The 57,671-nt window shown below is 40.2% G+C and carries 42 protein-coding genes, 14 tRNA genes and 1 pseudogene (2 of these 57 cut by a window edge); 45 read left to right on the top strand and 12 right to left on the bottom strand.

Going from position 1 to position 57,671, the window contains the following annotated elements; all coding sequences use genetic code 11:
* From NMK36_RS13460 to NMK36_RS13405, 12 genes are all read left to right on the top strand, one after another.
* On the top strand, positions 1–501 hold the final stretch of the coding sequence (locus tag NMK36_RS13460) for an NAD(P)/FAD-dependent oxidoreductase (RefSeq protein WP_254173952.1). It extends 816 nt beyond the left edge of the window; only the last 501 of its 1,317 coding nucleotides appear in the window; its start codon lies beyond the left edge, outside the window; it ends in the stop codon at positions 499–501.
* Between the two features lie 445 nt (positions 502–946).
* Positions 947–1,648: a 4Fe-4S dicluster domain-containing protein gene (locus NMK36_RS13455; protein WP_254173951.1), complete on the top strand. Its 702-nt coding sequence runs from the start codon at positions 947–949 to the stop codon at positions 1,646–1,648.
* Between the two features lie 15 nt (positions 1,649–1,663).
* A complete protein-coding gene (locus tag NMK36_RS13450) occupies positions 1,664–2,506 on the top strand; it encodes a DUF2202 domain-containing protein (RefSeq protein WP_254173950.1) in 843 nt (280 codons plus the stop codon).
* Between the two features lie 83 nt (positions 2,507–2,589).
* Entirely contained in the window at positions 2,590–3,636 is a 1,047-nt protein-coding gene (locus NMK36_RS13445) for a heterodisulfide reductase-related iron-sulfur binding cluster (RefSeq protein WP_072720536.1), read from the top strand.
* A gap of 87 nt (positions 3,637–3,723) precedes the next feature.
* Positions 3,724–4,794, top strand: coding sequence for an FAD-dependent oxidoreductase (locus tag NMK36_RS13440; RefSeq protein ID WP_254173949.1), 1,071 nt, complete (start codon positions 3,724–3,726; stop codon positions 4,792–4,794).
* A gap of 14 nt (positions 4,795–4,808) precedes the next feature.
* A complete protein-coding gene (locus tag NMK36_RS13435; protein WP_254173948.1) occupies positions 4,809–5,396 on the top strand; it encodes a 4Fe-4S dicluster domain-containing protein in 588 nt (195 codons plus the stop codon).
* Complete coding sequence (locus NMK36_RS13430) at positions 5,393–6,259, top strand: CoB--CoM heterodisulfide reductase iron-sulfur subunit B family protein (RefSeq protein WP_072720533.1); 867 nt, start codon at positions 5,393–5,395, stop codon at positions 6,257–6,259. The genes NMK36_RS13435 and NMK36_RS13430 overlap by 4 nt, the downstream gene beginning before the upstream one ends.
* A gap of 56 nt (positions 6,260–6,315) precedes the next feature.
* On the top strand, positions 6,316–6,870 hold the full coding sequence (locus tag NMK36_RS13425; protein WP_186440418.1) for a ferritin-like domain-containing protein: 555 nt from the start codon (positions 6,316–6,318) through the stop codon (positions 6,868–6,870).
* 151 nt (positions 6,871–7,021) lie between these two features.
* Positions 7,022–9,721, top strand: a complete 2,700-nt coding sequence (locus NMK36_RS13420) for a cyclic nucleotide-binding domain-containing protein (protein WP_254173947.1) — start codon at positions 7,022–7,024, stop codon at positions 9,719–9,721.
* Positions 9,722–9,971: 250 nt separating this feature from the next.
* Complete coding sequence (locus NMK36_RS13415) at positions 9,972–10,418, top strand: DUF2214 family protein (RefSeq protein WP_072720531.1); 447 nt, start codon at positions 9,972–9,974, stop codon at positions 10,416–10,418.
* Positions 10,419–10,438: 20 nt separating this feature from the next.
* Positions 10,439–11,428: an NAD(P)/FAD-dependent oxidoreductase gene (locus NMK36_RS13410; RefSeq protein ID WP_072720530.1), complete on the top strand. Its 990-nt coding sequence runs from the start codon at positions 10,439–10,441 to the stop codon at positions 11,426–11,428.
* A gap of 66 nt (positions 11,429–11,494) precedes the next feature.
* Positions 11,495–12,187, top strand: a complete 693-nt coding sequence (locus tag NMK36_RS13405) for an aldehyde oxygenase (deformylating) (protein ID WP_254173946.1) — start codon at positions 11,495–11,497, stop codon at positions 12,185–12,187.
* 104 nt (positions 12,188–12,291) lie between these two features.
* Here NMK36_RS13405 and NMK36_RS13400 read toward each other — a convergent pair whose 3' ends face one another.
* A complete protein-coding gene (locus tag NMK36_RS13400) occupies positions 12,292–13,764 on the bottom strand; it encodes a polysaccharide deacetylase family protein (RefSeq protein ID WP_254173945.1) in 1,473 nt (490 codons plus the stop codon).
* A 169-nt stretch (positions 13,765–13,933) separates the two neighbouring features.
* Here NMK36_RS13400 and NMK36_RS13395 point away from each other — a divergent pair, with 169 nt between their 5' ends.
* On the top strand, positions 13,934–14,512 hold the full coding sequence (locus NMK36_RS13395; RefSeq protein WP_072720527.1) for a Uma2 family endonuclease: 579 nt from the start codon (positions 13,934–13,936) through the stop codon (positions 14,510–14,512).
* Between the two features lie 62 nt (positions 14,513–14,574).
* Positions 14,575–15,039 (top strand): DUF29 domain-containing protein, encoded by a 465-nt coding sequence (locus NMK36_RS13390; protein ID WP_072721136.1) that lies wholly within the window; start codon positions 14,575–14,577, stop codon positions 15,037–15,039.
* Between the two features lie 49 nt (positions 15,040–15,088).
* Here NMK36_RS13390 and NMK36_RS13385 read toward each other — a convergent pair whose 3' ends face one another.
* A complete protein-coding gene (locus NMK36_RS13385; RefSeq protein ID WP_072720526.1) occupies positions 15,089–15,280 on the bottom strand; it encodes a hypothetical protein in 192 nt (63 codons plus the stop codon).
* A gap of 220 nt (positions 15,281–15,500) precedes the next feature.
* Between NMK36_RS13385 and NMK36_RS13380 the strand changes: the two genes are divergently transcribed.
* On the top strand, positions 15,501–16,031 hold the full coding sequence (locus NMK36_RS13380) for an REP-associated tyrosine transposase (protein ID WP_254173944.1): 531 nt from the start codon (positions 15,501–15,503) through the stop codon (positions 16,029–16,031).
* An 84-nt stretch (positions 16,032–16,115) separates the two neighbouring features.
* Here the strand turns inward: NMK36_RS13380 and NMK36_RS13375 are convergent.
* Positions 16,116–16,376 (bottom strand): annotated as a pseudogene (locus NMK36_RS13375) (transposase); the annotation flags it as partial.
* Between NMK36_RS13375 and NMK36_RS13370 the strand changes: the two are divergent.
* The 7 genes from NMK36_RS13370 to ffh all read left to right on the top strand — a co-directional run bounded on the left by NMK36_RS13370 (position 16,365) and on the right by ffh (position 24,230).
* A complete protein-coding gene (locus tag NMK36_RS13370; RefSeq protein ID WP_222425260.1) occupies positions 16,365–16,538 on the top strand; it encodes a PIN domain-containing protein in 174 nt (57 codons plus the stop codon). The pseudogene NMK36_RS13375 and the gene NMK36_RS13370 sit on opposite strands and share 12 nt — an antisense overlap.
* 38 nt (positions 16,539–16,576) lie before the next feature.
* On the top strand, positions 16,577–17,206 hold the full coding sequence (locus tag NMK36_RS13365) for a Uma2 family endonuclease (RefSeq protein WP_072720525.1): 630 nt from the start codon (positions 16,577–16,579) through the stop codon (positions 17,204–17,206).
* A gap of 194 nt (positions 17,207–17,400) precedes the next feature.
* A complete protein-coding gene (gene bchE, locus NMK36_RS13360; protein WP_072720524.1) occupies positions 17,401–19,437 on the top strand; it encodes a magnesium-protoporphyrin IX monomethyl ester anaerobic oxidative cyclase in 2,037 nt (678 codons plus the stop codon).
* Positions 19,438–19,635: 198 nt separating this feature from the next.
* On the top strand, positions 19,636–20,484 hold the full coding sequence (locus NMK36_RS13355; protein ID WP_072720523.1) for an acyl-CoA desaturase: 849 nt from the start codon (positions 19,636–19,638) through the stop codon (positions 20,482–20,484).
* Positions 20,485–20,595: 111 nt separating this feature from the next.
* Positions 20,596–21,777 carry a pentapeptide repeat-containing protein gene (locus NMK36_RS13350; RefSeq protein WP_245824310.1) on the top strand — a complete coding sequence of 394 codons (1,182 nt, stop codon included), beginning with the start codon at positions 20,596–20,598 and terminating at the stop codon, positions 21,775–21,777.
* Between the two features lie 92 nt (positions 21,778–21,869).
* On the top strand, positions 21,870–22,661 hold the full coding sequence (locus NMK36_RS13345) for a pentapeptide repeat-containing protein (protein WP_072720521.1): 792 nt from the start codon (positions 21,870–21,872) through the stop codon (positions 22,659–22,661).
* 129 nt (positions 22,662–22,790) lie between these two features.
* A complete protein-coding gene (gene ffh, locus NMK36_RS13340) occupies positions 22,791–24,230 on the top strand; it encodes a signal recognition particle protein (RefSeq protein WP_072720520.1) in 1,440 nt (479 codons plus the stop codon).
* A gap of 131 nt (positions 24,231–24,361) precedes the next feature.
* Here the strand turns inward: ffh and NMK36_RS13335 are convergent, their stop codons facing one another.
* The 3 genes from NMK36_RS13335 to NMK36_RS13325 all read right to left on the bottom strand — a co-directional run bounded on the left by NMK36_RS13335 (position 24,362) and on the right by NMK36_RS13325 (position 30,372).
* Positions 24,362–25,195, bottom strand: a complete 834-nt coding sequence (locus tag NMK36_RS13335; RefSeq protein ID WP_254173943.1) for a metallophosphoesterase — start codon at positions 25,193–25,195, stop codon at positions 24,362–24,364.
* Positions 25,196–25,368: 173 nt separating this feature from the next.
* On the bottom strand, positions 25,369–29,451 hold the full coding sequence (locus NMK36_RS13330) for a CHAT domain-containing tetratricopeptide repeat protein (RefSeq protein WP_254173942.1): 4,083 nt from the start codon (positions 29,449–29,451) through the stop codon (positions 25,369–25,371).
* A gap of 81 nt (positions 29,452–29,532) precedes the next feature.
* Complete coding sequence (locus tag NMK36_RS13325) at positions 29,533–30,372, bottom strand: DUF4384 domain-containing protein (RefSeq protein WP_254173941.1); 840 nt, start codon at positions 30,370–30,372, stop codon at positions 29,533–29,535.
* A gap of 282 nt (positions 30,373–30,654) precedes the next feature.
* Here NMK36_RS13325 and NMK36_RS13320 point away from each other — a divergent pair, with 282 nt between their 5' ends.
* The gene (locus tag NMK36_RS13320) at positions 30,655–31,215 is read left to right on the top strand and encodes a GNAT family N-acetyltransferase (RefSeq protein WP_254173940.1); all 561 of its coding nucleotides are present in this window, start codon (positions 30,655–30,657) and stop codon (positions 31,213–31,215) included.
* Between the two features lie 68 nt (positions 31,216–31,283).
* The gene (locus NMK36_RS13315) at positions 31,284–31,532 is read left to right on the top strand and encodes a hypothetical protein (RefSeq protein WP_254173939.1); all 249 of its coding nucleotides are present in this window, start codon (positions 31,284–31,286) and stop codon (positions 31,530–31,532) included.
* A 34-nt stretch (positions 31,533–31,566) separates the two neighbouring features.
* On the opposite strand, the gene NMK36_RS13310 is transcribed toward NMK36_RS13315, so the two are convergent.
* The gene (locus NMK36_RS13310; RefSeq protein ID WP_254173938.1) at positions 31,567–32,082 is read right to left on the bottom strand and encodes a DinB family protein; all 516 of its coding nucleotides are present in this window, start codon (positions 32,080–32,082) and stop codon (positions 31,567–31,569) included.
* Positions 32,083–32,324: 242 nt separating this feature from the next.
* Between NMK36_RS13310 and NMK36_RS13305 the strand changes: the two genes are divergently transcribed.
* Positions 32,325–32,543, top strand: a complete 219-nt coding sequence (locus NMK36_RS13305) for a hypothetical protein (protein WP_072720513.1) — start codon at positions 32,325–32,327, stop codon at positions 32,541–32,543.
* Here NMK36_RS13305 and NMK36_RS13300 read toward each other — a convergent pair whose 3' ends face one another.
* Positions 32,544–33,092 (bottom strand): pentapeptide repeat-containing protein, encoded by a 549-nt coding sequence (locus tag NMK36_RS13300; protein WP_083580103.1) that lies wholly within the window; start codon positions 33,090–33,092, stop codon positions 32,544–32,546.
* 76 nt (positions 33,093–33,168) lie between these two features.
* Between NMK36_RS13300 and bchD the strand changes: the two genes are divergently transcribed.
* The 18 genes from bchD to NMK36_RS13210 all read left to right on the top strand — a co-directional run bounded on the left by bchD (position 33,169) and on the right by NMK36_RS13210 (position 38,983).
* On the top strand, positions 33,169–35,142 hold the full coding sequence (gene bchD, locus NMK36_RS13295; RefSeq protein ID WP_254173937.1) for a magnesium chelatase ATPase subunit D: 1,974 nt from the start codon (positions 33,169–33,171) through the stop codon (positions 35,140–35,142).
* A gap of 75 nt (positions 35,143–35,217) precedes the next feature.
* Positions 35,218–36,126 (top strand): PspA/IM30 family protein, encoded by a 909-nt coding sequence (locus tag NMK36_RS13290; protein WP_254173936.1) that lies wholly within the window; start codon positions 35,218–35,220, stop codon positions 36,124–36,126.
* Between the two features lie 490 nt (positions 36,127–36,616).
* A tRNA-Cys gene (locus tag NMK36_RS13285) sits at positions 36,617–36,691 on the top strand.
* A 2-nt stretch (positions 36,692–36,693) separates the two neighbouring features.
* A tRNA-Trp gene (locus NMK36_RS13280) sits at positions 36,694–36,764 on the top strand.
* Positions 36,765–36,789: 25 nt separating this feature from the next.
* Positions 36,790–36,858: transfer RNA gene (locus NMK36_RS13275), tRNA-Met, on the top strand.
* 37 nt (positions 36,859–36,895) lie between these two features.
* Positions 36,896–36,980: transfer RNA gene (locus tag NMK36_RS13270), tRNA-Ser, on the top strand.
* A gap of 6 nt (positions 36,981–36,986) precedes the next feature.
* Positions 36,987–37,064: transfer RNA gene (locus tag NMK36_RS13265), tRNA-Arg, on the top strand.
* A gap of 93 nt (positions 37,065–37,157) precedes the next feature.
* Positions 37,158–37,230, top strand: a tRNA-Phe gene (locus NMK36_RS13260).
* Between the two features lie 5 nt (positions 37,231–37,235).
* Positions 37,236–37,310 (top strand) — tRNA-Asn (locus NMK36_RS13255).
* A gap of 5 nt (positions 37,311–37,315) precedes the next feature.
* Positions 37,316–37,391: transfer RNA gene (locus NMK36_RS13250), tRNA-Gln, on the top strand.
* 1 nt (position 37,392) lies between these two features.
* Positions 37,393–37,465: transfer RNA gene (locus tag NMK36_RS13245), tRNA-Gln, on the top strand.
* A 39-nt stretch (positions 37,466–37,504) separates the two neighbouring features.
* A tRNA-Leu gene (locus tag NMK36_RS13240) sits at positions 37,505–37,581 on the top strand.
* Position 37,582: 1 nt separating this feature from the next.
* Positions 37,583–37,660, top strand: a tRNA-Ile gene (locus NMK36_RS13235).
* An 81-nt stretch (positions 37,661–37,741) separates the two neighbouring features.
* A tRNA-Lys gene (locus NMK36_RS13230) sits at positions 37,742–37,814 on the top strand.
* A 14-nt stretch (positions 37,815–37,828) separates the two neighbouring features.
* Positions 37,829–37,904: transfer RNA gene (locus NMK36_RS13225), tRNA-Arg, on the top strand.
* Between the two features lie 5 nt (positions 37,905–37,909).
* Positions 37,910–37,983, top strand: a tRNA-Ala gene (locus tag NMK36_RS13220).
* A 28-nt stretch (positions 37,984–38,011) separates the two neighbouring features.
* The gene (locus NMK36_RS13215) at positions 38,012–38,212 is read left to right on the top strand and encodes a hypothetical protein (RefSeq protein WP_072721224.1); all 201 of its coding nucleotides are present in this window, start codon (positions 38,012–38,014) and stop codon (positions 38,210–38,212) included.
* Positions 38,213–38,335: 123 nt separating this feature from the next.
* On the top strand, positions 38,336–38,983 hold the full coding sequence (locus tag NMK36_RS13210; RefSeq protein WP_254173935.1) for a hypothetical protein: 648 nt from the start codon (positions 38,336–38,338) through the stop codon (positions 38,981–38,983).
* A 70-nt stretch (positions 38,984–39,053) separates the two neighbouring features.
* Here the strand turns inward: NMK36_RS13210 and NMK36_RS13205 are convergent, their stop codons facing one another.
* The 3 genes from NMK36_RS13205 to NMK36_RS13190 all read right to left on the bottom strand — a co-directional run bounded on the left by NMK36_RS13205 (position 39,054) and on the right by NMK36_RS13190 (position 50,812).
* A complete protein-coding gene (locus NMK36_RS13205) occupies positions 39,054–49,676 on the bottom strand; it encodes a DUF4347 domain-containing protein (RefSeq protein WP_302184658.1) in 10,623 nt (3,540 codons plus the stop codon).
* Between the two features lie 216 nt (positions 49,677–49,892).
* Positions 49,893–50,642: an HAD family hydrolase gene (locus tag NMK36_RS13195; protein WP_254173934.1), complete on the bottom strand. Its 750-nt coding sequence runs from the start codon at positions 50,640–50,642 to the stop codon at positions 49,893–49,895.
* A gap of 14 nt (positions 50,643–50,656) precedes the next feature.
* A complete protein-coding gene (locus tag NMK36_RS13190) occupies positions 50,657–50,812 on the bottom strand; it encodes a PCP reductase family protein (RefSeq protein WP_042156555.1) in 156 nt (51 codons plus the stop codon).
* Positions 50,813–50,992: 180 nt separating this feature from the next.
* On the opposite strand from NMK36_RS13190, the gene NMK36_RS13185 reads away from it, so the two are divergent.
* Both NMK36_RS13185 and NMK36_RS13180 read left to right on the top strand, forming a co-directional pair.
* Complete coding sequence (locus NMK36_RS13185; protein ID WP_254173933.1) at positions 50,993–52,339, top strand: serine/threonine protein kinase; 1,347 nt, start codon at positions 50,993–50,995, stop codon at positions 52,337–52,339.
* A gap of 214 nt (positions 52,340–52,553) precedes the next feature.
* Positions 52,554–54,047 carry an IS5 family transposase gene (locus NMK36_RS13180; protein ID WP_254173932.1) on the top strand — a complete coding sequence of 498 codons (1,494 nt, stop codon included), beginning with the start codon at positions 52,554–52,556 and terminating at the stop codon, positions 54,045–54,047.
* Positions 54,048–54,078: 31 nt separating this feature from the next.
* Here the strand turns inward: NMK36_RS13180 and NMK36_RS13175 are convergent, their stop codons facing one another.
* Positions 54,079–57,671, bottom strand: the 3' portion of a protein-coding gene (locus NMK36_RS13175; protein ID WP_254173931.1) for a diguanylate cyclase domain-containing protein. Its footprint extends 460 nt past the window's final position; only the last 3,593 of its 4,053 coding nucleotides appear in the window; its start codon lies off the right edge, out of view; the stop codon is at positions 54,079–54,081.

Here is a 57,671-nt window from a genome sequence, read left to right as displayed (position 1 = left end):
TATCCCTATGATATGATTCACGTTGCTCCGCCCCAAAGTGCACCGGACTTTATTAAACATAGTCCTTTAGCTGTTCCGAATAATCCCTATGGTTGGGTTGATATCGATGCTTATACCTTGCAACATAAGCGATATCCGAATGTTTTTAGTTTAGGTGATGCTTCATCTTTACCCACTTCTAAAACCGCCGCCGCTATTCGCAAACAAGCACCGGTTGTTGCTAAAAATTTACTCGCTTTGATGGCTTCAAAACCGTTAATCAGTCAATATGATGGTTATACTTGTTGTCCCTTAATTACCGGGTATGATCGGACTATTATGGCAGAATTTAATGGTTATAATACCACAGTTCTATCCAGTTTCCCCCTCAATCCGGTTAAAGAACGGGCAATTATGTGGACAATGAAAGTTACCGCTTTACCCTGGATTTATTGGAATCGAATGCTTACGGGAGATCGATTTGAGGGAGAGTACATTAAATTTATGCAGTGGAAAAAATAACCTCCTAGGGTGCGTAAGCTTAAGCTTACGCACCATTTTTTATTCAAAACTTTATAAAAAATATCGCTACTAATTAGTTATTTTTTAATGACAATTTGTGGCTCAATATTCTATTGATTATGGGAAATAAAAATAAAAAATTTTAACTTTTTGGATTGACAGAATGACAATATCATAATAAAATAAATTAGGTTTAAAAAACCAAATCAGTTGTTGCAGATTAATCTGATTCGTCTTAAGAAGTGTTCTATTCCTAAAATCAGGCGGTAGGAGCAGATTGATCTAACTTTTTGCTATGCCATTGCTCATAGATCAATCGACTCCTACCTTTTTCCACTTCTGAATTAAGTACATTTACTGATTGACATTTTGTATATTTTATATAACCATATAATAATATAAATATTTAATCAGTTAATAAAAATTGCATCGGAGGGTTTGGCTGATGGGCCAGCTAGTTAACGAACTTAAACGAGATATTCAATACCAACACGGGATGAATGCCTGCCTGAACTGTGGCATCTGTACTGCGGTTTGTCCAGCCGCCGAAGTTTATGACTACTCTCCGAGAGAAGTGATGAACATTTGCCATCTGGAAGATGAAGACTCCCTCATGGAGTTACTTAAATCTGATAAAATCTGGTTTTGCGGACAATGTTTCTCCTGTAAACCCCGATGTCCCAGAGGTAACAGCACCGCCCAAGTGATTCTGGCTTTGCGTAGGCTTTCCGTTCGTTATGGTTACTTTGCAGAGTCCGAAAAAGGCAGACAACAATTATTTGCTAAACGAGTCTTTGGGGAAAATCTGCTTAAACGAGGTTATACCTTAGTGGCAGAAAATATCACCCCGGCCCACTTTCCTGAACTCGGAGAAAACTGGGAATACTATTACGAACACATGGCGGAAATGCGAGAGTGGTGGGATGTTCCCATGAACTTAGAAAATAGTGCAGGTTCCCACCGCATGATACCCGAAAAAGACATGGATGAATTGCGGGCAATTTATCAAGCAACTGGGGCACTTGAGTTAATGGATGCTGTTGAAAAAGGCATGGAAAAGAAACTCGGTAGCAAAGAAGAAGTTGAAAAATATTGGGAAAATTGGGTAGAAACGGCTGATAGCAGAAACTACGAGATGGGAGAATAAATCAGGAGAAAAATTATGCAGACAGTTAATAATTTTAGTAGCGTCAATAGCAGTCTGGATGCCTCCGAAACGGAAGGACTACTCTATATGCGCGAAGAAGAAAAACTGGCGCATGATGTCTACGTCACCCTGTATGAACAGTGGGGATTGTCTATTTTTAACAACATCGCCAATAGCGAAGATCGTCATGAGAATCAGATAGAAACCCTGCTTAATAACTATCAAATTGAAGATCCAGTTGGTGATAATCTGATCGGTGTTTTTGTCAATCCAGATTTACAACAATTGTACAATAATCTGATAGCCCAAGGCAGTGAATCCCTAACGGCAGCCTTACAGGTAGGAGTGTTGATTGAGGAGACTGATATTGCAGATTTACAAGAGCGAATTGCCCAAACAGATAACGCTGATATTCAAAAGGTATATGAACAACTTTTGAAGGGATCAAATAATCATCTGAGTGCATTTACTTCAAACTTGACTGGCGAAACTGTTAATACTAACTCCTCTAATACCTCTAATAATTTAACGAATCAGATTCAGGAAACAATAATAGATGACCCTCTAACTGGAGGTGGAAGCAATCAAAGCTTCGTTAGCAATGGTGGGGGTAACTCAGCTTATGCAGCAAATTTTGTCTTGGGTTCGTCAAGTCAAATTAACAGCACTGGGTTATCAGCAGTTGAGCAGAGTTATCTGAATATTGATAATAGTTTTACTGCCCGAAACCAGCCCTTTGCTTCATCTAATATAGGAGGGATCAGTAACTTATCTACAAACGACTTGCCGATGGGCTTTTCTCTGACTCAAAACCCGATGGCTGCTCTTACTATAATGCAGACAATAGCCAGAATATGAGAGCGGTAATTTGCCCGGTTAATTCCTAAATTAGCATCCATCAAAGATTAAAAATTGACATCAATAAAAAAGGAAAAAACACAATGAAAGTAGCTAGACAAAATTTAGCTTGGGAAAAACATCAAAAGCACGTTCCAACCGTTGATGAACCCGGTGGGAATGTATGGGGATGTTTCCGCAGTTGTTTTCTGCAAAGTGCTGCCCCCTATACAGAAGGAATTGCCTATAAAATCTTAAAAAATGACTTAGGAATTGATTTACGCGAAGCAGCTGGACATACTTCTTGTGGGGCAATTGGCTATCACGGAGATGTGACTAATCTGGAAACCCAAATGGTGGTTGCGGCTCGTAATTTTTCCGTTGCCCATGATGAATTAGGAGTCGATAATCTCTTCTCATTTTGTGTGACTTCTTTCGCGAATTACACTGAAATGATTCAACTTTGGGAAGAAGAACCAGAGTTACGAGAATATACAGAAAAAATGTTAAAAGAAACCACAGGGCGTGAGTTTTGGGTTCCTCATGTTTCTGGGGGTAGACCGTCTGTAGTTCATGCGTCTGATGTGTTTTTTGCCAATCGCCATAAATTAGCAGAAAAAGCTAAATATAGTTTAAAAGGAATAAAAGCGGTTGATCATATTGGCTGCCACTATGGCAAAATCTTTCCGGGTGAGTGCATGGGGGGATCTGAATTTCCCCAAGTTTTAGTCGGGTTATTAGAAGCATTTGGCGCGGAAATTGTTGATTATCCAGAAAGAAGACATTGCTGCGGCATGGGTTTTCGTCAATGTGCATTTCCTGAAAATCGAGACTATACCGCTAGTAGCGTTTATAAAAAGATGAAAAGTCTCAAAGAAACCCATCCCGATTGTAATTTAATTTTAACCAATTGTCCGGGGTGTACGGTGTTTTTAGATGCGGAACAAGGAACGATTAAAGAAGTCTTGGAAGAAGAATTTAATGTTAGTATTCTCGACTATGCTCAACTGACGGGTTTGATGTTAGGATACGATCCTTTTAAAGATTGTGGATTAAATGCCAAAGTTGTTCCTATTGAACCCTTATTAGATAAAATTGGCATTTCTTACGACAAATCTAAAACCTTTGAAGAACGGAGAAGACCGTTTTAATCAGTTATCAGTTATCAGTTATCAGTTATTGAAATTGTAAATCATCATACCTATTGAATTTTATTTCCTAAAAAAAAGGGAGGAAACATGAACAAACCTGTGGTGATTATTGGTGGTGGCCCTGCGGGATTGGCAGCGGCTGGAAAACTTCAAGACTTTGGTTATGAGGTGGTTTTAATTGAAAAACAAGCTGAAATTGGCGGACATTTAAACAAGTGGTATAAAGTGTTTCCTGACTTTACGGACGCTTCAGAAATTACGGCTAATCTGAAAGCAGGTTTAGGAAAAACTCGAATTTTAACTAATACAACCGTAACCGAAATTCAAGGGTCTTCCCCCAACTTTCAACTCACAACATCAACGGGAGAAAATCTTGAAGCAGCAGCAATTTTAGTTTCAACCGGATATAAGCATTTTGATGCCAGATTGAAGGAAGAATACGGTTATGGAATTTATGATAATTGCATCACTTCAGTTGAACTCGATCTGATGCTAAAAGACCAGAATATTAAAACCCGGTCGGGACAAGTTCCGAAAAAAATAGCCATGATTCATTGCGTTGGTTCTCGTGATGAAAAGGTGAATAATAATTACTGTTCTCGCGTTTGTTGTACAAATACGATTAAACTGGCGATTGAAATTAAAGAACAACATCCCGATTGTGACGTTTACTGCCTTTATATGGATATACGGGTGTTTGGTCGCGGTTATGAGGAACTTTACCGCACCTCTCAAGAACAATATGGGGTGCAATTTTTACGGGGTCGGTTGTCAGAAGCGAGTGAGAAAAAGGATGGCAATTTATTACTGCGCTTAGAAGATACCTTAACGGCAAAACCGATGCGATTAAGCGTTGATTTGTTAGTGTTAATGGTGGGAATGGAAGGCAACCCAGAGTTAGCAGAAATAGCGAATTTAAAATTAGGATGTGATCGCTTTTATGCCACCGCCCATCAACAATATTCTAATAATATGTCAACCCGTGAAGGTATTTTTCTAGCGGGGGCAGCAACAGGGCCAAAAGCCATTATGGAATCAATTACCGATGGTCGCTCGGCTGCCGCAGAAATTGCCAGTTTTGTTGCTCGTTATTCACAAAATTTAGCAACTCATTTGAATGGGCAATTCATAACAGAAATAGCAACATCTCTCAAATAAAAGAGGAAAAAATTATGGCAACAAAAGCGAAAAAATTTGTCTTTGGGTTGAAAGCTGATCGCCAACTCGATGGCGATAAAATGAACTCCGATTTTGTTAAAAAAGTGGTTGCTGAAGGGGGAAAAGGGGCTGCGATCGCGGCTTGTATGCAGTGTGGGACTTGTAGCGGTGGCTGTACCAATATTGATCAGATGGATATGTCCCCTCGAACCCTCATTTTAATGACACAACGAGGGGAATGGGAGAAGGTACTTAAAAGTAACGCTTTGTGGATGTGTAGTTCTTGTTATATTTGTACCTCCCGATGTCCCCGTGGGGTGCGTCCTTCTGATGTGATTGAAGCGGTAAAAGCGATCGCCATTCGCGAAGGAATTGAGAACAATTCAACTCGTTTTAATCAAATTTTTGTTGAGTTAGTGCAGAAACGAGGCATTCTGTTTGAACCAGAATTAATGCAGAAATATGGCGGTTTACAAGCCATGATCGATCAAGCAGAATTGGGCATTAAATTAACCCTTAAAGGAAAAATGTCACCGTTTCCTGCAAAAATCAAAGACCCTAAAACCTTTAGTGAAGCATTAGAAGAGGCAAAACAATCATGAAATATTCTTACTACCCTGGATGCAGTCTCCATACCACTGCTAGAGAGTTTGATATCTCCACAAAAGTTGTTATGGAGGAATTAGGAATTGAACTCAAAGAACTGCAAGATTGGTCTTGTTGTGGGGGTTCTGTTGCTGCTGGAGTTTCTCACGATGTTGGGATGGCAATGGCTGCGAGAAATGTGGTATTAGCGCAAAAAGAAAATCTGGATTTATTAACATCTTGTTCAGGATGCTATAATAAATCTGCACGGGCAGCCAAAGCCTTAGAAGATGCCGCCGAAAAAGATAGAATTTCAGTGATTTTATCGAAAATGGGATTATCAATTTCGGACTACAATATCCGTGTTAGAAATGTGGTGGATGTGTTAGCCAATGATATTGATATTACGCCCCATATTAAAAAGCCGTTAACCGGGTTAAAAGTGGTTTGTTATTATGGCTGTTTGTTAACTCGACCTGCGGATATTACGGGCTGGGATTCTCCGATTGTTCCGATGTCAATGGATAAACTTTCAGCAATTTGTGGGGCAGAAGTCATTGATTTTTCCTTAAAGACAAAATGTTGTGGTGGCCCGATTTTAGTTTCTCAACAGGATATCGCCTTTGACCTAACTAAACAACTCTTAGATGAGGCAAAATTTCAGGGCGCGGATTGTATTGTTTTAGCTTGTCCCTTGTGCGATACGAACTTAGAACTACGTCAAGGAGAAATTGAGAAAAAATACAATATTTCTTACAATTTACCGATTTTATATATCACCGAAATTATCGGATTAGCATTAGGAATAAAACCCGGAAAATTGGGCATGAATAAGCATATTGTTTCCCCTCAACCTGTTTTAGCTAAATTGGGATTGTGAACTTGAGGGTTGACTGATTACTGATGCGCGGGCGGGCTGACCCCGCCCCTACGGTTATGAACAACTACAAACCGATCAAAAACAATCTTGGCACAGCTTTTCAGGGGTTAATAGCAGGAATCATTATCACTAGCAATAGCATAATTTTTCCCGGCTTTTTCCCTTTAAAAGCACTTTCTAAAACTGCTTTAGATTCTAAAACCCAACAAGCTATGATTGACTCGATTAATGATGAATATCGCGCCAGAGCTTTGTATAATGCGGTTATCCAAAAATTGGGTTCAGTTCGTCCATTTAGCAATATTGTTCAATCGGAAAATAATCATGTCAATCTTTGGGTCAACTTATTTGCTCACTATGGAATGCCTGTTCCCAATGATACATTTTCTGGTCATATTTCCGTACCTGATACCTTAAAAGAAGCTTGTCAAATGGGAGTAGAAACCGAAATTGATAACGTAAAAATGTATGATAATTTTTTAAGTTTTGTTACCCAGCCCGATTTAAAAGCCGCCTTTACTCAACTGCGTCAAATTTCTCAGGAAAGGCATTTACCCGCCTTTGAACGCTGTCAAACTCAACCGAATAGAGGTCAAGGACACTTTTTTTAAGGGTGAAAGAACCTAAATTCTTGAGTTTAAAGTTGACGCTATCCTGAGAAATTGTACGATCAGCTACTTCAAATCTGAAAAATATTCGAGTATGATCAATTCTCAAAAGCCAGTATTTTCAAATCTTGCTTGCTGAATTGAGGGAAATTTGATGAACTCTATAATCGAGTTAACAAGCATCTTCCCCTTGCCACAACCCATCGATTACGATCCAACAGTTGCTTCCGATGAAGGGAAAAGAGCAGAAGATATGGGTTGGCTAGGGAGTCAACCTATCTGGGAAAGCCTGCCAGAAAGCGCGATGCAAGCAATTTCCCAATTGTTTTATCGCTTCCAAGTCGAAGCAGGAAGTCTGATTTATCGAGAAGGACAAACTCCCATCGGGCTATATCTGCTCAAGCTGGGAAAGGTGGAAATCTTTCAACAATCGCCCATTGGTAAATTGTCGATCCGCGATCGCCACCCTGGAGATTTATTTGGCTATACACTGGTGGCGAGTTCCGATGAAGGAACGTACCATAGTAGTGCGATCGCCCTGACAGCCAGTGAAATCCTGTTTTTACCCCAAAACCAGTTTTTGGAATTGGTGATAGACTATCCTGCTATTCAACAAGCGATCTATTCCCTGTTGATGCGAGACTTAGATGATCTTGCCAGCCGCATTGCTTGGGAAGAAGAACGCATTCGAGGCTTGCAACCCTACATCCAAGATATTCCCACCGGGGAAATGATTCTGGGTCATAGCAAAGCTACCCAAAAACTCGCTCAAAAAATCGATCAAGCCGCATCTACGTTAACGCCTGTGGTGTTTCAAGCCCAACCGGGTAGCGGAAAAACCTTTTTAGCGGGATTGATCCACCTGCGTTCTCAATTAGCTGACCGACCCTTTGCTGAATTAGATTGTGCCGAACTTCCCCATACCGCAGATGGTAGACTCAATACCGATGTCTTATTTGGCAGAACGGGAAATCAACCGGGTATTCTGGAATTATTAGAACAGGGAACCTTATTACTCGATAACGTTCAGGTTTTAAGTGAAGGCGATCGCACTCGATTAATTCACTATTTGAAAACAGGATTAATTATCCCCAATCATGGCATATTAAACCACCATCAATTATCTCACGAACCACCTCAACCCGTTCAATCTTGGGTGCGTTTAATTTTTGCCTCTGCCAACAAACTCATTTTTCCCGATATTGAAATTATTTCAATTAAACTATTAACTTTACCCCAACGGAAAGCCGATATTCCCGAATTTGCCGAATACTTTCTGAATCAATTTTGTCGGGAACAAAATCGCCCTCTTCTGCAATTGGATCGGGCAGATTTGCGCCGTTTGATGAGTTACGAATATCCCGGCAATTTAGCAGAATTAGCCGAAATATTGCACCGTGCCGTGATGATGACCCCCATCGGACAATCGGTGATTCCAGAACAAGCTTTGTGGTCAGTAGAATCTAGGAAAAATGCCTTTCGGATTGATTTGCTCACCCATGTTCCAGGGTTGCGGAAATTGTTGTTGAGTCATTGGTATCCCGAAGGGATCTGGATCTTGATGATGGCAATTTTCATCCCCGTTACAATTTTAGGTTTTATCGGTTCCCAATCACGAGATAACAGCATTACCCTCAACTTATTTTGGGCTTGGTGGTGGCCTGGTTATCTATTTTTATTCGCCTTTGTGGGGCGAGTTTGGTGTGCTATCTGCCCGTTTATGATTGTGGGTGAATGGATGCGCCAACTTTCCCTGTGGTTATTTCCCCGTCAGCAACTCACCTGGAATACCTCATGGCTCAATCGTTGGGGTGCGTGGATATTATTTGCCGGGTTTGTAATCATTTACCTGTGGGAAAAACTGTGGGATTTGCCCCATCATGCCTATCTTTCTGCTTGGTTATTATTAACAATTACGGCTGGGGCTGTGATTTGTAGTTTAATTTATGAACGTCGGTTATGGTGTCGCTATCTCTGTCCTATTGGTGGCATGAATGGGATGTTTGCTAAACTGTCGATAACGGAATTGCGCTCAACTCAGCAAGTTTGTGGGAGTCAGTGTAATACCTTTGGCTGTTATAAAGGCAGTACGGAAACTCCACTTAACTTTATTGATGCCTTACCCAACGAAGGACAAGCGAGTAAAGGTTGTCCGCTTTACTCCCATCCCGCCCAATTGCAAGATAACCGTGATTGTATGCTTTGTATGGATTGTTTGAAAGCTTGTCCCAATCGCTCAGGACAGTTAAATTTACGCTTTCCTGCATCGGATTTATTAGATGATCATCAGGGTTTTTGGGCAGAAGTAGCCCTGTTATTACTATTATTTGGGGGTGTGTTTATGCACCATTCCCAGACTATTTTAGGTTGGTGGGGATGGGAAAATTTACCTGTCGATGCCGATCATTTTCTAAGCAGTTTACCCATCACTTTAGTATTACTCAGTATACCTGCTATTTTAACATTAGGAACTCATGCGATCGCTCGCTTTTTTGATCCTGAACAACCCAGTTATTTAACGATTATTTACGCCTATCTCCCGTTTGTTTTGGCTGCCAATTTAGCCCACTACGTTCCTTCTTTTATTACCGAAGCCGGACAAATTCTCCCCGTATTAGCTCGTTCTTTAGGATATAGTGGGGCAGGATTACCCACTCTAACTTGGAGTTTAGATGTGGCTCAATTTCTGCAAGGGGTAACACTACTTTCCGCATTAGTTTTTAGCCCTTATCCTCTGCTACGAATTACCAAACAAAGCGACGAAGCAACCGGGATACAAAGACTAATCAGTAACCTGCCTCATTTATTATTCATGGCTGGATTAACTGTTTTATTATTCAAGTTAATGATTTAAAAGGGAAGCATGGGATGAGTTTAGCATTAAGAAATCTCCTGATTTTAGCTGGATTTAGTAGAGACGCGCCATACCGCGTAGTGCTATAAACCTTGTTTTTGGGCTGGATTTGAAGCACGATAAGTATAATTACTGATTGAAAATCTTTTGCAATCAGTTATACTACTAAATGACAATATAATCATAAATATTGAAAAAACGCCGAAAACCTTTTTAATCCTCAGTCATCAGACAAACTCTTTACAGAACTATGTGGGCAAGTTCAATTACAGCTTATTTCCATTACTTAGGTTTTATGTTAGCGTTTGCGGCTCTCACAGTAGAGAGTTTTAACTTAAAAAAAGAAATGACCCTAAATGAAGCCAAAAAAGTTGCTTTTGCGGATCTGGTTTATGGGATAGCAGCCACCTTAATTGTAATTACAGGAGTCTTAAGAGTTTTATACTTTGGAAAAGGAACAGATTATTACCTCAATAATCCATTTTTTTACGCAAAAATGGGGATATTTATCCTCGTTAGTTTATTATCATTGTATCCTACATTTACCTTTATTTTATGGTTTAAAAATCTACAAAATGGTAAAGCTCCTTGCTTAGAATCTTCCAAACTGAATCGACTGTCCTGGTTAATCAAAGGAGAATTAATCTGTTTTACATTCTTGCCTTTATTTGCAGCAATTATGGCTCGAATTAGTTAATCAATCAACGGAGAAAAATTATGCAGCTTTCCAAAAATAATTTACAGGATAAACAAAACCCAATTTATGATGTTATAGTGATTGGTGGCGGTGCTGGTGGACTTTCGGCAGGAATTTATTTAAAACGTTATCGCCTTTCTAGTTTAATGATTGATAAAGGCAAAGCTCGGTCATTTTGGATGCAGGAATTACATAATTATTTGGGTTTACCTCCCGATACACCCGGACGAGTTTTATTACAACGGGGAAAAGAACATTATGCTAGTTTAGATGGGGATTTTCTCAACGGTTTTGTTGAAGAAGTCATCGATGAAGGACAAACCTTTGCCATTAAAGTCAAAGTCGGTCGTCAAAATAGTATTGAAGCGGTGTTTCGTTCAAAATACTTAATTGCTGCAAGCGGAATTATCGACTATTTACCTCCCTTAGATGATATGCGAAACGTTTACGAATATGCGGGTTATAACCTGCACGTTTGTATGGTCTGTGATGGGTATGAAATGATTGATAAAAAATGTGGTTTTTTTGCTGGGAGTGAAGTCGCAATTGAAGAAATGGTATTTAATTTAAGTTGGTTTACTCCTTATATTACTATTTTTACCCATGGAGTATTTACCATCAGTGAACCTCTGAGAAATAAATTAAAAGAATATGGTTATCCAATCATAGAAACCCCCATTCATCAATTTGTCGGAAAAAATCATAAAATGACCGGAGTTGAGTTAACCGATGGAAGCTTAATTGAGTTAGAAACTGGATTAATTTCGATGGGATCTCGCTATCATAATACCTATCTTAAAGATATTAATCTGGAACTACAAGGAAATAATTTACTCACTGATAAAATGTGTCGAACTTCTCACCCTAGAATTTTTGCAATTGGGGATTTAAAAGTGGGGTTAAATCAAGTTATAATAGCAGCAGGAGATGGAGCGTTAGCTGCTACAGCAATTTGGCGAGAAATTCGTCGGACTACCGGAGCAAGACCTTGGCTAGAAAACCTAGCCTAATAATGCTATTCAAAACAGATTAACTGATGATTTAAACCCAGTATACTATCAGGAGGCTAATTTAAAATGTCTGAATCCTTATCCACTCAAAAGTTAGATTATAATAGCGATACTTACCGTGATAGCTTCAGCCGAATTAACGGAATTGTGATTGAAGGAGAACAGGAAGCCTATGATAATTTTATCAGTTTGGCTGAACTTTTGCCCGAATTTTCCAAAGAATTAATTAAGTTAGGTAAAATGGAACAGGGTCATCGTAAAAGTTTTGAAGCCTGTGGTAAAAACTTGAATGTTATTCCTGATTTAGAAATGGCAAAGTATTTTTTTGCTGATTTGCGCCAATTATTTCAAACAGCAGCAACTACCTCAAAAATTGCAACTTGTTTGTTAATTCAATCCTTAGTCATTGAATCCTTTGCGATCGCAGCTTATCATAACTATATTCCCGTTGCCGATAATTTTGCTCGAAAAATTACTCAATCTGTCGTTAAAGATGAATACCACCATCTTAACTTTGGAATTCTTTGGCTCAAACAACACTTTCAAGAGATCAAAGCCGAACTAGAAACCGCAAATCGTCAAATTTTACCCATCATCTTGCGAATGCTCAATCAAGTTGAATCTGATGTTAAAGTGCTCGGAATGAACAAACTCGAACTCATCGAAGAATTTATGGTTCATTATGGAGAATCTCTCCATCAAATCGGCTTTAAAACCACCGAAATTTTACGACTTTCTAGCCAAGCGTTAACCGCTTAAAAAATACGATACTGTAAGGTGCGTAAGGTTTCTTTTTACGCACCACTTCCATCAATTTTATTCTTCAAAAGAGCCATAAAAAGAATAGGAACAAAGAACAGGATTTAATTCTTTTTTCCTTTATCTAATTTAGGAAAACCCCCCTTCTGATAAATAGCAATTTGTTCAGGAGTTTGTAAATCCATAAAATCCGCTAACACACTATAGGTAACACATTGAACTTCTGGTTTCCCACAAACCTCCTCCGCAAAGCGAAATAGCGCTTTCCAGTAAGCACCTTGATTCCAATCGGAAAAATGATGACCGATATGCACAGGTGCACGGTTTCCTAAATAGTTACTTTGGAAATATTTTAAATAGGTTTGAAACATATCTTCTTCATAACGTTTGGCATTACTAGAGTTAGGTTTTCCCTTAGAATGGGCATAGTAAAAGTTATAATCCATTGATAAAACATTTTTGCGAGTCATCGCTGTTGTAAGAGAAGCCAAGGGGAAATTCCAAACCCCATTTTCAAGTTTTGGCCAATAATTCGCGGCGGCGACTCGGCTAGTATCATAACGAAATCTTCTTTTTTTCAAGGTTTTATATAAACCCGGACTCTGACCCAACTCAGGAGCACGAAATCCTTGAATTGCACTGACATCAAATGCCAAAGACCCTTTTAAATTGTTGATTTTGTAAGCATTAAAAATAAATTGATTAAAATAGTCAAATTCTCGCGTCCAGTCCGCCTCACTCCAGCGACTCCCATCAAAATGACCCACCGCATGGGAGCCAATTTCATGACCTTCTTGGTAGGCTTTGTTCAACTGTTCCAGGCGCAGATTAATCTCTTCGGGAGTGCCACCCCAACCAATGGCAGACCGTCCCCGACCTTTTCCCCCAGGAGGGGTATAGAGATTGCGTTTCTCATTATTTACAAAGTAAACCCCGCTAATAAAATAGGTAAAGTGAGCCTGAATATTCTTTTTTGCCATAGTTTGAGTGAAATTGCGAGATTTTTTCCACGCATCCAGGGAGCGAGAACCATCAAAAGCCAGTAGAACAAACTGAGGGGGACGACCGACCGGGGTAATCAGTTTTTTATCCTGCATCTTTTTATACAACAAGCGGGCATTCTGGCGAGTTGACACACAAGTGCTGCTATCGTTAGCTTGGTTACAGGTTGGGATAAGCTCTTTAGGAAAAGGCCCTAACGCTTCATTTCCATCAACGCAGTAGCCCAGAATTTGATTGAAGCGACTCCCATCAGGACAACGTTTTTGTCCATAGGCTTTGAGGAACAAGGCTTCCGGCCATTGTTGGGTATTACAAACACTCCCCCCATTCAAGCCTTGACATTTTTGTACCATGCGCTGGGTAAACGGCCCAAAAGCATTTTCACCGTTAGAATAGAAGTAACCTCCTAACCCATTAACAGGTTTTTCTTCGATGGGTTGCGGTGGTTTTGGTGTTGGGGAGACGGCAACGTTAAGGGTTTTAGTCGGTGGAAAAAGCGAGGTGGAATTGGCACAACCCCACAATATTAAGGACGAAGTAATATAAATAAAGCGTTGATACAACCCTTTCAACATTTTTAACACTCTTCAATACAATTTCAAACTTTAATCATATTATTTCTTGAACCTTCGGAGTCAACTTTTCAAATCGTAGAGGCGTTCACACTCCACCACAAAATGTTATAATCAATGCAAATCATTAATTCTAATAACATTACCTCAGAATCACTTATTTTTTAAAACCATGGTAGCAAATCAACAGCAAAATTACATTTCTCTCGAAGATTATCTAGCAGGGGAAGAAACCAGCCCTATCAAACACGAATATATTGACGGGCAAGTTTATGCAATGGCAGGGGCCAGTGATGCTCATGTTACCATTTGCTTAAACTTAGCTTCAGCCTTAAGAAATCATGTTCGAGGACGGGGTTGTCGTGTCTATATGTCCGATATGAAAGCCCAAATTGATACAGCTAATATTTATTACTATCCTGATATTTTAGTGACTTGTGATCCGAGAGATCGAGAATTAACAAATTATAAAAAATATCCTTGTTTAATTGTTGAAGTTTTATCCCCAAAAACAGAAGCCTTTGACAGAGGTGATAAATTTGCCGACTATCAACAATTAGAAACGTTACAAGAATATATTTTAATTAACCAAAAACGTCAGCGTGTTGAATGCTTACGTCGAAATCCTGAAGGTCTTTGGGTCTTACAATTCTACCACCCAGGGAGTGAAATTCATTTAAAAAGTATTGATTTTCGCACTCCTATTGACGCTTTATATGAAGATGTCACCTTTGAAGATAATCGTGATTAATAATATTAATCTCAATGAAATCTGTTAGACTGATGTACATAATAGAAAAGGAGTAAAACTCAATGACAACGATTCAATCAATGGCAATAAAGTCCCTTTATGAACAGGATTTTTATGAGTGGCTACAAACCAATATAAACTTATTAAGAGAGAGAAATTTTGCCGATATAGATTTAGAAAATATCCTAGAGGAACTGGAAAGTATGGGGAGAAGTGAGAAAAATGCTTTAAAAAGTAATCTGAGAATACTTCTGATGCACTTACTCAAGTATAAATATCAGCCGGAAAAACGAACAAATAGTTGGGTGTACACCATTATAGAACATCGAATACGCCTCGGAGATACTTTCACAACCAGTCCGAGTTTATATCGTTTTTTTGAAGAGATTTTTAATGAATCTTATCAAAATGCTAGGAAACTAGCCGCAGGTGAAACAGGTTTATCGATTAATGAATTTCCCCCAGAGTCTCCCTTTACGGTAGAAGAAGTTCTTAATACTGATTTTTTACCGTCTGACAAGAATTGACAAAAAAATGAGCAGTAGGGACACAATATATTGTATCCCTATTTTCCGCCTACGCTAAACCCTGAGATACAAAACCCGCCCAATATTGGGGACTGACAAAGGGTAATGGTTCCCGACAAAGTAAGTCTAATCGTAATCGTTGAATTTTAACCATTTCTGTTTGATTTTCGCCCCAGTTTTGCTGCTCAAAATAAGCCTCTAATTGTTGTTTATAGTTAGCATATAATTGATCTCCTGTCAAATTACGCAGCTTAAATTGGGCTTGACGAATCGCTTCTGAACGGCTTTCCCCTCGTTTCCTGGTTCCACCAGGGAATGCCCACAGGAGGCTCTGCCTCCGATAACAGCAGGCGGAGCCTGCAAAAAGGCATTGCTAGGTGGAACCTAGCAACGAGGGGGACGAGGGGTAGTATAATCATCAATGCAGTCAACCCTAAAAACCAAAGTAAAATTAAATCGAGATGGGACGTAGCCGCTATAAAGTATTAGAAGATAGACCCCATTTTGTGACTTGCACAACCGTTAACTGGATTCCCATTTTCAGCCATCCAGAATTTGCTCAAATTATCCTTAATTCCTTAAAGTTTTTACACGACCAACAGCGCTTAATTTTACACAGCTACGTTTTAATGGAGAACCATCTACATTTAATTGGAACTGCTGAAAACTTATCCAAAGAAATCAGAACCTTTAAATCCTTTACCGCTCGTTCTATTATTGATCAACTCAAGCAAAATCAAAGTCATCATCTATTAACTCAACTTAAAGCCGCTAAACTCCCCCATAAAACTGATCAAGACTATCAACTTTGGCAAGAAGGCTTTCATCCTCAAGCTATCCTCACAGAAGAAATGTTATGGCAAAAATTAGACTATATTCATAACAATCCAGTTAAACGTGGTTATATTGACGATCCCCTCCATTGGCGATATTCCAGTTATCGAAACTATCAAGATTTACCCGGATTAATTCCCATCGAAATCATTTCATAAACCCCTCCACCCTCTGGTTCCCTGGTTCTACCAGGGAATGCCTACCGGAGGCTCTGCCTCCAATAAGCTGCTACGCAGCTTGATTTAACAAACAGCATTTCCTTTGTTTTTAATTTTACGATGCCAATTAATAATAAGCTCTCCTTCATTTAATAATTTATGTAACAAGTCTTCTAGCTGCTCAACTGATTCAAATAGTCGATGAGCTATATATTCTTTGGCTGAATGCCAAACCAGTTCAATTAAATTAAAGTCAGGGCTGTAAGGAGGTAAAAACTCTAACCTAATATTGGGCATTTCTGCTTCTATTTTTTTTAAAATTTCTTTCTTTTTATGAAAACTAGCAATGATTTTACTCATGCGATCGCAAGTACATCTTTACCAGAAACTTTCCATAAAGATCCAGCAGATAGAATTTTAGTAGCGATCGCTAAACGATATGGTATTCCCTTAGTAACTTATGATAGCAAAATTTTGAGCTATCCCCTTGTACAGACTATCTGGTAGTTAAGATAAAAAAGGGAAATCTAATAGAGGAATATATTATGCAACTACTCGAAACTAACACAACCCAAAAACGCACTTACACCCCGGAAGAATACCTCACCCTAGAGGAAACCGCAGAATATAAAAGCGAATATCACGATGGAGAAATTATACCGATGACGGGTGGCACCACCAACCACAACCAAATTGCAGGAAACTTTTACAAAAAATTCCCTTTGACCATCAAAGAACAAAAATATCGGCTATTTATCGGCGACGTTCGCCTCTGGATACCCGCCACCCGACGCTATGTTTATCCTGATGTGATGGTAATTCAGGGAAAGCCTACTTACCAAGGAAAAAATACCACCACTGTCACTAACCCCACCATTATCGTTGAGGTTTTATCAAAATCAACAGAAGGTTACGATAAAACTGATAAATTTCGCTTTTATCGCTCTATTCCTACATTCCAAGAATATATTTTAATTGACCAAAATGCTTATTATTTGGAACACTATTCAAAAACGGGAGAAAAACAATGGAGATTTACCGAATATGACTCAGATCAGGATATTATCTCTCTGAGTTCCGTTGAATTCCAATTTACTTTAAGCGAACTTTATGAACAAGTAGATTTTTCGGAAATTGAAGAGACGGAAATTGAAGAGACGGAACTTGAAGCATAACTTGAATCATCCAGGAACAATATCAGGGTTATCCTACCCCCGATATAGTAAGCCCTTCAGGGCTTTGAGCCGTCAACCCGTCACTACGAAGTGTTAAATTATGATAACGTTGCTCATTTGATTCCTATATAGTCATATAATCTCCATGAGTTCGCAAATCTGAAGAGAAACTGAGGGTTTCAGGAGGAAAGCAAATGCGGATCATGTTGATTCAACCGAATTATCACTCTGGCGGGGCTGAAATTGCCGGAAATTGGCCGGCCAGTTGGGCTCCCTATGTGGGGGGTGCGTTGAAAACCGCAGGGTTTACCGACATCGAATTTGTCGATGCGATGAGTAACTTTATTGAAGATGACGAATTAGCGAAAATTTTGCAAGATCGTCAACCGGATGTGGTCTTAGCAACGGCCATTACTCCGATGATTTATAAGTCTCAAAGTACCCTGAAATTAGTTAAACAAATTTGCCCGAATGCAAAGGCCATTATGGGTGGAGTTCACCCCACTTATATGTATCGGGAAGTTTTGAGTGAAGCGCCTTGGGTGGATTATATTATTCGGGGAGAAGGGGAAGAAATTACGGTTAATTTATTAAGAGCGATCGCTAATGGTACTGATAAAATAGACCGTCAAACTATCTTAGGAATTGCTTTTTTAGATGAAGGCAGAGTGGTGGCAACTCCAGCCCATCCTCCGATTAAAGATTTAAACACTTTAACCCCAGATTGGAGTTTATTAGATTGGGATAAATATATTTATACTCCTCTCAATACGAGAGTTGCGGTTCCCAATTATTCCAGAGGTTGTCCCTTCCGGTGTCGGTTTTGTTGTCAATGGAAATTCTGGCGCAAATATCGCTCTCGGTCGCCGAAACATTTTGTGGATGAAATTGAAACCTTAGTAAAAGAGCATAATATTGGATTTTTCATTTTAGCTGATGAAGAACCGACGATCAATAAATCAAGATTTATGGCATTATGCAATGAATTAATTGATCGCAATTTAGGGGTACATTGGGGAATTAATACGCGCGTTACGGATATTCTCAGAGATGAAAAAGAACTCCCGTTATATCGCAAAGCGGGATTAGTTCATGTGTCATTAGGAACGGAAGCTGCTGCTCAATTAAACTTGAATTTATTCCGTAAAGAAACGACCATTGCGGATAATAAAAAAGCCGTTCAATTGTTGCGAGAAAATGGGATTTTGGCGGAAGTTCAGTTTATTATGGGATTACCCAATGAAACCCCAGAAACCATTGAAGAATCCTATCGCATGGCGCGAGATTGGAAAGCAGATATGACCAACTGGAATATGTATACTCCTTGGCCGTTTTCTGAACTGTTCCAAGATTTAGCAGATAAAGTGGAAATTCGGGATTATTCCCATTATAATTTCGTCACTCCGATTATTAAACCCGATAATATGACGCGGGAAGATGTTCTTAAAGGAGTGCTGCGGAATTATGCCCGATTTTATTCTTGGAAGTTTCTGGAATATTGGTTTGAAAAAGATCCGTTTAAACGCCGTTATTTACTCGGTTGTCTGTGGGCATTTGTGAAAACAACCCTTAATAAACGATTCTATAATTTAAGCCGGGTGAAACAAAAAGGATTGCATACCGAGGTTGAATTTGGCTTTGATGAATCTAAGATTTTAAGTGCTGAACAAATGGCACAATTTAAACAGCATACTCCCGCAGATATAGACTCTATCGGCACAATTTCAGCCTGTGGTGCTCCCAATGATTTATCTGAATGTGACAGCTATACGAAAATTCAACAAAAACATGATATAATTCAGGTAGCTGTAATTGAAGATGAAGAGGAAACCCGTCTGAACCTACGGAAAAATTTGCGATCGCAACCCGGAATAGAAGTCGCTAGTGAAGCCACAAATGCTGAAACAGGCTTGGTTTTACTCGAATCGATTGATGTTGATGTTGCGGTGGTTGATAGCACTCTACCGGATATGAATTTGGTCAAGTTTATTCGCATGGCGCGAAAAGCTCAAGGAAATTCCTATGTAATTCCCTCCAAAATTTTAGTTTTGGTAACGCCTGACCAAGAATCAATTCTATCAGAGGCGTTAGAAGCAGGAGCAAATGGCTTTTGTTTGAAAGATGCACCCATTCAAAAACTCGCCAATGCGGTGCAAACACTTTATCATCAAGGGAGTTATCAAGACCCAGCCATTACCCCTTTGATGTTAACTCCCACAACCCCAGGATAAATTTTGGTTTTAACTCAAACAAAGGCAACTGACTCCACTCATCAACATCCTGCCATTCAGGAGCAACATAAAGGGGGATATTTAATCTAAAAATTTTGTTAGGGAGGGGAAGATTTCCAAAATTTTCTGTTATCTTAAAATCTACCGAGATTCACCCCCATTGATTGATAAAACATTTATTTGGTTGAGGAGATTTTCATGACGTCTCAAGTCGCAACTTCACCTGAAAATGAACCGAAGTTAAACGGTTTAACAGTTGCGTTTTTCAGCGTAATTCATGCGTTAGCTTTATTCGCACCTTGGTGTTTTTCTTGGTCAGCTTTAGGAATCACAATATTTCTACACTGGTTTTTTGGCAGTATTGGTATTTGTTTAGGCTACCATCGTTTATTAAGCCATCGCAGTTTTAAAGTTCCCCAATGGTTAGAATATGCGATTACTTTAATTGGGGTTTGTGCATTACAAGGAGGCCCGATTTTTTGGGTCGCCGGACACCGTTTGCATCATGCTTATACGGAAGATGAAGATAAAGATCCTTACTCCGCCCGTCGAGGATTTTGGTGGAGTCATATGTTATGGATTTTCTACCCTCGTCAAACCTTTTTTGATGCTGACCATTACAAACGATTTGCCCCTGATTTAACGCGAGATCCGTTTTATTGTTGGTTAGATCGTTATCATCTGTTACTGCAAATTCCCATTGCTGTGCTACTTTACAGCATTGGCGGTTGGTCATGGTTGGTTTATGGCGTATTTTTACGGGCTGTGCTGTTATGGCATAGCACCTGGTTTATTAACTCCGTGACCCATATGTGGGGATACCGTACCTTTGACACCGATGATAATTCTCGTAACCTTTGGTGGGCGGCAATTTTCACATATGGAGAAGGATGGCATAATAACCATCACGCCTATCCTAATGTGGCGAAAGCGGGTTGGAAATGGTGGGAAATTGATATGACTTGGTGGTCAATTTGGGTATTAAAAACCGTTGGTTTAGCTCAAAAAGTAATTTTACCTCCAACTCAACGGGCGACGGAAACTTAAATTAACCGTGAGTCCCTTTGGGGATAGGGGGCGAGAAAACCTCGCCCCTACAAATCGTTTCAAAGGGGCAAATTTGGCTTAATCTGGATTAGAGAATCTATTCAGTCCCCTATGCCAATGTTAGAGCAAGCCAACGAATTATTTAAACAGGGAATTTCCTACTACCAAACAGGTCAATATCAAGCGGCTTTGTCCTGTTGGCAAGAAGCCCTCCAATCTTATCGAAACCTACAGGAGCATAAACGGGAAGGGGCAGCCTGGGGTAATTTAGGCGCTGTTCATGAGGCTTTATTAAGCCCAGAATTTGCCATTAATTGCTATCAACAACATTTAGCCATCTCCCGTGAAATTGATGACCCCAAAGGCGAACTGAATGCTTTAGTTAATCTCACTAATATTTATTATAATTTAAAAGAATATTCCAACGCCCTAGATTACCAAAATCAACGGTTAGCACTCGCCCGTCAATTATTAGATCCCTATACAGAAGAACAGGCATTTTCAGGATTAGGAAAAATTTATCTAGCTCAAGAACAATGGGAACAAGCCATTGACGCTTATCAACATCAATTAATCCTCGCCCAAGCTCATCAAAATTATCCCAGTCAAGGCAGTGCTTTTAATCATTTAAAATTAATCCATGAACAGTTAGAACAATGGGATCAAGTTCAAGCCTATTCTCAACAACATCAGGCTATCTTTAGACCCTTTTTAACTGAAAATCCCGGAAATATTTTACATCAAGCCGAAGCAATTGGCTTAGATCCCTTAATCGATTTTGCCGGAATAGATTTAAGCCATCTTGATTTTAGTTATGCTGATTTACGAGAAGCAAACCTCGAACAAACCAACCTCAGTTATGCCAATTTAACGTTAGCAGATTTGAGTGGAGCTAATTTAAAAGCCGCTAATTTAAACCATGCTATTTTGACCAATTCTAATTTACGGGATGCAGATTTAAGCAATGCTAATTTAATTGAAGCTGATTTACGCACCAAAATGCCAAGGGCGAATTTAAGTTATGCTAATTTAACCAAAGCCGACTTCATGAGTGCCTATTTACCCCATGCTAATTTAAGTTATGCCAATCTCACCGACACCAATTTTCAATATGCTGAGTTAACGGGGGTCAACTTCCAAGGGGCTAACTTAACCGGAGCTAATTTTAGTCGCGCCGAGATGAAAGATGCAAACGTAGAAAACGTTAATTTTACCCACGCTTTGGGAATTTCCGGCAGAATTAAATTGGAGTTAGTCAAACGAGGGGCAATTTTTGAGGAAAATGAAGATTAGGTTGGTGGAAATCTATGAATATCCAGGTTTACCCTGTAATTTTCAATTATAACCATTGACTTATATCAATAAACCTAACAATCAAAATTCCTATGACTGGTGTAGAAGGACTTTGGCCCCATAATCTCAGCCCAAATCGCTTGGCGGTATTAGAACGCAAACTTGTCCTGTGGTTACAGGAACAACCCCTACCCGCCGATATTCACGAAATGGCACTCCACTATAATAGCCATGAAGATTTGCAATTATTAACCCAAAAAGCAGCGGCTCAAGGCTGTCATTTTGCGGATTTGCAAACAACTGTTCAAGGGGTTATATCAGCAAAAACCGATAACTTTTTAGACTTAGCAGAAATTGCGGGTTTAAATCCCTTAGAAGATTTTGCTGACGCGAAACTATTAGGAGCTAATTTAAGGGGATTAACGTTAAGTGGTGCAAAACTAACAAATGCTTATTTACGCGGAGCCGATTTAAGCGATATTGATTTAACCTGTTCTGATTTAAGAAATGCAAATTTAGGAGGAGCCGATTTAAGCGGAGCATTATTAAGTGATGCGGATTTAACAGGAGCAGATTTGCATCGGGTTAGTTTAGCTTTAGCGAATTTAAGCGGCTCGAATTTAACGAATGTTAATTTAGAAGAAGCCAATTTAAGTAACTGCAATTTAAGCGATGCTAATTTAAGCGGAGCTTGTTTAAAAAATGCCGATTTATATCAAGCAGGATTAGCTTTAACAAATTTAGTCAACGTGGATTTTACGGGTGCTAATGTTAAAGAAGCTCGACTCTGGCATGATTCGGGAATTTCCGACGAAGTGAAAGCAGATTTAATCCATCGGGGTGCAATTTTTGATGAAAAGATAGAAAATATAAAACGAGATTAACTCAATTTTTCTCCGCTACAATTGTAAGGGCGAGGTTACCTCGCCCCTAAACAGGGATTATCGAACAATAAAAGCCCTTTCAATATTATTATAGAGGGTGAAGTTAATCTGATCCCTAAACTAATTGCTATGTTTGATGCCCTAAGTGAACGCTTTGAATCCGCCTGGAAAAAACTCCGAGGTCAGGATAAAATTAGTGAGTCTAATATTCAAGATGCCTTAAAAGAAGTCCGTCGCGCTCTTCTGGAAGCGGATGTTAACCTGCAAGTGGTTAAAGAGTTTGTCGCGGAAGTTGGCGAAAAAGCCCAGGGGGCGCAGGTCGTGTCCGGTGTGCGACCGGGGGAACAGTTTGTTAAGATTGTCCATGATGAATTAGTCAATGTTATGGGGGAAAGTAACGTTCCCCTTGCCCAAGCGGACACGGCTCCAACAATTATTTTAATGGCGGGGTTACAAGGAACAGGAAAAACCACCGCAACAGCTAAATTAGCTCTGCATTTAAGAAAAGAAAATCGCACCGCTTTGTTAGTTGCAACGGACATTTATCGACCTGCCGCGATTAATCAATTAATCACATTAGGAAAACAAATTAACGTTCCTGTGTTTGAAATGGGAACCGATACAGACCCGGTAGAAATTGCCCGTCAAGGGGTAGAATATGCCCGAAATCACGATATTGATACCGTTATTATTGACACCGCCGGACGTCTGCAAATCGACCAAGATATGATGGCGGAATTAGCGCAAATTAAAGAAACCATTGAACCCCATGAAACCTTGTTAGTGGTTGATGCCATGACAGGTCAAGAAGCCGCTAATTTAACCCGTACTTTTAATGACCAAGTGGGGATAACCGGGGCTATTTTAACCAAGATGGATGGGGATAGTCGTGGTGGGGCGGCGCTATCAATTCGTCGGGTATCCGGGGCTCCGATTAAATTTGTTGGGGTGGGTGAAAAAGTCGAAGCTTTACAACCGTTTTATCCAGACCGAGTTGCTTCTCGAATTTTAGGCATGGGCGATATTTTAACCTTAGTTGAAAAAGCCCAAGAGGAATTTGACTTGGCAGATGCCGAGAAAATGCAGGAAAAAATTGTTACGGCAAAATTCGATTTTACCGACTTCCTGCGTCAAACTAGAATGATGAAAAATATGGGGTCTTTGGGGGGATTAATTAAGTTAATTCCGGGGATGAATAAGATTTCCCAAGACCAATTAGACCAGGGAGAAGCGCAACTCAAACGTTCAGAAGCGATGATTAATTCCATGACCGTTGATGAACGCAAAAACCCCGATTTATTAGCCAGTTCTCCCTCCCGTCGCAAACGCATTGCTAAAGGGTCTGGAATGCAAGAAAAAGATGTGATGAAGTTAGTGAGTGACTTCCAGAAAATGCGGGTGATGATGCAACAAATGAGTCAAGGAATGATGCCCGGAATGGGTATGCCTGGAATGGGTATGCCGGGGATGGGTATGCCCGGAATGGGTGGCATGAGAGGGGGTTATCCAGGTGCTCCTAAAGCTAAGAAAAAGAAAGAGAAAAAGAAAAAAGGTTTCGGACAACTTTAACCCTTCCCCTCGTTCCAAGGTTCTACCTTGGGAATGCCAACCGGAGGCTCTGCCTCCGATTCTTTTTAGGGGATTAAATAATCTATTAAAATAGCCAGTATTTAGGGTTCATTCTTATACAATCTAATTCATTAAGGTTGAGGCTTTAATGTAATCACAGTCACTTCTGGTGGACAATTCCAACGTCCGGGTAAATAGGTTCCTAAACCGCGATTTACATAGAGATAATTCCTACCAACTTGATGTAATCCTGATGCCCAATTCCAATGTTTATAAACTGATTTACAATGAGAAATAAAAGGAATCCACCGCCGTAAAGGTTTAGGAATACGGCGACGAATGGGAGGTAAAAAAGAAGGAAGTACCCCGATTTTAGGTAATACGATTTGACCGCCGTGAGTATGACCCGATAGTTGTAAATCAACTCGCCATTGCTTTAAAATTTCGGCAGTATCGGGGTTATGGGTTAAAATAATTCTAGGGATGGTTTCATCTAAGGTATTCATTATCGGTTGAGGTTGGAATTGTTTTGATTTTAAATCTCCTAACCCAACTAAGGCAAGTTCTGAACCCAAAGGATAAACCACTTGATTACAAAGTACCTGTATTCCAATTTGATTTAAAGCTTCAGTAACGATTGTTTTAGAATGATGATAATAATGATCATGGTTGCCTAAAACGGCATAAATTCCTGATTTACTCGATAATTGTTTAAGGTAAGTTGTCAGTTGAGTAATCGGTTTAGGATCATGGGTGACATAATCTCCTGTTAATACAATTAAATCAGGTTTTGCTGCATTGGTAACAGCGATCGCTTCTTTTAACAATTGTTTAGATAATCGCAACCCATCATAATGAAAATCCGACATCTGTACTATTCTAATCCCCTTTAATTGAAGCGGTAGATTAGCAATAGCAACCGTTAATCGTTCTACCTTTAATTTTCCTGTTAACAGTGGATACATTGAGTTAACCTTAAATGTTTAACTTCAGTGTAGCGCACCTTCAAAAGTAGCTAAAAATTAGGCAAAATCAATATTTAATAATATGAAATCTTTAAATGTTTGCTACGCATCCGTATTGTGTAGAGACGTGCCATGGCGCGTCTCTACGTGGGATTTACGGATCATCTGTATCATCAATTTAGAGGGAAGGTTATTCCAGCAGGAAATGGATTTGTGTCTCCTTGACAGACCCAAGCTGCCCAAAAATAAGGATGATTTAAAACTTGAGTATTAGGATTATTATTAATATAATTAGGACTCCAATTTAATTCTTTTTTGAGTTCTTCTAAAATCTCTTGACCTAAAGGAAATTGTTGTAATTCTTGAATAGTCACAGAACGAATATAATTTTGAGCCGTTGTTAACGCTTCATACCGACCATAACCGGATTTTAATAAATCTAAGAATTGATTCATTAATAATATACTGGCTTTCGTGGGAACTGACCATAAACTCATCACTAAAGTTTTACAACCTGCCACTGCAAACGCTCGACGTAATCCAAATACTCCCTCACCAATTTTAACATCTCCTAACCCACTTTCACAAGCAATTAATATGGTTAATTCATTTTGCCATAAATCCAAAACTGCCACATCTTGGGCGAATAAAAACCCTTTTCCGGCTTCGGGGGGTAAATCTCCTCCTAATTTCCAAGTATTAGCGCCTGCTAAGGCTAAACCGGAACGCATTAGGGAGTTATCAATAGGAGTAGAAGAAAAGCGATCGCGATTCCTTAAACCTTGAATTTTCTCTCCCCTAACTCCACTTAATAAAGGGGGAATGGATGAATTTTTAGTTTCGGAATTATCGATAATTTTTTGAACGATAGGAATAAAGTTATGTAACCAAGTTGCTGCATTGATATCTCCTTGTTTTTCCAAAATATCAATAACAGTTTCCATGCAATTGATTAAAGTTTGATTTAATAAATTCGGATGATTCTGTAAAATCTCCTCTTCCTTGCCATCGGGAGATTGCAATAACAACAGAATTAACTTAAAATAAGGATTATCCCCAGAATTAAAATAACCGTGAGTGGCAATTAACAAAATATTAGGACAATTCAAACGACCGAACAAAGGTTCTAAAGCTTGTTGCTGCAAATAAGGTTTAACGCCTAATTTTTCCGCTACGGTTTCCGCTAATAGTCCCGTTTCGGGAACCGGATCAAAATAGTCTCCACCCAAACGTTTAATCACATCATTCGTAGTAAGCCCTTCAGGGCTTTTCTGAGGGCTAAAGCCCTCACTACTAGATAAATTAAAATCAGGATCAGCCACAATAATAGGAGCAGACGCAGGGCGTTCTGTTTGAACCATTCCCCGCAGAATATCTCGCCCTGCACTCAAATAACTAATTTGATAGCGATCAATTAATAGCTGTTTTCCACTATTATCTAAGGGTAAAATCCCAAAGGGAACTAGATTTAATTCAGCATCGGGGGCAATCATTAAATGGGAATATTCGGCTAAATTCACCTGTTCTAAAATCGGATTATAAATCGCCTCTCGTAATTTTATCCCCGCTTCTTGATAAGATATTTGTTGAGCAGGTTGTCCTTTATGGCGTACCCCTAAATCTTTTAATCTCAGTTCAGATATCGTTTCTCGAAATACCTTAATTAACCGTTCAATGGGTTCTGCATCTCCTAATAAAATCATCTGCACCGCATCGGGTTGTTGAGCAGGTAAAACAAACGCCAAATATTGGGCAGGTTGCCATTGATCCGCTTTAAAATCATAGACATTAAACCGCACAAACTCCACTAAAGCAGAGCCTTCAGGTAATGCCAACGCCACCGCCCGTCTGTCGGTTTCTTGGTCTTGTAGTTGAATTTCTGGAACTTGGGAAGCGAGTTGTTTTTCTAATTGTTCACATTCTTGTTGTAATTCTGTGACTAAGTTTTGATGTTCACGGCGGCGGAGACGATACTGTTCTAGGGGTTCTTGGCGTTGGATGAAAGGCGAATCAAACATCAGATGGGTTAACTGTTCTCGCAAGGATCGTAACCGTTGAAATTCCGGTTGCAGGTGGGAATAGGGTTCACTATAAATGGCAAAATTAAAGGCAGCTAAGGCAGTGGCGGTGATACATTTACGTTTAAGAACAACGTCTAAGGCGATTTTTGCAGCTTTGGGAGAGTCGGAAAAATAAGTTGAAATTAGAGAAAGAAAGTGATCAAACCGATATCTAATATTGTCGATATAGGTGAGGCGATCGCGTTCTGAACTATAAGCAAAATTGGTACGCAAAAGGCGATCATCTATCGCGATCGCTTGCTGCATTAATTCTAAAGCTTCCGTTGGGCGATCACTATTAATCAGTAAGAGTGCTAAATTATTCAGGCTTGTGGCAATTTCAGGGTGGTCGCCTTCATACAGTCGTTGCTTCATAGCTAAGGCTTGCTGATATAAAGGTTCGGCTGAACTCAGCTTGCCTTGGGACTTGTAGAGCACTGCTAAATTATTCAGGCTTTGTGCAATTTCAGGGTGGTCGCCTTCATACAGTCGTTGCCTCATGGCTAAAGCTTGCTGCCATAAAGGTTCGGCTTCACTCAGTTTGCCTTGGGACTGGTAGAACACTGCGAAACTATTCAGGCTTTGTGCAACGTCAGGGTGGTCGCCTTCATACAGTCGTTGCCTCATGGTTAAAGCTTGCTGCAATAAAGGTTCGGCTTCACTCAGTTTGCCTTGGGACTGGTAGAGTTCTGCTAAATTATTCAAGCTTAATGCAATATTAGGGTGGTCGCCTTCAAACAGTCGTTGCGTCATGGCTAAGGCTTGCAGGTATAAAGGTTCGGCTTCACTCAGCTTGCCTTGGAAATAGTAGAGTGCTGCTAAATTATTCAAGCTGGATCCAACGTCAGGGTGGTCGCCTTCAAACAGTCGTTGCGTCATGGCTAAGGCTTCTTCTAGTAAAGGTTCAGCTTGACTCAGTTTGCCTTGGAACTGGTAGAACACTGCTAAATTATTCAAGCTGGATGCAATATTAGGGTGATCCCCTTGGAATAATCGTTGCGTCATGGCTAAAGCTTGCTGCCATAAAGGTTCGGCTTCACTCAGCTTGCCTTGGCAATAGTAGAGAAATGCTAAATCATTCAAGCTTAATGCAATATTAGGGTGGTCGCCTACAAACAGTCGTTGCGTCATGGCTAAGGCTTGCTGATATAAAGGTTCGGCTGCACTCAGTTTGCCTTGGGACTGGTAGAACACTGCGAAACTATTCAGGCTTAATGCAACGTCAGGGTGGTCGCCTTCAAACAGTCGTTGCCACATGGCTAGTGCTTGCTGATATAAAGGTTCGGCTGCACTCAGTTTGCCTTGGGATTTATAGAGCAATGCTAAATTATTCAGGCTTTGTGCAACGTCAGGGTGATCGCCTTCAAACAGTCGTTGCCACATGGCTAGTGCTTGCTGATATAAAGGTTCGGCTTCACTCGGCTTGCCTTGGGATTTATAGAGTCCTGCTAAATTATTCAGGCTTAATGCAACGTCAGGGTGGTCGCCTTCAAACAGTCGTTGCCACATGGCTAGTGCTTGCTGATATAAAGGTTCGGCTTCACTCGGCTTGCCTTGGGATTTATAGAGTCCTGCTAAATTATTCAGGCTTAATGCAACGTCAGGGTGGTCGCCTACAAACAGTCGTTGCCACATGGCTAGTGCTTGCTGATATAAAGGTTCGGCTTCACTCAGTTTGCCTTGGGATTTATAGAGCAATGCTAAATTATTCAGGCTTTGTGCAACGTCAGGGTGATCGCCTTCAAACAGTCGTTGCCACATGGCTAGTGCTTGCTGATATAAAGGTTCGGCTTCACTCGGCTTGCCTTGGGATTTATAGAGTCCTGCTAAATTATTCAGGCTTTGTGCAACGTCAGGGTGATCGCCTTCAAACAGTCGTTGCCTCATGGCTAAGGCTTGCTGCAATAAAGGTTCAGCTTGACTCAGCTTGCCTTGGGAGCGGTAGAGTTCTGCTAAATTATTCAGGCTTAATGCAACGTCAGGGTGGTCGCCTTGATAGAGAGATTGTGCTAATTCTAAAGCTTGTTCTGCTAGAATGACTGCTTGATTAAACTGACCCTGTTGATAAAGTTGAAAAGCTTGTGCGTTGAGTTGGTTCCATAATTCTTCACCATTCCTCAGCCGTTGTTGTGGTTGATGAGATTTCGGTTTTATGAACTTTGACGTTAAATTTTTTAAACAACGAATCAGTTTCATCTTGCACCTAAATATTATTCAAGGTTAGGAAAGGCGATTAATGCTCTAAATTAGAAATAGAATAAGCTCACTCTGAATGATTTAAACAACCTGATATTCTGTATAAAATACCTGGGAGGTAGAACAGTTCTCTACATAGGTTAACAATTCATCAAGATGTTGATGATCCAGTTCTAACCCTTCCTGTTGACTTTTTTCTAACCAATCTAAAGACGGTTTATCGGGAGTAATAACGGCTAAAATTTGTTCTTGTCCCTCCTCCGTTGCGGTAAAAGCCGGATAAGGAGACGGGGGATATTGAGGTAAAGTAATCTCTCCTCCTTTCACCTGAAATTCTGGAGCATATTCTGAGGGACAGATACAACACATTCCCCCAGAAGGTTCTCGCTCTAATAATATCAAATGTCCAGGTTGATCTAAATTAACTTTAAACAAAATATCGCTATCCTTGGGAACCTTGTCCAGATAAGGTGTTTTATGTCGCATCCCCAAATTTCCCACATCTCCCGCTAAAACCACCCCCATTTTATTTTTAGCGGTTGTTTTTGTTTTTAATTGCTTCCAAAGGGTTTGTTTTAACCATTGAGGATAAACAATTTCTTCCAACCACTGTTTAGCAATTGGACATTTATCTTTATGCGCCCCATTAAAATCACAGCCCTTGCGTTGCATTTTTGGGAATATTGTTTTACTTAAATAATCTGTAAAAATCCGTTTAACATACTCTTCCTGAGACTCTATTGACTTGTCTAAGCTTAAATTTTCTTGCAAAACATCAGCCAAAGCATTATTTTCTAAATCATCATTGCTACGGAGAAATCGTTCAATAAATACTAATTTACATCTATCCTTAAACCCCCATTCTTGGGCTATCTCTTCAAGGAATTGTTTTTCATTGTCTTGATATTGGGTAGAAAGCATAAATTCCCTCCATTGCTCACTATTTTCTGGTTGTCATTCTGAGCGAAGCGAAGAATCTCACTACATTCAGGATGACAATTCGCTTGTCATTATCTTTAAAATAGATCAGATTTCAAAATTAATCAATAGGTTTAACTGATCATTCTATTTGATTCTAGTTCGTTCTATTTGATGCTAGTTAATTATATTAATTCTAGCTTTCTACTTAATTCTATTTCCTGCAATTTACAGGTCAGTTTAAACCGAATAAATTAGGGGCATAGACCACTTGAGGACAAAAGAATGCTTCTGAAAAAAGCCCCTGAAAAACTAACCCTAGATTCCTTTAACCTGGTAACGTGCTGTGATCAACGGTTTTGGAATACTGCTGCTCAACTGTTGGAAAATCCCAAAATCATGAGATGGGTTTTAGCTGGCGCACTGTCTCCCGAACAGGCACAAAGCGAGTTACAGCAGTGGCGGAAACAGTGGCAAAAATATGGCTATGGTAACTATTTTGTTACCGATAAACAAGAAAAAACCTTGTTCGGTTTTGTCAAAATTTATAATAGTGATCGCTCTCCTTTCGCCCAACTGGGTTATGCCGTTGATACTCCCTATCAAGGTCGTGGGTTAGGGACAAAATTTGCAAACGCCGCCATTAATATTGCCTTTGAAATCTTAAACCAACCCCAATTATCAGCTTATGCACGAGTCCAAAACCACCCTTCACGGCGAATTTTAGAAAAAGTTGGTTTTCGCTGCGACAACGATAATTTGTGGTTTGAAAATCGGGACTATTGCCAATATAGCTTAACCCAAGAACGCTATTTCCAAATGTTAGCTATTCGTCAAGCGTCTTAAGTAAACCATTGGGGGATATTTCAACCTATCCCCCTTTTTTAATCATTAATTTAGAGGAGAATAAAATTATGCCTTGCAATTTTAACAATAATTATCCCTGTGGCGTTTCCCCCTGTTCTCAAAATAGAACTTGCCCCTATTCCTATCCTTGCCCTCAACGAGATTATCGCTATAATCAAGATTGGGGGGGTAATCTATTCTCGTTAGTTCTAACTTTAGTGTTAATGGTTTGGACTGTTAATGCCATTGTAGAAATGCGTTATTCTTCATCAAAATCAGACTCAGAATTAAAGCTTCAATATGTTGAAGATCGTTAAAAGTTTAGTGGTGCGTGCGCTGCGCTTACGCACCCTACTTGTTTTTTGGATCTGGTCTAAGAATTCGGTGCAAATCTAAACTTGGAGGTTGAACAATGGTTTGAGTTAACATATCGTGAATTTGTCCGCGATGGTGGGTTTGATGGTTAAAAAAGTGCATGATTAAGATATCGATGGGATCATCATGAATATTTCCAGCATTATTGCGATAACGAATGGTTTGATCAAATCGAGTTTCATCGAAGTGTTGAAAAAACGTTTCGATTTTAACGTCTTCTTGCTGACGAGCTTGCCATAATTGAGCAAAATCTTCATATAGAATAGTATCCAACCCCGTTGAGGAAATTTCACCCCCCGAAAATCGAGTCATCCAGATGCGATCGCCCACCAAAATATGATTTAATGTATTATGAATACTCTTAAAAAAAGCAGGTCGAATTTGTTGACGTTCTGCATCGGTTAATTCTGCACAAGCTGAATATAAACGTTGATTAGCTAAGGTATTATAACAAGCTAAACGTTGAAAATGACTAATTAAAGGATGAACCATACAATCCAGAATTTTAACGTTAAAGGAAGAAAAAAATATTGTTTACAACTGTAATTATACCGTGATCACCATCACATTTCCTAGACCACAAGATCACCTTTTCCTTACCCTGCTATCACTACATTCTAGTTATCTCAGTCACAAATTCTACTCGTAGAAATCACTTTAAAGCTTTTGTAAAATCACGCCTGATTTGTAAAAAATCGGTAAAGATTAGGGTGTTGAGTTTAGCTTAAATTCCCATGGTTCCGAAAGTTCAACTTTTACAATCTGCTCTCAGCGATTTATTTGCCCAAGTGAATACGACAGGTCAGTTAACCCTCGCTGATCGTTATGGATTAATGGCAGCCATTTTAGATGAATCTCTTTCAGAGGAAGAGAGGCGCTGCATTGATCGATTACTCAGAGCAGTTTCTCGCGGAAGAATCAAAATTGTTGATGATCTTTCTAGTTTACAATAATTAACATTCCCCTTTTTGTCCATCGGGCATTGTCGCCCCGCAAAAATTAGTTCCTTGTAATTTAGCATTATTGAGGTTAGCATTTAATAAATTTGCATTATTAAATTGAGCTTCTTCTAAAAACGCTTGATAAAGATCAGACCACGATAAATCAGCACCCTTTAAATTTGCCTTTCTTAAGGTTGTGCTCTGGAATTTTGTATCCCTTAAATCCGCCCCCGATAAATCCGCTTCAATTAAATTTGCTGAACTTAAATCTGCCCCTTTTAAATTCGCGCCTCTCAGGTTGGCTTTTTGTAAATTAGCTCCCAATAAATCAGCCCCTTCTAACTTCGCTTCTGCTAAATTTGCTGAACTCAAATCGCATTGTTGACATTCATTGGTACTAATTAATCGTTCCACATCACTTTTTCGTTCTGCTAAAACCGGAACACCAACCCCTAAAATAATTAAACCCGCAACCATCATCAAAATGAATTGAGGCTTTTGAATTTGCCCTAAAGAAGAATTTTGAGAGCATTGAAAAACGATAAAATTCCGAAGTTTCATGATTTTTGAGGAAAAACGATTAACAAAAGTACCCTTTTTTGCTATTCTAAGACATTGTTCTGTCATTTCTAAAGCTATGTCTGCGCCCGTTAGCGCCCCTACGATCACCTCCTTTCCCTTAACTGCGGTCATCGGACAAGATGCCATTAAACTCGCGTTGTTACTGGCGGCGGTTGACCCCGGTTTGGGTGGCGTGGTCATTGCTGGCAGACGGGGAACGGCTAAATCCGTTATGGCGCGGGCGTTACACGCTTTGTTACCGCCGATAGAAATTGTTAAAGGTTCAATAGCCAACGTCGCACCTGTTGACGAAAGCCAACCCACTGAAATTGTCCCCACCGCCTTTGTTCAGGTTCCGTTAGGCATTACCGAAGATCGATTAGTGGGTTCGGTGGATTTAGAACAGTCGGTGAAACAAGGACAAACAGTGTTTCAACCCGGACTTTTAGCCACAGCAAACCGAGGGGTTTTATATGTGGATGAAATCAATTTGTTAGATGATAATATTGCTAATTTATTATTAACGGTTCTCACAGAAGGACGAAATTTAATTGAACGGGAAGGGATTAGTTTTGAACATCCTTGTAAACCGTTATTTATCGCGACATTTAACCCGGAAGAAGGGCCGTTACGAGATCATTTATTAGATAGAATTGCGATCGCTTTATCCGCCGATGGAGTTCTCAGTTTAGATGAACGAGTGCAAGCGGTAGATCAAGTGATGGATTATGCGCGATCGCCCCAGGATTTCTTAACTCAATATAACCAAGAATTAGATGATCTGAAAACCCAGATTATTTTAGCTAGAGAATGGTTAAAAGATGTGGTAATTACCCCTGACCAAATCTTATATTTAGTTCAAGAAGCGGTGCGGGGAGGAGTCCAAGGTCATCGAGCCGAATTGTTTGCGGTGCGGGTGGCTAAAGCTTCGGCTGCTTTAGAAGGACGGACAACGGTTAGTGCTGACGATTTACGCCGAGCCGTCGAACTTGTGATTGTTCCCCGTGCTAAAATTGTGCCACCTCCTGAACAACAGCAACAGCAACCCCCACCACCTCCACCGCCTCAAGATCAATCTCCCCAAGACCAAGAGGAGGAAGAGGAAGACGACGAAGACCAACCCGACCCCCCGGAAGAAGAGGAGGCGACTATCCCCGAAGAATTTATTTTTGACCCAGAAGGGGTGATCCTCGATGATAGCGTCTTGTATTTTACCCAAATGGCGAACCGTCAAGGGAAATCGGGCAGCCGCAGCGTGATTTTTTCCGATGACAGGGGGCGATACATTAAGCCTGTTTTACCCAAGGGGAAAGTCCAAAGAATTGCCGTTGACGCGACATTACGGGCGGCAGCGCCCTATCAACAAGCCCGACGTCTGCGGGAACCGGGGCGAAAAGTGATTGTGGAACAAGGGGATATTCGCGCCAAACGGTTAGCCCGGAAATCTGGGGCGTTAGTGGTGTTTGTCGTCGATGCGTCGGGTTCAATGGCTCTGAACCGGATGCAGTCGGCAAAAGGGGCGGTGTTACAACTGTTAACGGAAGCCTACCAAAGTCGGGATCAGGTGTCATTAATTCCCTTCCGAGGAGAACAGGCGGAGGTGTTGTTACCCCCCACTCGTTCTATTGCTGCGGCACGAAAACGGCTGGAACGCTTACCCTGTGGGGGTGGGTCGCCCTTAGCGCATGGGTTAACCCAGGCGGTGAGAGTCGGGGTGAATGCGAAACAGTCGGGGGATATTGGTCAAGTGGTGATTGTGGCCATTACCGACGGACGGGGGAATATTCCCTTATCTCGGTCTTTGGGAGAACCTCAAATTGAGGGAGAAAAACCGGATATTAAGAAAGAACTATTAGAAATTGCGGGGAAAATTCGGGGGTTAGGAATTCAATTGTTAGTGATAGATACCGAAAGTAAATTCATTTCTACGGGGTTCGCCAAGGAGTTAGCAAAAACGGCGGGGGGGAAATATTATCACCTTCCAAAAGCGACGGATCAAGCGATCGCAGCGATGACCCAAAATGCTTTAAGAGATGCGATCGGTTCTTAAACCCTCGTTCCTCGTGTCTCGCGGGGGATACTTTTTTGAGGCTCTGGCTTTCCATAATATAAAGGAACTTCTATTATGAGCTTATTTGATCGCATTAATAGATTAGTTAAGGCTAACCTTAATGATTTAACAGCACAAGCACAAGATCCTGAGAAATTTTTAAATTCAACTCTTGCTGAAATGCAAGAAAATTTAGCGAAAATGCGTCAAGCAGTCGATCATACCACTGCTGTTATAAAACGAACTGAACTAGAATATGAGGAAGCTAATTCTAAAGCTAATAAATTGCATAGCCGTGCAGAATTAGCATTAAAGGAAGGAAATGAGGATTTAGCCAGGAAAGAGTTAGAAAAAAAGGTTCCAGAACGTAAAATTGCAGAAAAATCTAAAAAAATTCTGGAAGAGAAAACACAAGAATTAGAAGTATTTAAGCGTACTGTGAAGCAATTAGAAAATAAAATTGCAGAAGTAAAATCACAAATTAATTATTTAAAACAACGTAAACAAAATACAGCCAACCAACAATTAGAAAATTTGATAAATGGAGTTAATACTCACAGTACATCAACAGCATTTGAACGGTTAGAACAGAAAGTAAAAGAACTTGAAAAAGCTACTCATAGAGAAGATCAAGATCACTCTAGTCATACCCTTAATGAACCCAAACCTAATCAAAATCCAGAAAATATGTTAGAAACAGCTATTCAAGAAACACAAAAAATTATTGAACAATCGGTACTTAATAGAGATTATTTAAAAAAGCAATTAATTGAGCAAGAGGCAACTATAAAGCTCCTAAATCAAAACCTAATAAATCTGAAAGAGTTGAAGGATAAATTAACTCATCAATCTAGCTATCAATCTATATTAGAGGGTGATAGTCAAGATCATTCTAAATTTGATGAATTATCCAAAATTAATGGTGATGTGGATGATGAATTAGAACTATTACGTCAATTAAATAAAATAAAAAGCCATGAATAACGATATCAAAATTCAAGCAAGTAGAGGTAATATTTTTCCAGATCTCGGTTGTTGTTAGTATCCAAAATTAGATTATCTTGATTATGCTAAAAAAGATTAAAAATTAAAGGTTACAAATCAATAAGTATAGTATACCGATCTTTGGTTTTGTATTGCCAATACTACAGTCTTCCATGATCCGCATTCTCCTCGCCCCCTTACACAACAAACTCAGCAATCATACAGACTCCAGAACCAGGTAGTGTTTTTTTGCCAAAGCCTAATGGGCAAACCCTCTACCAGAAAGCAATCCAACGATTTTGTCTGCGATTGCTCTGTCCCTTCTAAAAAATTTTGTAGTATACTCTTGACAGATTGTAGTATAGCAATTATAGTTGTAGTATGAGATGAAACACAGAGGTGCTAATCCTCGGTGTTGCTTCCTCTAACCCCTGCTGACATCAGCAACCAGTACCTTGAAAACTTCATAAATACTACATTTTGATCCAATCTCCAGGTCGCCCAGTGGAAAGGCGTTGGTCTGCAAAACCAACTTGCGAGAGTTCGATTCTCTCCCTGGAGTCCAATGCACAGATAGTGTAACGGAAACATTACGGTCTCCAAAACTGTAGATCAAGGTTCAAATCCTTGTCTGTGCGTTGCCGTGCCCTGATCGAAAAAGCTTACATACTCGCCTAATGGTAAGGCAACTGTCTCATAAACAGTCCATTGCAGGTTCAAGTCCTGTGTGTGAATCAACAGCTTTTTCAACTTGCATGGCATTGATTTTGGAGCGATCGCCACTGGTAAGGCAAGCTGTTTGCTAAACAGTCGTGGTTTTATCGCCATTGCAGGTTCAATTCCTGTTCGCTCCGATGAGTGAGAACGTGGTGTAATCGGAAGAACACATCGGTCTACGAAACCGAAGATTGGGAGTTCAAATCTCTCCGTTCTCGCCAATTGTGGAGGTTGTCCGGCACGGACGAGGAAAGCGTTTTGAAAACGCCTGCGGGTAACGCCGTCAAGAGTTCAATTCTCTTAGCCTCCGCTTCGGGAAGTTGGTGAAGCTGGTGCTCACGTGCTGCTGAAGACGGCGAGAAGGCGGTTCAATTCCGTCACTTCCCACTTGTTGCCCTATAGCTCAATGGCAGAGCAAGCGGCTGTTAACCGCGAGGTTGTAGGTTCGAGTCCTACTGGGGCAGCCACTTATTGCAGGATGGACAATTGGCAAGTCGCTCTGACTCTGAATCAGAGAGAGGTTGGTTCGACCCCAACTCCTGCATCCAATGCCCTGTGGTGTAATTGGCAACATCCTGCTCTTTGAAAGCGGAGATTCCAGGTTCAAACCCTGGCGGGGCAGTTGGGAGGTAAACAGTCCCCTGTATCCCTCCCATTTCTCACTCCTGTAGCCCAACGGTCAGAGGCGATCGCCTTAGAAGCGATGCGTTGCAGGTTCAACTCCTGTCAGGAGTACCAAGCACCGAAGGCGGAAGTGATCGACGCGCGCACCCGATAAGTGCGTTATTAGCAGGTTTGAGTCCTGCTCGGTGTACCAAATTTCTAAAAGTGACATATAAAAGCACTTTAGTATGCTAAACCCACGAGAAGCTGAAAAATCCTGCAAATTAGATCATTTGGGTCGTTAGCTTAACGGTTAGAGTAGCTGCCTTTTAAGCAGACGGGTCAGAGTTCAAATCTCTGGCGACCCATGTTCAATCACTGTGGGAGTGTCGCCTAATGGAAAGGGTATCGATCTTCTAAATCGATTTGTGTAGGTTCGACCCCTACCACTCCTGCCAAATAGGGGTCTGTAGCTTAACTGGGAAAGCATCTGTCTTGCAAACAGAAAGATGTCGGTTCAACTCCGACCAGAATCCACTTTTTAATCAAGTAAGAGGTAATAAAAATGGTACATATTCGATTTGAAGGGCGATCGCTCGACCTATCAGAAACCCAACTGGAAATTACTCAAGGGATGAGTGATACAGCAGTGAAAGAACGAGTTTCAAGATATTTAGATGTTGATGGAAATCGACTTTCTACTTATGTAGTTGATCACCGTCCCAGTGGTGATTTAATCATCCGTCCTGAAGCTGTTTACGGTTAAAGTATATGGACATAACCGCAAGTTTAACAGTCGCCAGAACGGTGTTTTATAAAGGCTAATGCACCGAAACAAACGGTGATGAAGTCTTTTTCTCTCTATTCTTTATTCCCTGTTCCCTGCAATATGAGCGAACATCGTTTGAGCGAAGTTGTCATTGAACGTCCTCGTGGTGGAATGCGAATTAGCCTCAAAAAATTGAAAGGTTTTAAGAAGCAATTATATAAACTCACCGAGGAAGCTAGTCAGGATGGATTACTCAGTCCTTACCTGATTAAACCTAGAAATAAATCGAAGCATCTCTCTGATCAGCTAGGGCCACTGCGGCGGTTTTTGCGATCGCACGTTGGGCAACCCTGGAATGAAGTTTACAGTAAATTGTGCCAGCAATTAGATACTAAAACCATGGCAGGGCAGCACGTTCTGACTCATCTATGGGAATTCGTTGAGCGGCACGTTGAACTGATTGATGGCATACCTTACAGCAAAAGAACCCATCGGCGTTTTTCCATTCCTCATCGCTTAGACAGCCATTACACAGACAAATTTTATGTGCATCCAGAAACTGGAATTCTGTGTGCGTCTGCAAACCAACCTCGCAAGAGATGGAATTCCTGGCGACCGGATGTGGTGAAACTGGATGAATATCATGAATATCACCAACTTCACGGAATTTGGTATCTAATTACCTTTGAGGAAGTCCCACCTCCACCCACAAAAACAGTCATCGATGTGCTAGACGGTGAAATCTCTTGTGGTAATGGGAGATGGTAGTTATCATACCAGTGCGATTGCTAAAAGGGATTTCCGATTGGGTTGATACGGATGACAACTCTTTCAACTTTTAGAAAATAGAAGTCGTAAAGTCCTCTGAAGTTAGCAAAGTCCCATCAACGTTATTGAGGGTTGCCAGAAGTATTCCATTCACCTGAATTTGAGTCGTACCCATTACCGAGGTTAGACTCAGTTGCTCAAAGCTCAAACCCCCATCGAGAACAATCAGATCTTGACCCTGGGTAAAGTCAGTAATCATATCAGGGCCATATCCAGAGACGAGGACAAAGCGATCGCTTCCTTCCCCACCCGTGAGGGTATCTGCACCTTCGGCTCCTACGAGTAGGTCATTATCGTTTCCGCCGATGAGTTGGTCATTTCCTTCTCCACCATCGAGGGTATCTTCTCCATTGTCTCCAAAGAGAATATCATCACCAGAGTTACCATCGAGTAAATCATTTCCTTTACCACCCCAGATGAAATCTTGATCGGAGTTGCCGGAAATTGTATCGTTATCTGGGTTGCCATAGAGGATGTCGTTACCCTCATTACCCTCGATTAAATCGGCTCCCAAACCCCCAAACCCACTATCGTCTTCACTACCTCCCCGCACTTGGTCGTCATTGCGTCCACCGAAAACTTCATCCTTGCCATCCGCACCATTAATAAGATCGTTATCCTGGTTGCCGTTAATCCAGTCATTGTCACTATCGCCTGAAATTGTATCATTCCCCAAGCTCCCAAAAGTTCGGTCATTTCCTGAACCACTTGCAATTTGATTGTCATCCTGACCGCCAATAATTGTATCGTCTCGATCAGTTACGACAGAGGAGTTTAAGAGATTTTGATTGGGTTGTAAGTTCGGAAAAGTGATCGGTTTAATTAAGTCAGTGGGGTCATAGATATTAAATACCTTGTCACCCGTGTTGTCTGAAGAAGTTTCAGAGGGTGCAACAGTTGGTGCTGGTGTTGGTTCTGGGGTAGGTTCAACAGTTGGCTCCGGTGTTGGTGTTGGTTCTGGGGTAGGTTCAACAGTTGGCTCCGGTGTTGGTGTTGGTTCTGGTGTTGGTGCAACAGTTGGCTCCGGTGTTGGTGTTGGTTCTGGTGTTGGTGCAACAGTTGGCTCCGGTGTTGGTGTTGGTTCTGGTGTTGGTGCAACAGTTGGCTCCGGTGTTGGTGTTGGTTCTGGTGTTGGTGCAACAGTTGGCTCCGGTGTTGGTGCTGGTTCTGGTGTTGGTGCAACAGTTGGCTCCGGTGTTGGTGTTGGTTCTGGTGTTGGTGCAACAGTTGGCTCCGGTGTTGGTGCTGGTTCTGGTGTTGGTGCAACAGTTGGCTCCGGTGTTGGTGCTGGTGTTGGTGCTGGTGTTGGTGCTGGTGTTGGTGCTGGTGTTGGTGCTGGTGTTGGTGCAACAGTTGGTGCTGGTGTGGGTTTTGGAGTGGGTGCAATAGTTGGTGTAGGAGTTGGTACAGGGGTAGGTTCAACAGTTGGTACAGGGGTAGGTTCAACAGTCGGTACAGGGGTAGGTTCAACAGTTGGTACAGGCGTTGGTACAGGTGTTGATACAGGTGTTGGTACAGGTGTTGGTGTAGGTGTTGGTACAGGTGTTGGTGTAGGTGTTGGTACAACAGTCGGTGCTGGTGTTGGTACAGGGGTGGGTTCAACAGTTGGCTGAGGCGTTGGTTGAGGAATAGCTTTAACACTTAAGTTAAACTGATCACTAATACTCGCTCCACTAGGATCACTAGCTGTAACAGTGATAACAAATGGACTAACAGTATTAATAGTAGGAATACCACTAATTAGGCCCGTTGCTGGATTAAGACTTAAGTTATTCGGAAGTTCTGGTGCTGAGAACGTTAAAATATTACCATCAGGATCACTAAAGTAAGTCGAGAGATTCAGATTAAAGGATTGGTTTTGTTGAATATCAATCTGATCAGGAATTTCCCCTATCCGTATAGGACTATCGTTAACAGATTGAACATTAATTTTAACTTCTGCATTGGCAACATTGCCTTTACTATCCGTTGTTAAATAAAAGAAGCTATCTTCACCAAAATAATTAAGAGCAGGAGTATAAGTAATGGTTTGACCATCGGTGCTAACTTCTAAGGTTCCACCTTGACTACTTTCAGGAAGAATTGCTGTAATTTGTCCGGCTTCATTCGTTTCTAAACTGCCAACAGTTGTTACTTTCAGTGTGTCATTACTATCCTCATCTTGATCATTTTCTAGCACATTAATAACTATGGGAGTATCTTCTAAAGTCGTTATATTATTGTCAGCATTCGCTTCAGGAGTGTTATTTAATATATCCAGTTGGAAAGTCGGATCTTGAGCCGTTGCAGCTTGAATTTGGGTTGTTAAAGCTTCACCTGTATGATCGGCAATCGCTTGTTCTATAGATAGACTTCCGGTTCCTACTTTTTGCAAATCGGTTGCCGTTTTTCCTTGAACGACCTGCTGAATTTTAGCGATTTGAATTGATTTTTGAACTAAATCGATATTTGGATCTGAAATAACTTGATCAATGCGAATATTTCCAGCAACGATAATATTAGCAACACCTGTGGCTAGATTAGTTGTAATATCAGGTTTAATTGCTTTAATAATCCCTTGTATTTGAGTGGAATCGCTGACATTTAATGTGCCATTGGGTTGATTAATTTTTTTGATAATTTCGTCTAAAATTTGATCAGATGCGGTACTCATCCCTCCGGCTGAAGAACTACTCAAAAACTCAGAGAGTTGCACTAAGGTATTATAAATTTTAGCTTGTTGGCTAAATACAATTAACCCCTCTTGATTGCCATTAGCGATTTCTTTAAGGGCATCAAATTCATAAAGATTAACATTAGGAAGTCCTAAAGCCGTTTTAACTTGGGTTTGTGCTGCTTCGGGATTAACGGGTTCAGCTAATAATCGAACTAAAGTCGCCAAGGGATTACTAACCAATTGGGAGTAACCTGTTGCTAATTCAACGGATTTAAAGGCTTCAATTTCAACATTTTTTCCTTCATTTGGATCAAGGCGACCGTTACCATTTTTATCAAATTGATCAACAGGAATATTTAGCTCATAAGTACCATCACTGGCCTTATAGGCAAAGGGTTCGTTAGCGTCTTGAATTCCATTATCATTAGCATCAAAGAAAACCCAAGATTGAAGCATTTGCTTCCGAGCATTTGCTTGATCCAAAAATCCAGAACTATTATTCAGAATACTATCAATAATTTTATTATTATCGATAATTTCTTGAACAGTTTGAGTTAAAATATCACCATTGAGATTGAGTTTTGGATCTTGGTTCGTTAAAGTTGTAATTGCATTTTCAAGTAAATTCTTGACAACGGTTTTATCACTCAAATTCGGTGTATTTCCCTGCTCAATTAGGGTTGCAACACTTTGGAAGATTTCCTTAGCAATTTCTCCCATTGTCATAGAAGAGGAAGGTTCTTCACTATCTAATTGTTGATTACCATCGAGATCTAAAAAGCGAATTTTACCATTAAGGCGATCGCTAATAACTTCAGGTTCTCCTGTATCAAACTGGTTATTATTATTGCTGTCAAGGTAGAGTAAACCCGCCTGGTCTTTTACTTCGGCGGAATCAACTGTTAAACCGACAAAAGGTGTTTGTGAAAGGGTCTGTGTGGCGGTGATAATTAGGTTTTGAAGTTGTACCTTTAACGCTAAAACTCCTATCTCTACATCAGTGGGAATATCTGCGAATACATCCAAATTTGAGGGGAGACTAAAAGCCTCTTTAACTTCAGTTTTAGCCGTTTCAAAATCAGGCGTTATCAGTTTTGTAGCAATGGATGTTAGGGGGGATGCAATTTTGGCTGTGGGTACGGTGATTAGAGGAATACTTTGGTCAAGGAATGTTGATGTATCAACTCCATTGATAACAATAACTCGACCTTCATCAGCATCAATAATGCCGTTGCCATTCTTATCGAAATTATCTAAAATATTGAGATTGTAGCTACCATCTGGACTGGTAAAGGTACTGGGTTCGCTAAAAGGTTCACTGAAGGGTTCGAGAAGTTCAATGGTTGCTCCTGTATCAAGATCGGGGACTGAATAGGTATCTCGAATTCCATTATTATTGAGATCCTCAAAATCTCGAATTCCGTTATGATTGAGGTCAGCATAATCTTGAATTCCATTAAAATTAGCATCCAGGAAAACAGTTGCTCCCGCAATATAACCATCCTGTACTTTTCCAATACTGCTATTACCGATTTTAAATTTCGCTAAATTAAAGGTGGCAAAATGTTCATCATATACAGTCTCACCAAAGAGATTAACTTCGGCTCCCAGAAAAGCGTTAATTTCTCCTAATAAACTTAAAAAATCATCAAGACGGGGAGCAATTTCCGAAACTGCATGAATGCGACCATCATCGGTTTTATTGGCTTCACCTTGGTCTACTAAATCTAAGTTAAATAATCCTTCAATTCCGCCTTTGAGATAACCAGAAACAGCTAAAAGATCTAAACCGGCTCCGGCTGCAATTGTAGCATTGAGTTTAACTTCGGGAACATCAGCACCCGTACCATCTGCATTTTCACGATCACTAATATAGAATCCATCTAGGATACGGTAGGCTTGATTGGCGGCAAAATCTTTGGCTTTCCACTGACGCAAACCGAAGGTATCCATACCCATTGCAAAATCGGCGGCTGCGCCAAATTTACCTTCTAATAAACCACGAATCGGGCCATAAATGGGGAAGGTTTTTCGGACTCCTACATTAAACGCAACTTCAGGAACATCAAAGGTAAATAAAGGAACATCTTGACCTAATAATAAAGCAGTCGCCTTAATCGGATCTTTCAGCAGGGGAATATCAAATAAAGATTGATTACTTCCATCTCCATAGGTGAAACTTTTAGTAAATTCAGTGATGGATTTTTGACTAGAATTTCCGGGATTTTGGATAATCTTATCCAGTTCGGTTTTAACGTCAGTTGCTTGTTGCTTAATCTCGCTTAAATTAATTTTGCTGAAATTGGCAAATTTTGATAAGGGTAAGCGGTCAGCGAAATCTTGGAGAAATTTAATCGCTTCCTGCTTGGCTGTATCCGTTGTGGTTTTTGAGATATTTTCGAGTTCGTCTTTGAGAAGATTAACATTTTGTTGAATAGCGAGAACATCGTCAAGACTGGGTAAAGAAAGATCGGTTGTTAATCCTTTGAGAAATTCGGCTGCTTTTTGTTTTGTACTATCGGTTGTTGTCTTTAATATCTGGTCAAAATCATCTTTAAGGCTAGTGCTACTTTGGCTAATTTGATTCACTTCACTAGAACTAAGATGACTCAAATCCTCTAATTTAGGTAAGGTAAAATTCCCCAAAGGAATTAAGATTTTTTGGTCTGCGGGTAAGCTATTAACTTGTTGGACAAAGTTATCAATCTTGACATAAGTATCTAAAAATTTGAAAACGCTGGGAGGAAGTTCATTCCCTAAAAGCTTTAAGATGACATCCGCAAGTTCTAAGGTGGAAACTTGACCATCCCCTCCATTCGGAATCGGCCATTTCTTATCAAAGAATCCCGCTAATCCTAATTTTGATAATAATTGAGTATCTTTAATAAGAACATCTACCAAAGGACGGAAGGGTTCTAAAACTTGATCAACTTGCTCTAAAATCGGTTTAGCAAAGTTACTAACAAAGCTCCCTAAATCAATGTTAACATTCTGAAAACTAATTTGTGGCGTTTGGGGGCCAGTGACTTGAAAACCGTCTACTTTTAGAGCATCAAATTGTCCGACTAACTCAAAATTAAAAGAAGGAATTGCTGCATTTCCTAGAAAACTGGTATTCGCTTTTAACCCGACTTTAGCGTTAGCATCAATATTAATATTAAACAAATCTTCCAGACTGGCTTGATTGGTTTTCCGAAGTTGGTTAAACCCTTTTAATTCTTTTAAAGTGAGTCGGTTTCCATCCCCAGAATCCTCAACTAAATCGCCTTCTGCATTCAGATCAATATCTTCTAATCCCAAGTCAGCTTTAAATTCTGCTTGGGTTTTTTGAGTTCCACCGTTAACTTTATCTTCGGCTCCATTCGCAACATTTAGTGCTAGGAAACCCAGGTTAGCTTGCGCGTTAAAATTATCATCTAAACCGACTAACGCATCGGCGGTAAGTTTGGTTTTATCCGTGTCAACATAGAAGCCATAATCTTGATTATAACCAAACTTTAAGTTGAGATCATATTGAAAATTTGTTTTGGCTTGACCATCGACTTCTAAACCCAAGGCGGGTAAACCAAAATCTTGAGATAAATTAGCGGTTATATTATAACTATTTCCCAGATCAATATCAAAGGAAATTTCTTGGGGAAGAGCATCGGAAATTACCTGAACATCGGGAAAAACCGCTTTTAATTTATCCGTTAATAAGGTTTGTAACTTGTCTTGAGTGAGATTAGCTGTTTTTTTGATTTCATTAATAATATTATTTTTTAAGGTGTCAATAAAGGCGGGTTCAGTACCACTGAGAGAACCAATAATCGGAATACTGGTATCTTTCAACATTTGCTTCAAACTTTCGGCGATCTGATCCAAAAGTAAGGCTAATCCATCTGCAATTTCACTAGAATTATAGGTGGGTTCACTGATAGCAACATTGACAGTAGGAAGGGGTTTACCATTGATTTCTTCCCCATTATTATAAGCAGAAGTTCCATCGGTACTACTAGAACTTTGGGTGATGAGTTGTTCTAGGGTTCCGGCTTTATGATCATCTACACCAACAACAGTAATGGTTTGAGCTTGGTTCCAATTCGTCGCATCAAAATTAAGTTCAGTAATAGGATTTTTCCCAGCATCAAGCAGTTGTAAATGATTACTATCGTACTTGGGTTTAATGGTAACTGTTTCACCAATAGCCGGAGAACTGGTAAGAGAAACTTGATAAGTATCTGTTTTATTAAAATTGGGTGGAGTTGGATTTTGTTCAACAACTTGAGTCCCGTTTCCGGTTTCCAGAACACGCACACCTGGTACATCATCATCGGTGATCAGGACGCTGACGGGATCAACAGTTCCGATTTCATATCCTGACCCCGTTTCTAATTTAATACTGACCGTTTCTCCTCCTAGTTCAGTAATTAAATCTTGAATTGGGGTAACGTTTAAATTCACTCCTGTTTCTCCCGGTGGAATGTAAACTGAACCGGATTTATTAATCGTATTTAACCCAACAATTGTATAATCTCCCCCCGGATTTGCGACTCCAGAAACGGTATAATTAACGGTTAATCCTTCATTGGGTGCAGGATGATCTAATAGCACCTGAAATACACCAGGAATCAAGCTTTGTTCGCTACCATTTCCCACGGGTTTAATTTTAACCGTCGGATTATCGTTATCCGTTATTGCGACATTGACATTCCCTTTTAACCCAACATAAAGCGGATCATTACTATTAGCAATATAGCTAATATTACTAATCTGTTTACCTTCTACAACGTCATCATCAACGGCTTTAACCGTCACGATTTGAGGTGTACTGGCATTTTCCGGGGTAAAATTTAAAGCAATGGGTTTTCCCAGTCCATTACCGAGATCAATTTGTGAATCTGGGGTAACATTAACAACCACATTATCAATGGGAAAACCCGTAAGAACGACTTGGAAACTATCTGTTATTCCCGCTTCGCTGACTTCTGTACTCCCATCGGACTGAGAAATTAAAACATTTTCAGTTTCATCATCAATATTAGTCGCCGTAATATCCTCTAATTTCAGTGCACTATAGTTTGGATCATCGCTGCTAATATTCGTTTTGATATTATAGGTAATATCGCCATCTCGTTGAGTATCATCCACCCCTTTCGCTTTAACCGTTTGGGTTTGATTCCAGTTACTACTATTAAAGGTAATAGATGGAGTTTGAAGTTCAGCTTCTGTGGTATCAGAACTGGTAAAATTAAAGGTAACAGGTTGTTCCGGTTGGCTATTCAGTCTAACGGTAAAACTCGCTTCTCCTCCCTGTTCGTGAGTTGAACCATTGATAGCAGAAGCGGTAATTCCTACCGTATCATTATCAGTAATACTGTGTTCTATCGGTGTGGTATCAATGGTATAAATAGCCCCATCTGGCTTGTCATTTTTGAGGGTGATTTTAACCGTTTCATTGTTTTCATCAATCAGATCATCTAGGGTTTCTAAAGGGAGAGCCGCACTGGTTTTTCCAGGGGGAATGGTAATAGAAGAAGATAATAAGGGAGAATAATCAGAGCCATTTTTGGCTGTTCCACTAATTTCATAGAAAACCTCTAATCCTAACGGTTGTCCGTCACTTTTGAGGGGAGGATTTTCTAATAATTTTCCAGTATCGGGATCAGCTAAAAAGATACTAAAACTTCCTGATGTTGGCCCCGTTTCTGAAGGGTTGCCGATTTTCCCTAATTTAACAATAGGCTGTTTTTCATTATCTGTAATGGATAATGTGGCTTCTCCTTGACTATCTTGAACAGCATAACCTTCTAAATCGGTAGGTTCAATTAAACTAATTTTTAAATTTTCTTCTGCTTCTATTAAGCTATCGTCAACAGGTTTAATATTAATCTCAGCACTGGTTTCTCCGGCAGGAATAATAATAAAATCCGTAGGAAGTTCTGTACCGTTTAAAGTAGCCGTATAATCATCTTTAGAGGTAGCTGTTCCCATGATTGTGTAGCCAATAGCAAGCCCACCATCGGGAGCAGGTTTACTCAAGTTAAGATTAAAGGTTCCAGCCGTTTCATTTTCTTCTGTAGGGGTAGTTCCGGCAGTAATACTAACTTCGGGTTCGTTATCTTCAATGGTTAATTCTGCACTATTAGAAACCCCAATATTATAAAAATTTTGATTCCCGGTTGCTAGGGTCAAAATAATCGTTTCATTGGGGTCAAAGTGGGTATCATCTTGTATTGTAACGGGAATTTGAGCAACAGTTTGACCCGCCGGAATTGTGATGCTTTCGGGAATTGTATAATCTGTGTCCTGGGTTGCCGTTCCCGTAATATTATAATTAACAGTAATATCGTTAGAAAAAGCTTGATCAAGTATCAATTGGAAAGAGCCATTTGTAAGAGGCTCTGAAGGGTTTGTTAAGCTAAAAATATTGAGTGTGGGAAGGGTAAGAGTCCCTGTACTTCCGTATACATCAGCATTATCTGTTGAGGCAGAATTTCCACCGTAATTTGTGCCAACCGTATTAACGGTAGCACCTCCCATCATAAAAATAGCCCCGCCTCTGCCTTGGCCATTCTCTGCACCAACACCGCCTTCTGCACGGTTGTTATAAAAGTTGGTGTTAATTAGGTTTAAAGATGCACCATTGTTGACAAAAATTGCTCCCCCTAAACCGCCACCGCCCCCTCCTTGACCCCCGTTTCTGCTCCCACCGCCTCCAATACCCCCAGCACCACCGCCTCCAAATTCTCCAGCGAAACCGCCACTACCGCCGCTACCGTGATCATTACCACTAAACGTATCATTATCTTGGCCACCACCGCCGCCACCGCCACCGCCCCCTCCAAAGCCACCATTACCCCCCTGACCACCATTCCCTCCTTGGTCTGGTGCTGTTGTTCCACCGCCACCACCGCCAGCCCCACCACCGCCAGCCCCAAATTCACCCTGACCCCCTGAACCCCCTTGGCTTTCTTTTCCTCCACCGCCACCTTCTGTACCAACCCCAACTGTATTACCGTTTAAGCCCCCTCCAGTTCCCCCGCCTGCGCCAACATTTCCATCGCTTCCGCCCCGTCCCGCCCCGTCGAAAGAATTTCCGCCTTTAGCTTGGTTATTAGTAAAGGTGACATTCTCAACGGTGACGTTCCCGCCTTGGACATACAACGCACCTCCCGCCCCCAAACCACCGCCACCGCCAGTAATTCCATCCCCTCCCTTGGCTAAACCATTTTGCAAAATTAGATTAGAGAGAACAATTTTTCCATTAACAATGGTGAAGATTTGAGCACTGTTCCCCCCATCAATTGTGTTACCGTTCCCAATAATTGAGAGAGGTTCGTTATCCTGAAGATCGAGATTAAACGAATTAAAAAATCCGTTAATATTACCCGTTATAGTAATTTGATCCGGTTCAAAGTTATTCCGGGCTTGATTTAAAGCATTGGTTAATTCAACAGCGTTACTGACAGAAAAGTTTGCTAATACACTTTGATAAGCGTTCATCGCTTCAATTTGAAAAGCTAGGGGCGCGTTAATTAACCCCGTCGCATATTCTAATAACCAATCTCCCCCCAGGTTTATATTACCAGTCAGGTCATCGGAGGCAGCAATATCTGCTTGGGTAACTTGACTTAATTGTTGTACAAAAGCTTTGCCTGTTTCCGAAGCAGCGACATTACATCCTAATAATAAAATATCTCCATTGGGGGTTAGACTTTCTCCCCATTTGCTTAAAGATTGAGTATAAATATTTAGCGCTTCAGAGGTTAAGGTTGTTGTTCCTAATTGCAACAGTCCGTCTGCGCCATGAGAAACGATTTGGATGCTGTCAATATTGCTGTGTTGCGATAAGGCGTTTGTAATTTGCTCAATTCCATCCTGGGTCGCATCCAGAATCATCACTTCAGCATTCGAGGGTAACGTTTCAACTAAGCTTTGATAGTTTTCAACGCTAGAATCAACGACAATCAGAGTTTTTCCAGACTGAGCATTCATACTTTCCTTTTCCTCAACTTATTCTATTTTGATATATTCAAAAATAGGTAAAAATTTATTGTTTGGTATTAAGGTTAAAAGCAGAGGTCAGGGAAATCAAGTGTTAATTGTAAATTTTTGTTAAGATTTTATTTTGTCAAACTTATCAAATAGAAACGGTTGTATTTGATGAGATTGTTAACAAGCTAAAATCAAACGGTTTCGTTTTTTCTAAGTTTAAAAAACAGATTGAATTAATGCTAAATCTAAATAGCTTTTTTCGGAAATATCCCCCGCTAATACTGTAAACGGTTGCTCAAGTTCACCTAAATGATTAACGACTAATATGGCATCAGTAAAATCTTGATTTTTTGTATAATCATTGACAGTAATTATTGTTTTTAATCCGGCTTGTTTTGATGCTAAAAATCCATGATGAGAATCTTCAAATACTAAACAATTTGCTGAATTTAATCCTAATTTTTCTAAGACATAAAAATAAATATCTGGGGCGGGTTTTTTAGCGGGAACAATATCTCCAGCCGCAATAATTTCAAACCAGTCTGGATGAATAGCTGTATTTTCTAATAACGCTAAAACATTGGGTAAGGCACTGGTTGTTGCGATCGCTAACCTGATTTCCTTTTCTTTTGCTTCTTGAATTAACCGTTGTACCCCAGGACGTAAAGGAATTAAACCTTGATCTAATAATTTTCGATAATATTGATTTTTTAACTGATGCAAATTTACAATTAAATCATCTAAGTTTTCCGTTGATAAAAACTCCGGTTCATATTGTTCAATATAATAACGAATACGCTCTTTCCCTCCCCCAATTGCCAATAATTTACCATATAAATCAATTGACCAATTCCAAGGAAGACCGACCTCATGAAAAGCTTGATTAAAGGCGATGCGATGACCATCACGTTCTGTATCCGCTAAGGTTCCATCCACATCAAAAATTAACGCTTGTAGTTTCCCCATTGTCTTGTTTCCTATTAATTAAATTTTTGTTTAGCTTGCTCATAAACTTCAACAGTAATTTGAGTAACCCCTAATTCCTGAGCGAATTTTTCAATCTTTTTTCGAGCCGCCGGACGTACAAAAAAGGGGATTTCTTTCAAACGAGTTTCGGCTTCTGTTGTCCATTCCATAATGATCAATTAAGAGAGAGGATAATTACACTTATCTATAATACTGCTATAGCAATCCCAAATAGGTTGTAATATTGGAGCCTTGCTGTGCTTGGGTTTTAGGCTAATTTATCATCATGACTCATTTAGGATTGCTATACTTGAGACATAATAGACAAATAAAGGGTTCAACAGAAGAATATGACTCTACACCAACCCAATGATATAATTGCTCAACGCTATCGCATCGTTACCGCTTTGGGCGAAGGCGGAATGGGAATTACCTATGAAGCTGAAGATCTCAGCAATTACCAACGAGTTGCGGTGAAATCAGTTTCCTTACGACAAAGCAAAGACTGGAAAATCTTAGAATTGTTTGAACGAGAAGCTAAAGTTCTCGCTTATTTGAATCATCCCGGAATTCCTAAATATCTGGATTATTTTCACCTTGATACCGATGAAGACCGAGAATTTTATTTAATTCGAGAATTAGTTTCTGGAGAGTCTTTAAATGCTTGGCTTGAAAAAGGTTGGCATTCAACTGAAGCTGAAATCAAGCAAATTGCGGTTGAAATTTTAGAAATTCTTATCTATTTACATCAACTTAACCCGCCTATTATCCATCGGGATATTAAACCGCAAAATATTATCCGACAAGCGGATGGAACCGTCTTTCTAGTCGATTTTGGTTCCGTTCAAGATGTTTACCGCAACACCATGTCTGTTAGTGGAACCTTTGTTGGAACTATTGGATATATGCCGCCGGAACAGTTGCGGGGAAAAGCCTATCCTGCATCAGATTTATATAGTTTAGGCGGAACTTTATTGTATTTATTAACCCATCGTTCCCCGGATGAACTTCCTCAAAAGCGAATGGAAATTAATTTTCGTTCTACTGTCAACATCTCACCGGAATTTGCTGACTGGTTAGAGAGAATGTTGGAACCCATATTAGAAGATCGATTTCAGTCTGCAAACTCAGCTTTAAATGCGCTCAAAAATAATTCTACAATAGCGTCTTCTAATGCTTCTGGGATTCAGGTTCATCATAAAAAGCTGAAAGGAAGTCGAGTTAAAATCCAAAAAACATCCCGAAGCTTAGTGGTTGATATTCCCCCAAGGGGTTTTCACTGTCAGGATCTATATGGGTGGTGTTTCACTATTGTTTTTTTTGGAAATATGAGCTCTCATTTTAACATTTTAATTTTACTTCTATTATTCTCACCTTTTATTCTTGTTGGTTTATTTTACGGTGTTCTTTCGGACTTATTCAGCAAAACTCAAATTAAAATTGATCATAAAGATTTTATGATTCACAATAAATTATTATTTCTAAATTGGATATCACAAGGAGAAACGGCAGATTTAGAAAAAGTTTTAATAACATATACTGTAGATGAGGCGGGCAATAAATCTGTAAAAGATTGTATATTGTATGAGGGTATTATTCAGCATCGATTTGGTTCTTCATTAGAAGAACTGGAACAAGAATGGCTGGTGGCTGAGATCTCTGATTTTCTGCAAAAAATCAAGGGGAGAAAAAATTGATTTAACCCTAAATTATCACCTATAATATACGGCTAACGGCTCGATTTCGTCCTTGGGTTTTGGCTTGATAAAGTGCCTCATCTGCGGCATTAATTAGGGCTTGCTGAAAAAAGGCGAAAAGCCAGAACAGGCGGGAGGAGAAGACAAGAAAAAATGAATCAGGTGCAAGGGATGGGTGTAAAATAGCGCAAAAACCTGGCAGGAGTTGGGGAAAATGTACCGTAAAGACGAACAACAGAAAACACCACCCGAAGAGTTCAAACTGCCATTTGAGGGAAAACTCTCAGAAGAGAATCGCTGGGTAATCATGGCTCAATGGATACCGTGGGAAGAATTTGAAGTGGAATATGCAGAATTATTCTCATCTGTGATGGGAGCACCCGCCAAAACATTTAGAATGGCATTAGGAGCCTTAATCATTAAAGAAAAATTAGGGATAAGCGACCGAGAAACAGTAGAACAAATCAAAGAAAATCCCTACTTGCAGTATTTTATCGGGTTGTCAGAATACAGGAACGAAGCTCCATTTGATGCCTCAATGTTAGTGCACTTTCGGACGAGAATCAATGTAAATTTAGTGAATAAAGTTAATCGGTTAATGGTCAAAAGAATGCGAGAGGCGAGTTCCGAGCCAGCCTCAGAAAATCAATCAGAAGCTGAAGAGGGAAGTGAGAGGAAAAACCGAGGAAAATTAATAGCTGATGCGACTTGTGCACCTGCGGATATCACATATCCAACAGACTTAAAAATTTTAAATAAAGCCAGAGAACAGACAGAAAAAATCATTGATAGTTTGCATAAAAGTCGTCAGGATAAATCAGAAAAGAAACCAAGAACTTATCGAAAAACAGCCAGAAAAGACTACCTAGAAGTAGCCAAACAACGCCGACCTTCCCGACAAAAAAGACGAAAAGCAGTTAAAAAACAACTGCAATATATTAAACGAAACTTAGGACATATAGACCAACTCATCGACAATGGAGCAACGCTAGATTGCTTAAATAACAAGCAATATAAGAGTTTATTAGTAATATCAGAAGTTTACCGTCAACAGCAATGGATGTATGAGAATAACAAACAGAGCATTTCCGATAGAATCGTCAGTTTGAGCCAACCTCATATTCGTCCGATTGTGCGAGGTAAAGCCGGAACGTCAGTAGAATTTGGTGCTAAATTGTCTGCGAGTTGTCTGGATGAATATGTATTTCTTGACCGGATTAGTTGGGATAATTTTAACGAATCCTGTGATTTAAAAACACAAATAGAGGCTTTTAAAGAATACACGGGGCATTATCCTGAATCAGTCCATGTAGATAAAATTTACCGGACTAGAGACAACCGAGCTTGGTGTAAAGACAGAGGAATTAGAATCAGTGGCCTCCCATTAGGGAGACCGTCAGCAAATCTTAGTAAAGCTACTAAGAAACAGGCGTTAGAGGATGAAAAAATTCGGAATTCCATTGAGGGGAAATTTGGCCAAGGGAAAAGAAGATTTAGCCTGAATCGGATTATGAATAAACTAGCTCATACTTCCGAAACAGCAATTGCTATTACTTTTTTAGTCATGAATCTCTCTGTGATTCTTAGACGGATTTTTAGGTCAATTTTTTTGTTCAATTACTTTTTTCGAGTTATTGATTACCAGAATTTATCTGTTAACTCCTTATCTCAAAAAAAACTTATTTATCCTTCTGACTCCATTTGCTAGTTAATCATTCTTTTGCTTTTCTGTTACTTTTTCAGCAAGCCCTAATTAAATCCAAAGGAACCCGATCTAAAGTCGGAATTAGGGTACAAATTCCAATACTCATCGTTACCCGTTGACTTACAGCAGAAGCCCGATGAGGCTGGTTAAACTGTTGAATTGCCTCTTGAATTTTCTCAGCGACTTGTAACGCACCTTCTTGATCCGTATGGGGTAAAATGACTACAAATTCTTCTCCTCCATATCGGGCAACTAAATCAATAGAACGCTGAACGGCTTGCTGAAGTGCTTGAGCTACTTGTTGTAAACAAATATCCCCTTGAGAATGTCCGTAGGTATCATTATATTGTTTAAAATAATCAATATCACAAAGCAGTAAAGAAAGGGGACGTTGTTCTCGGATTAAACGATGCCATTCTTGATTTAAGATCTCATCAAAACAGCGACGATTAGCAATTTTGGTGAGTTGATCCACCATCGCTAAGTTTTGTAATTGTTGGTTAGCGAATTGCAATTGTTGATGAAGTTCCGATTGATAAATGGCGATCGCAAATTGAACAGCTAATTGCTTCAAAAGTTCAATCTCTAAGGAATACCATTCCCTCGGCCCACTGCAATGATGGGCAACTAATAACCCCCATAAACCCTGATTTTGTACAATCGGAACTACTAATTTTGCTCGAACTTGTAACTGTTCTAATAGCTCCAAATGACAGGAATGCAGGTTTGCGGTATAGATATCGGCAGTCGCTTTGATTGTGTGTTGTTCATAGGATTTGTTCTGATTCTGCACAAAATAGGTATCTGTAATTTCCAGATTCAAAATCGATTTCCAACCTGGTTCCACAGACTCCTTAACTACTACACCACTCCAATCAGAATTAAACCGATAAATGATCACCCGATCTGCTTGTAAAAACTGCCGTACCTCAGCAACAGTGGTTTGTAGAATTTCATCTAAATCCAAAGACTGACGAATTCGTTGGGTGATCGTATAAATCATCCGTTCCCGTTCAGCCTGTTGTTTTAAGGCTTCTTCGGCTTGTTTGCGAATAGTAATATCTGAAAAGGAGGTAACAACCGCATAGGCTTGAGGCTGATGGGAATGAAATAAAGGTTGGGAATTAATCGAAATCCAAGTCAAATCTCCATCGGGTTTATGAACTCCCATAATCACATCAAATTGGGGTTCTCCGGTGCGTAACGTCACCATCGAGGGATGGTTTTCTCCAGGAAAGGGAGAACCATCATGTTGAATCGCCCACCAGCGTGAATCAATGGAAGTGCGGCCCATCATCTGATCAGAACTTAACCCTAAAATCCGTTCTGCACTTTGATTACAGGCGACGATCTGACCATCGGTTTGCTGGAGAACAATCCCTTCACCCATGGCGGCAATCACAGACCGATAGCGTTCTTCGCTTTCCCGCAGGTCAATTTCTGAGCGTTTCTGAGCCGTAATATCCATCGCTACGCCGATCATACGGATGGCTTGACCGGATTCGTTATAGTAAACTTGTCCTTTATTACAGATCCAATGAACGGCTCCTTCGGCCAAAATAATCCGAAACTCGACATGATAATCATCTGTTTCTGACAACGCACAACGCACCGACTGATCCACCAACCGTCGATCCTCTGGATGCACAATCTCTAAAAAGGCTTCATAGCTGCGATCATAAGGGCCAGATAAACCAAACATGAGCCGGAGTTGCTCGGAGTAGAGAATCTCATTCGTGAGGATATTCCAGTCCCAGGTTCCCATCCGCGCCGCTTCTAACGCTAAGGATAAACGAGTTTCCCGTTCTCGCAGGGTTTCCTCCATGGCTTTGCGTTCTGTAATATCGGTATGGGTTCCAATCATGCGTAGGGGAAGGGACTTTAGGGAGCTACGGCTGAGAATTTGACCGCGATCGAGTATCCATTTATAGCTTCCGTCTTTACACAAAACCCGATGTTCACTGATATATTGTTCAGTTTCTCCTTGAAAATGTTGGTTAATTTTGCGATAAACCGCTTCGATATCATCAGGATGAACCCGGTTTTCCCATTCTTCTAGGGTGTTGCCAATTTCATCTTCTGCAAATCCCAACATTTCTTTCCACCGCCGGGAGAAAAAGACTTGATGGGTTTGGGGTTCCCAGTCCCATACCCCATCTCCATTGCCTTCTAAGGCATATTGCCAACGGTCTTCACTGACTTTTAAAGCCTTTTGAGCCGCAATGCGATCGCTAATATCCTCAAAAATATATAACCGTCCAAAATAGTGATCGCTCTGATCTCGAATTTGGCTAGAAAAACGGCGAATCGTGCGTCCATCCGAAAAGGCAATTTCATCTTCTATTACTGTTCGATTATCCTCTGATTGTAAGGGTTTACAAGACTCAGCAAAAGCATGAACATCAGCTATTAAACGAATACAAGGGGGAATAATATCATTATTTTTTAACACCCCTTCTAATATTTGACGTTCTAAGTGTTCAATTCCCCAAATTTCACAAAAACGATGGTTAAAATAAAGAATATTATCCGTGCGATTATCAACAACAAAAAAAGCCAAGTTAGAGGTATCTGTCATTGAGCGTAATAACGCTTCTTTCCAGCGTAATTCTTGTTCAACACGCTGACGTTCAATTAAAGAAGCTTGTTTTTCAGTAATATCTTTTTCATTCACCAGCAGCATAGGATGACCCGTTACCGGATCACGGGTACAACGCACATCTAACCCATGCCAACGAATCCCATTTAAAGTATAAACTTGAGTTTCAATGCTAAAAACTGCACCAGATTGGGCGGTTAATCTTGCGGTTTCTCCAATATTGGGATCAACAAAGTGGCGGACAAACATATTATCGTCAGCCCTATTTGGATGTAGGGTATCCCCATAACAATGCAAGGCGGCGGGATTTTGCATTAAGGGCACCCCATTCAGGGTGTAGAGGGAAATCATTACACTTGTATGATGCAGGACTTCTATTGATCGCAACGTTTCAGGGGTATTTTCATTGGCGACCTCCGTTATCCCTTCCACTAACATCGCCATTCGACCTGTTTCAATTTCAATTCCTGAACAAGTACAACGAACAGAAATAGGTTTTCCTTCAGGATAAAATGTCCAGGTTTCGGTAACAGTTTCTTGGTGTTGAAATTGTTGTAAATAAGCGTTTAAACGAATGCGAGTTGCTTCAGAAACATCCTTAAAATTTCGCTGAAGTAATTCCTCTCGATTGGTTGCATTCCAGATATGAAGGGCGGCTTTGTTTGCCCACCACATTTGTAAATTCTCAATATCAAAAATCCAGATTGGGGTTTGAAGTCGATCCCATCCCCTTAAATCCGATATTGATACCGGAGGGGTAGAAGATTTAAGTAGAGATTCATCAACCGAATGGCAACAGCCACATTCTTCTGTAGAGACGCGCCTGGGCTCAGCCATGCCGTAGGCTTTTGGCGCGTCTCTACGGGAGGGGGATTGTAGAGTCTGTTGTTGCCATTGATGGAATTCGCGGATAGGTTGATTCGGTTCTCGGCATTGGACAGCGATGGCTACATGAATCGCCACTTGTTGCAGAAATTGAATTTCTAAGGGTTTCCAGTGACGGGGACTGTCACATTGATGAACAATCA

The sequence above is a fragment of the Planktothrix pseudagardhii genome (genome assembly GCF_904830925.1).
Taxonomy (GTDB): domain Bacteria; phylum Cyanobacteriota; class Cyanobacteriia; order Cyanobacteriales; family Microcoleaceae; genus Planktothrix; species Planktothrix tepida.
The sequence above is the reverse complement of the archived record's forward strand: the minus strand, read 5'-3'. Positions and strand labels throughout refer to the sequence as shown.

Bases quoted from the DNA above. Each gene is read 5' to 3' on its own strand.
- NMK36_RS13455 (WP_254173951.1), top strand. From the start codon at position 947: ATGGGCCAGCTAGTTAACGAACTTAAACGAGATATTCAATACCAACAC.
- NMK36_RS13450 (WP_254173950.1), top strand. From the start codon at position 1,664: ATGCAGACAGTTAATAATTTTAGTAGCGTCAATAGCAGTCTGGATGCC.
- NMK36_RS13445 (WP_072720536.1), top strand. From the start codon at position 2,590: ATGAAAGTAGCTAGACAAAATTTAGCTTGGGAAAAACATCAAAAGCAC.
- NMK36_RS13440 (WP_254173949.1), top strand. From the start codon at position 3,724: ATGAACAAACCTGTGGTGATTATTGGTGGTGGCCCTGCGGGATTGGCA.
- NMK36_RS13435 (WP_254173948.1), top strand. From the start codon at position 4,809: ATGGCAACAAAAGCGAAAAAATTTGTCTTTGGGTTGAAAGCTGATCGC.
- NMK36_RS13430 (WP_072720533.1), top strand. From the start codon at position 5,393: ATGAAATATTCTTACTACCCTGGATGCAGTCTCCATACCACTGCTAGA.
- NMK36_RS13425 (WP_186440418.1), top strand. From the start codon at position 6,316: ATGAACAACTACAAACCGATCAAAAACAATCTTGGCACAGCTTTTCAG.
- NMK36_RS13420 (WP_254173947.1), top strand. From the start codon at position 7,022: ATGAACTCTATAATCGAGTTAACAAGCATCTTCCCCTTGCCACAACCC.
- NMK36_RS13415 (WP_072720531.1), top strand. From the start codon at position 9,972: ATGTGGGCAAGTTCAATTACAGCTTATTTCCATTACTTAGGTTTTATG.
- NMK36_RS13410 (WP_072720530.1), top strand. From the start codon at position 10,439: ATGCAGCTTTCCAAAAATAATTTACAGGATAAACAAAACCCAATTTAT.
- NMK36_RS13405 (WP_254173946.1), top strand. From the start codon at position 11,495: ATGTCTGAATCCTTATCCACTCAAAAGTTAGATTATAATAGCGATACT.
- NMK36_RS13400 (WP_254173945.1), bottom strand. From the start codon at position 13,764: ATGTTGAAAGGGTTGTATCAACGCTTTATTTATATTACTTCGTCCTTA.
- NMK36_RS13395 (WP_072720527.1), top strand. From the start codon at position 13,934: ATGGTAGCAAATCAACAGCAAAATTACATTTCTCTCGAAGATTATCTA.
- NMK36_RS13390 (WP_072721136.1), top strand. From the start codon at position 14,575: ATGACAACGATTCAATCAATGGCAATAAAGTCCCTTTATGAACAGGAT.
- NMK36_RS13380 (WP_254173944.1), top strand. From the start codon at position 15,501: ATGGGACGTAGCCGCTATAAAGTATTAGAAGATAGACCCCATTTTGTG.
- NMK36_RS13370 (WP_222425260.1), top strand. From the start codon at position 16,365: ATGAAAACTAGCAATGATTTTACTCATGCGATCGCAAGTACATCTTTA.
- NMK36_RS13365 (WP_072720525.1), top strand. From the start codon at position 16,577: ATGCAACTACTCGAAACTAACACAACCCAAAAACGCACTTACACCCCG.
- bchE (WP_072720524.1), top strand. From the start codon at position 17,401: ATGCGGATCATGTTGATTCAACCGAATTATCACTCTGGCGGGGCTGAA.
- NMK36_RS13355 (WP_072720523.1), top strand. From the start codon at position 19,636: ATGACGTCTCAAGTCGCAACTTCACCTGAAAATGAACCGAAGTTAAAC.
- NMK36_RS13350 (WP_245824310.1), top strand. From the start codon at position 20,596: ATGCCAATGTTAGAGCAAGCCAACGAATTATTTAAACAGGGAATTTCC.
- NMK36_RS13345 (WP_072720521.1), top strand. From the start codon at position 21,870: ATGACTGGTGTAGAAGGACTTTGGCCCCATAATCTCAGCCCAAATCGC.
- ffh (WP_072720520.1), top strand. From the start codon at position 22,791: ATGTTTGATGCCCTAAGTGAACGCTTTGAATCCGCCTGGAAAAAACTC.
- NMK36_RS13335 (WP_254173943.1), bottom strand. From the start codon at position 25,195: ATGTATCCACTGTTAACAGGAAAATTAAAGGTAGAACGATTAACGGTT.
- NMK36_RS13330 (WP_254173942.1), bottom strand. From the start codon at position 29,451: ATGAAACTGATTCGTTGTTTAAAAAATTTAACGTCAAAGTTCATAAAA.
- NMK36_RS13325 (WP_254173941.1), bottom strand. From the start codon at position 30,372: ATGCTTTCTACCCAATATCAAGACAATGAAAAACAATTCCTTGAAGAG.
- NMK36_RS13320 (WP_254173940.1), top strand. From the start codon at position 30,655: ATGCTTCTGAAAAAAGCCCCTGAAAAACTAACCCTAGATTCCTTTAAC.
- NMK36_RS13315 (WP_254173939.1), top strand. From the start codon at position 31,284: ATGCCTTGCAATTTTAACAATAATTATCCCTGTGGCGTTTCCCCCTGT.
- NMK36_RS13310 (WP_254173938.1), bottom strand. From the start codon at position 32,082: ATGGTTCATCCTTTAATTAGTCATTTTCAACGTTTAGCTTGTTATAAT.
- NMK36_RS13305 (WP_072720513.1), top strand. From the start codon at position 32,325: ATGGTTCCGAAAGTTCAACTTTTACAATCTGCTCTCAGCGATTTATTT.
- NMK36_RS13300 (WP_083580103.1), bottom strand. From the start codon at position 33,092: ATGAAACTTCGGAATTTTATCGTTTTTCAATGCTCTCAAAATTCTTCT.
- bchD (WP_254173937.1), top strand. From the start codon at position 33,169: ATGTCTGCGCCCGTTAGCGCCCCTACGATCACCTCCTTTCCCTTAACT.
- NMK36_RS13290 (WP_254173936.1), top strand. From the start codon at position 35,218: ATGAGCTTATTTGATCGCATTAATAGATTAGTTAAGGCTAACCTTAAT.
- NMK36_RS13215 (WP_072721224.1), top strand. From the start codon at position 38,012: ATGGTACATATTCGATTTGAAGGGCGATCGCTCGACCTATCAGAAACC.
- NMK36_RS13210 (WP_254173935.1), top strand. From the start codon at position 38,336: ATGAGCGAACATCGTTTGAGCGAAGTTGTCATTGAACGTCCTCGTGGT.
- NMK36_RS13205 (WP_302184658.1), bottom strand. From the start codon at position 49,676: ATGAATGCTCAGTCTGGAAAAACTCTGATTGTCGTTGATTCTAGCGTT.
- NMK36_RS13195 (WP_254173934.1), bottom strand. From the start codon at position 50,642: ATGGGGAAACTACAAGCGTTAATTTTTGATGTGGATGGAACCTTAGCG.
- NMK36_RS13190 (WP_042156555.1), bottom strand. From the start codon at position 50,812: ATGGAATGGACAACAGAAGCCGAAACTCGTTTGAAAGAAATCCCCTTT.
- NMK36_RS13185 (WP_254173933.1), top strand. From the start codon at position 50,993: ATGACTCTACACCAACCCAATGATATAATTGCTCAACGCTATCGCATC.
- NMK36_RS13180 (WP_254173932.1), top strand. From the start codon at position 52,554: ATGTACCGTAAAGACGAACAACAGAAAACACCACCCGAAGAGTTCAAA.